General features: G+C 39.4%; 60 protein-coding genes (1 of these 60 only partly in view). 15 read left to right on the plus strand and 45 right to left on the minus strand.

The window, feature by feature from the left end:
- Positions 1-45: the end of a 30S ribosomal protein S20 gene (gene rpsT / locus R0J88_RS13865; protein ID WP_006792774.1), read on the plus strand. Its footprint begins 216 nt before the window's first position; 45 of the gene's 261 nt are visible here — the last part of the coding sequence; the start codon falls outside the window, past its left edge; it ends in the stop codon at positions 43-45.
- Between the two features lie 64 nt (positions 46-109).
- On the opposite strand, the gene R0J88_RS13870 is transcribed toward rpsT, so the two are convergent.
- Positions 110-493 (minus strand): response regulator, encoded by a 384-nt coding sequence (locus R0J88_RS13870; protein ID WP_006792773.1) that lies wholly within the window; start codon positions 491-493, stop codon positions 110-112.
- A gap of 113 nt (positions 494-606) precedes the next feature.
- On the opposite strand from R0J88_RS13870, the gene R0J88_RS13875 reads away from it, so the two are divergent.
- The 3 genes from R0J88_RS13875 to smrA all read left to right on the plus strand — a co-directional run bounded on the left by R0J88_RS13875 (position 607) and on the right by smrA (position 2111).
- Entirely contained in the window at positions 607-1050 is a 444-nt protein-coding gene (locus tag R0J88_RS13875; RefSeq protein ID WP_410900195.1) for a hypothetical protein, read from the plus strand.
- A 107-nt stretch (positions 1051-1157) separates the two neighbouring features.
- On the plus strand, positions 1158-1403 hold the full coding sequence (locus R0J88_RS13880; RefSeq protein WP_006792771.1) for a hypothetical protein: 246 nt from the start codon (positions 1158-1160) through the stop codon (positions 1401-1403).
- Between the two features lie 129 nt (positions 1404-1532).
- Entirely contained in the window at positions 1533-2111 is a 579-nt protein-coding gene (gene smrA, locus R0J88_RS13885; RefSeq protein WP_410900196.1) for a DNA endonuclease SmrA, read from the plus strand.
- A 205-nt stretch (positions 2112-2316) separates the two neighbouring features.
- Here smrA and R0J88_RS13890 read toward each other — a convergent pair whose 3' ends face one another.
- A complete protein-coding gene (locus R0J88_RS13890) occupies positions 2317-3237 on the minus strand; it encodes a 2-hydroxyacid dehydrogenase (RefSeq protein ID WP_410900197.1) in 921 nt (306 codons plus the stop codon).
- A 156-nt stretch (positions 3238-3393) separates the two neighbouring features.
- Here R0J88_RS13890 and R0J88_RS13895 point away from each other — a divergent pair, with 156 nt between their 5' ends.
- On the plus strand, positions 3394-5100 hold the full coding sequence (locus tag R0J88_RS13895; RefSeq protein ID WP_410900198.1) for a lysophospholipid acyltransferase family protein: 1707 nt from the start codon (positions 3394-3396) through the stop codon (positions 5098-5100).
- A gap of 51 nt (positions 5101-5151) precedes the next feature.
- Here the strand turns inward: R0J88_RS13895 and dapE are convergent, their stop codons facing one another.
- Positions 5152-6336, minus strand: coding sequence for a succinyl-diaminopimelate desuccinylase (dapE, locus tag R0J88_RS13900; RefSeq protein WP_410900199.1), 1185 nt, complete (start codon positions 6334-6336; stop codon positions 5152-5154).
- 262 nt (positions 6337-6598) lie between these two features.
- On the opposite strand from dapE, the gene R0J88_RS13905 reads away from it, so the two are divergent.
- A complete protein-coding gene (locus R0J88_RS13905; protein ID WP_410900200.1) occupies positions 6599-7252 on the plus strand; it encodes an OmpW/AlkL family protein in 654 nt (217 codons plus the stop codon).
- Positions 7253-7287: 35 nt separating this feature from the next.
- Here R0J88_RS13905 and R0J88_RS13910 read toward each other — a convergent pair whose 3' ends face one another.
- The 31 genes from R0J88_RS13910 to R0J88_RS14060 all read right to left on the minus strand — a co-directional run bounded on the left by R0J88_RS13910 (position 7288) and on the right by R0J88_RS14060 (position 37784).
- Positions 7288-7689, minus strand: coding sequence for a DUF2802 domain-containing protein (locus R0J88_RS13910; RefSeq protein ID WP_006792764.1), 402 nt, complete (start codon positions 7687-7689; stop codon positions 7288-7290).
- Positions 7690-7706: 17 nt separating this feature from the next.
- Complete coding sequence (locus tag R0J88_RS13915; protein WP_006792763.1) at positions 7707-8204, minus strand: chemotaxis protein CheW; 498 nt, start codon at positions 8202-8204, stop codon at positions 7707-7709.
- A 24-nt stretch (positions 8205-8228) separates the two neighbouring features.
- Positions 8229-9029: a chemotaxis protein CheW gene (locus R0J88_RS13920; protein ID WP_010555923.1), complete on the minus strand. Its 801-nt coding sequence runs from the start codon at positions 9027-9029 to the stop codon at positions 8229-8231.
- A 3-nt stretch (positions 9030-9032) separates the two neighbouring features.
- Positions 9033-9803 carry a ParA family protein gene (locus R0J88_RS13925; protein ID WP_006792761.1) on the minus strand — a complete coding sequence of 257 codons (771 nt, stop codon included), beginning with the start codon at positions 9801-9803 and terminating at the stop codon, positions 9033-9035.
- A gap of 12 nt (positions 9804-9815) precedes the next feature.
- Positions 9816-10775 carry a flagellar motor protein MotB gene (locus R0J88_RS13930; protein WP_243532975.1) on the minus strand — a complete coding sequence of 320 codons (960 nt, stop codon included), beginning with the start codon at positions 10773-10775 and terminating at the stop codon, positions 9816-9818.
- A gap of 2 nt (positions 10776-10777) precedes the next feature.
- Positions 10778-11542, minus strand: a complete 765-nt coding sequence (locus R0J88_RS13935; RefSeq protein ID WP_410900201.1) for a flagellar motor protein — start codon at positions 11540-11542, stop codon at positions 10778-10780.
- Positions 11535-12689: a protein-glutamate methylesterase/protein-glutamine glutaminase gene (locus tag R0J88_RS13940; RefSeq protein WP_410900202.1), complete on the minus strand. Its 1155-nt coding sequence runs from the start codon at positions 12687-12689 to the stop codon at positions 11535-11537. Before R0J88_RS13940 ends, R0J88_RS13935 begins: the two co-directional genes overlap by 8 nt.
- 59 nt (positions 12690-12748) lie before the next feature.
- On the minus strand, positions 12749-14992 hold the full coding sequence (locus R0J88_RS13945; protein WP_243532969.1) for a chemotaxis protein CheA: 2244 nt from the start codon (positions 14990-14992) through the stop codon (positions 12749-12751).
- Between the two features lie 15 nt (positions 14993-15007).
- On the minus strand, positions 15008-15775 hold the full coding sequence (locus tag R0J88_RS13950) for a protein phosphatase CheZ (RefSeq protein ID WP_006792756.1): 768 nt from the start codon (positions 15773-15775) through the stop codon (positions 15008-15010).
- An 18-nt stretch (positions 15776-15793) separates the two neighbouring features.
- Complete coding sequence (gene cheY / locus R0J88_RS13955; RefSeq protein ID WP_008132609.1) at positions 15794-16177, minus strand: chemotaxis response regulator CheY; 384 nt, start codon at positions 16175-16177, stop codon at positions 15794-15796.
- A 39-nt stretch (positions 16178-16216) separates the two neighbouring features.
- On the minus strand, positions 16217-16927 hold the full coding sequence (locus R0J88_RS13960; protein WP_008132612.1) for an RNA polymerase sigma factor FliA: 711 nt from the start codon (positions 16925-16927) through the stop codon (positions 16217-16219).
- A 26-nt stretch (positions 16928-16953) separates the two neighbouring features.
- A complete protein-coding gene (locus R0J88_RS13965) occupies positions 16954-17814 on the minus strand; it encodes a MinD/ParA family protein (protein ID WP_006792753.1) in 861 nt (286 codons plus the stop codon).
- Entirely contained in the window at positions 17807-19282 is a 1476-nt protein-coding gene (gene flhF / locus R0J88_RS13970; protein ID WP_277054197.1) for a flagellar biosynthesis protein FlhF, read from the minus strand. The genes R0J88_RS13965 and flhF overlap by 8 nt, the downstream gene beginning before the upstream one ends.
- Positions 19283-19302: 20 nt before the next feature.
- Complete coding sequence (gene flhA, locus R0J88_RS13975; protein ID WP_006792751.1) at positions 19303-21411, minus strand: flagellar biosynthesis protein FlhA; 2109 nt, start codon at positions 21409-21411, stop codon at positions 19303-19305.
- 73 nt (positions 21412-21484) lie between these two features.
- Entirely contained in the window at positions 21485-22615 is a 1131-nt protein-coding gene (gene flhB / locus R0J88_RS13980) for a flagellar biosynthesis protein FlhB (protein WP_010555918.1), read from the minus strand.
- Between the two features lie 9 nt (positions 22616-22624).
- Positions 22625-23404, minus strand: a complete 780-nt coding sequence (gene fliR, locus R0J88_RS13985; protein ID WP_006792749.1) for a flagellar biosynthetic protein FliR — start codon at positions 23402-23404, stop codon at positions 22625-22627.
- Positions 23405-23407: 3 nt separating this feature from the next.
- Positions 23408-23677 (minus strand): flagellar biosynthetic protein FliQ, encoded by a 270-nt coding sequence (locus R0J88_RS13990; protein WP_006792748.1) that lies wholly within the window; start codon positions 23675-23677, stop codon positions 23408-23410.
- Between the two features lie 40 nt (positions 23678-23717).
- The gene (gene fliP / locus R0J88_RS13995) at positions 23718-24458 is read right to left on the minus strand and encodes a flagellar type III secretion system pore protein FliP (RefSeq protein WP_006792747.1); all 741 of its coding nucleotides are present in this window, start codon (positions 24456-24458) and stop codon (positions 23718-23720) included.
- Positions 24459-24462: 4 nt separating this feature from the next.
- The gene (fliO, locus tag R0J88_RS14000) at positions 24463-24846 is read right to left on the minus strand and encodes a flagellar biosynthetic protein FliO (protein ID WP_006792746.1); all 384 of its coding nucleotides are present in this window, start codon (positions 24844-24846) and stop codon (positions 24463-24465) included.
- On the minus strand, positions 24843-25241 hold the full coding sequence (gene fliN, locus R0J88_RS14005; protein WP_006792745.1) for a flagellar motor switch protein FliN: 399 nt from the start codon (positions 25239-25241) through the stop codon (positions 24843-24845). The genes fliO and fliN overlap by 4 nt, the downstream gene beginning before the upstream one ends.
- Positions 25242-25261: 20 nt before the next feature.
- Positions 25262-26353, minus strand: coding sequence for a flagellar motor switch protein FliM (gene fliM, locus R0J88_RS14010; RefSeq protein ID WP_010555915.1), 1092 nt, complete (start codon positions 26351-26353; stop codon positions 25262-25264).
- A 9-nt stretch (positions 26354-26362) separates the two neighbouring features.
- Positions 26363-26890 (minus strand): flagellar basal body-associated protein FliL, encoded by a 528-nt coding sequence (fliL, locus tag R0J88_RS14015; RefSeq protein ID WP_410900204.1) that lies wholly within the window; start codon positions 26888-26890, stop codon positions 26363-26365.
- Positions 26891-26947: 57 nt separating this feature from the next.
- Positions 26948-29239 (minus strand): flagellar hook-length control protein FliK, encoded by a 2292-nt coding sequence (locus R0J88_RS14020; protein WP_410900205.1) that lies wholly within the window; start codon positions 29237-29239, stop codon positions 26948-26950.
- A gap of 95 nt (positions 29240-29334) precedes the next feature.
- Positions 29335-29781: a flagellar export protein FliJ gene (gene fliJ / locus R0J88_RS14025; protein WP_006792740.1), complete on the minus strand. Its 447-nt coding sequence runs from the start codon at positions 29779-29781 to the stop codon at positions 29335-29337.
- Complete coding sequence (gene fliI / locus R0J88_RS14030) at positions 29781-31115, minus strand: flagellar protein export ATPase FliI (RefSeq protein WP_006792739.1); 1335 nt, start codon at positions 31113-31115, stop codon at positions 29781-29783. The genes fliJ and fliI overlap by 1 nt, the downstream gene beginning before the upstream one ends.
- A gap of 18 nt (positions 31116-31133) precedes the next feature.
- A complete protein-coding gene (fliH, locus tag R0J88_RS14035; protein ID WP_277054192.1) occupies positions 31134-31940 on the minus strand; it encodes a flagellar assembly protein FliH in 807 nt (268 codons plus the stop codon).
- 3 nt (positions 31941-31943) lie between these two features.
- A complete protein-coding gene (gene fliG / locus R0J88_RS14040; RefSeq protein WP_006792737.1) occupies positions 31944-32990 on the minus strand; it encodes a flagellar motor switch protein FliG in 1047 nt (348 codons plus the stop codon).
- Complete coding sequence (fliF, locus tag R0J88_RS14045) at positions 32983-34698, minus strand: flagellar basal-body MS-ring/collar protein FliF (RefSeq protein ID WP_008132632.1); 1716 nt, start codon at positions 34696-34698, stop codon at positions 32983-32985. The genes fliG and fliF overlap by 8 nt, the downstream gene beginning before the upstream one ends.
- Positions 34699-34718: 20 nt before the next feature.
- Entirely contained in the window at positions 34719-35051 is a 333-nt protein-coding gene (gene fliE / locus R0J88_RS14050; RefSeq protein WP_008132633.1) for a flagellar hook-basal body complex protein FliE, read from the minus strand.
- Positions 35052-35208: 157 nt separating this feature from the next.
- Entirely contained in the window at positions 35209-36675 is a 1467-nt protein-coding gene (locus R0J88_RS14055) for a sigma-54-dependent transcriptional regulator (protein WP_010555910.1), read from the minus strand.
- Positions 36672-37784: a sensor histidine kinase gene (locus R0J88_RS14060; RefSeq protein ID WP_138740375.1), complete on the minus strand. Its 1113-nt coding sequence runs from the start codon at positions 37782-37784 to the stop codon at positions 36672-36674. Before R0J88_RS14060 ends, R0J88_RS14055 begins: the two co-directional genes overlap by 4 nt.
- A gap of 131 nt (positions 37785-37915) precedes the next feature.
- On the opposite strand from R0J88_RS14060, the gene R0J88_RS14065 reads away from it, so the two are divergent.
- Positions 37916-38509 carry a DNA-3-methyladenine glycosylase I gene (locus tag R0J88_RS14065; protein ID WP_138740376.1) on the plus strand — a complete coding sequence of 198 codons (594 nt, stop codon included), beginning with the start codon at positions 37916-37918 and terminating at the stop codon, positions 38507-38509.
- A gap of 292 nt (positions 38510-38801) precedes the next feature.
- Here the strand turns inward: R0J88_RS14065 and R0J88_RS14070 are convergent, their stop codons facing one another.
- Together R0J88_RS14070 and R0J88_RS14075 are read right to left on the minus strand one after the other, a co-directional pair.
- Positions 38802-40238, minus strand: a complete 1437-nt coding sequence (locus R0J88_RS14070; RefSeq protein ID WP_138740377.1) for a sigma-54 dependent transcriptional regulator — start codon at positions 40236-40238, stop codon at positions 38802-38804.
- A gap of 161 nt (positions 40239-40399) precedes the next feature.
- Positions 40400-41185 carry a flagellin gene (locus R0J88_RS14075; protein ID WP_410900206.1) on the minus strand — a complete coding sequence of 262 codons (786 nt, stop codon included), beginning with the start codon at positions 41183-41185 and terminating at the stop codon, positions 40400-40402.
- A 185-nt stretch (positions 41186-41370) separates the two neighbouring features.
- Between R0J88_RS14075 and pseB the strand changes: the two genes are divergently transcribed.
- From pseB to R0J88_RS14115, 8 genes are all read left to right on the plus strand, one after another.
- On the plus strand, positions 41371-42372 hold the full coding sequence (gene pseB / locus R0J88_RS14080) for a UDP-N-acetylglucosamine 4,6-dehydratase (inverting) (protein ID WP_138740379.1): 1002 nt from the start codon (positions 41371-41373) through the stop codon (positions 42370-42372).
- Between the two features lie 8 nt (positions 42373-42380).
- Positions 42381-43550 (plus strand): UDP-4-amino-4,6-dideoxy-N-acetyl-beta-L-altrosamine transaminase, encoded by a 1170-nt coding sequence (gene pseC, locus R0J88_RS14085; RefSeq protein WP_138740380.1) that lies wholly within the window; start codon positions 42381-42383, stop codon positions 43548-43550.
- The gene (locus R0J88_RS14090) at positions 43547-44395 is read left to right on the plus strand and encodes an aldo/keto reductase (RefSeq protein WP_138740381.1); all 849 of its coding nucleotides are present in this window, start codon (positions 43547-43549) and stop codon (positions 44393-44395) included. The genes pseC and R0J88_RS14090 overlap by 4 nt, the downstream gene beginning before the upstream one ends.
- A 12-nt stretch (positions 44396-44407) precedes the next feature.
- Positions 44408-45160 carry a cytidylyltransferase domain-containing protein gene (locus tag R0J88_RS14095; RefSeq protein WP_138740382.1) on the plus strand — a complete coding sequence of 251 codons (753 nt, stop codon included), beginning with the start codon at positions 44408-44410 and terminating at the stop codon, positions 45158-45160.
- Positions 45161-45163: 3 nt separating this feature from the next.
- On the plus strand, positions 45164-46444 hold the full coding sequence (locus R0J88_RS14100) for an aminotransferase class III-fold pyridoxal phosphate-dependent enzyme (RefSeq protein WP_138740383.1): 1281 nt from the start codon (positions 45164-45166) through the stop codon (positions 46442-46444).
- A gap of 4 nt (positions 46445-46448) precedes the next feature.
- Positions 46449-47504: a pseudaminic acid synthase gene (pseI, locus tag R0J88_RS14105; RefSeq protein WP_138740384.1), complete on the plus strand. Its 1056-nt coding sequence runs from the start codon at positions 46449-46451 to the stop codon at positions 47502-47504.
- A gap of 285 nt (positions 47505-47789) precedes the next feature.
- Positions 47790-48494 (plus strand): TylF/MycF/NovP-related O-methyltransferase, encoded by a 705-nt coding sequence (locus tag R0J88_RS14110; RefSeq protein ID WP_138740385.1) that lies wholly within the window; start codon positions 47790-47792, stop codon positions 48492-48494.
- Positions 48495-48497: 3 nt separating this feature from the next.
- Entirely contained in the window at positions 48498-49814 is a 1317-nt protein-coding gene (locus tag R0J88_RS14115) for an MBL fold metallo-hydrolase (protein ID WP_138740386.1), read from the plus strand.
- Between the two features lie 229 nt (positions 49815-50043).
- Here R0J88_RS14115 and R0J88_RS14120 read toward each other — a convergent pair whose 3' ends face one another.
- From R0J88_RS14120 to R0J88_RS14160, 9 genes are all read right to left on the minus strand, one after another.
- The gene (locus R0J88_RS14120) at positions 50044-50631 is read right to left on the minus strand and encodes a formyltransferase family protein (protein ID WP_138740387.1); all 588 of its coding nucleotides are present in this window, start codon (positions 50629-50631) and stop codon (positions 50044-50046) included.
- The gene (gene pseG / locus R0J88_RS14125; RefSeq protein WP_138740388.1) at positions 50628-51686 is read right to left on the minus strand and encodes a UDP-2,4-diacetamido-2,4,6-trideoxy-beta-L-altropyranose hydrolase; all 1059 of its coding nucleotides are present in this window, start codon (positions 51684-51686) and stop codon (positions 50628-50630) included. Before pseG ends, R0J88_RS14120 begins: the two co-directional genes overlap by 4 nt.
- Entirely contained in the window at positions 51687-52346 is a 660-nt protein-coding gene (locus tag R0J88_RS14130) for a class I SAM-dependent methyltransferase (protein WP_138740389.1), read from the minus strand.
- Between the two features lie 6 nt (positions 52347-52352).
- Positions 52353-54473 carry a 6-hydroxymethylpterin diphosphokinase MptE-like protein gene (locus R0J88_RS14135; RefSeq protein ID WP_410900208.1) on the minus strand — a complete coding sequence of 707 codons (2121 nt, stop codon included), beginning with the start codon at positions 54471-54473 and terminating at the stop codon, positions 52353-52355.
- Between the two features lie 10 nt (positions 54474-54483).
- Positions 54484-54813, minus strand: a complete 330-nt coding sequence (locus R0J88_RS14140) for a hypothetical protein (protein ID WP_138740391.1) — start codon at positions 54811-54813, stop codon at positions 54484-54486.
- A gap of 1 nt (position 54814) precedes the next feature.
- On the minus strand, positions 54815-55234 hold the full coding sequence (gene fliS / locus R0J88_RS14145; protein ID WP_138740392.1) for a flagellar export chaperone FliS: 420 nt from the start codon (positions 55232-55234) through the stop codon (positions 54815-54817).
- Positions 55235-55242: 8 nt separating this feature from the next.
- Positions 55243-56634: a flagellar filament capping protein FliD gene (gene fliD / locus R0J88_RS14150; RefSeq protein WP_138740393.1), complete on the minus strand. Its 1392-nt coding sequence runs from the start codon at positions 56632-56634 to the stop codon at positions 55243-55245.
- A 9-nt stretch (positions 56635-56643) separates the two neighbouring features.
- Positions 56644-57036 (minus strand): flagellar protein FlaG, encoded by a 393-nt coding sequence (locus R0J88_RS14155; protein ID WP_171047580.1) that lies wholly within the window; start codon positions 57034-57036, stop codon positions 56644-56646.
- Between the two features lie 74 nt (positions 57037-57110).
- Positions 57111-57503, minus strand: a 393-nt coding sequence (locus tag R0J88_RS14160) for a flagellin (RefSeq protein ID WP_410900209.1), incomplete at its 5' end; no start/stop codon positions are given.

Consider the following 57503-nt stretch of genomic DNA (forward strand, 5'->3'; position numbering starts at 1 on the left):
GCTCGTCATAAGAGCCGTTTAGCAGCTAAGATCAAAGCGCTATAATTTGCTTTTGTTAGAATATAAAAACCGGCTTTTGCCGGTTTTTTTTTACTTAAAAGTTTTTGGCCTACATAATTTCTAAATCTGGATAAAACTTTTTAAGCATGGCTGCTATTTTTTTAGGTGTAAACGGTTTTACGATAAACCCTTTAGCGCCTTTATCTATGGCATCTTTTACATTTTCAACAGCTGAATGCGCAGACACCATAATTACATTCGTTTCTGGACTCATCTCGTTGATTTGTGCAATTAATTCTTTGCCGTCTCCATCCGGTAACTCAATATCTAAAAAAATCATACTGTATTTTGCAGCTTGGCATTCACTAATACACTGTGAGGCAGTAGATGCTTCCTTTACATTGTCTATCCCTAGATGCATGAGCGTTTGACTCAAAAAACTACGCACCGTGCTAACGTCATCCACTATTAAAATTGATAGCTGCGTGTCCATCTTCATTCCTCATAGGCTATAAGCTAACTTTACGTTATTATAATAATTAGCTTAGTATATAAATTTACTATTTGAATTATAAAGACCTATGTAAAAAAGGCCAGATCTGCTTTATGTCAAAAACACCAAAAAAACAATCCTTGTTAGGTAAAACACCAACAAGAAAAAAAACAACACAAAAAAACAAAACTCGGGCAACCTCTCAAAGGCAGGCACAAACTAAACAACACACTATTGATGCAGAGTTAAATAGCCAAGAACCTAAAGCCAAAAAAGGACTGTTAATAACGCTCGCTATTATTGCAGTAATCATTATCGCTTTTCCAAAGCCAACTTTACTCACCTATAAAAAATTAGGGATGGTTAGCGAAAGTATTTATTGGCCTGGTGTATTTGGATACGGTGCAACGCTTGTAGACTCACATTTACATCCTAAGTTTGACGAAAAGCGCAAATCTCTTTATTTATGCAGTGATTTACAGAATCCTCAGAGCTGCCAAAAGTATCAAGTTATTGCTGACGACGGTCTAATTTCAGCGATTAAAAGTTACTTTTAGCATTAATAAAACTAATCTGAAAAATGTAAAATTACTTGGTTGAAAGGTGCGCAAAAGATCACCATAATGGCGCTCCTTTTTTCAACAACTGAACTATTGAAACGACCATGCTAAACGAGCTAGATTGGCTTTTAAACACGATACTACTTGCACTAGGTTTAGGTGCATTCTTTATTAACCACATAACATTACTGCGCGTAGCTGCGATAAGTGCATGTGGCCTGCTATTTTTATCATTTAGCTTAGATCTTATGTCGTCGAGTGTTATTTCAAATATGAGTTTGGTATTGATCAATACATTTTACCTGTTTAAGGTTTATACATTTGGGCAACTTAATGTAACTCAGAGCTAACAATTTCCCCTAGAATATTTTATAGCCCAGCATTGCTGGGCTTTTTTTATTGTATAAATCAAAATGGTTGGGTAATTAGGTGAACTAAGATAATATTGGCCTCGTATTACATTATTATGAGATTTCGGTATGTCCTTATCTGATTTTGATTTGTTTTTATCTTCCATGGAAGATGTGACCCCTATTAGCAGTGATACTATTAAACCGTTATCAAGCAGCCCTCATTCTTCACTTGCGCAACAACAAAAGCGACAAGCGGCTGAAAATACTCTATCAACAGATGAAAACTACTTAAGTACAGAGTCTGTAGAGCTTGTTGAGCCATTTGCTATATTAAGTTTTAAAAAAGACGGAGTACAAGGCCCTGTATTTAAAAACTTACGTTTAGCAAAGTATCAAGTTGATGCGACCTTAGACCTTCATGGCCAGCTACTTAAAAATGCACGCAATACGCTCTTTAATTTTATTAATGACTGTCAGCAGCAAAATGTACGTGTGGTGCTTATTAGGCATGGTGTAGGAATTAAAAATAAAACTAATCCGGGAATACTTAAAAGTTTTGTAAATAAATGGCTACCTGAGTTACCGGCGGTTTTGGCATACCATACTGCACAGAGGCATCATGGAGGGAGTGGAGCAACTTATGTTTTACTTAAAAAAAGTGCCGATAAAAAACACGAAAATAGAGAAATCCACAGCAAGCGCTAAACCTGCTGTGGTGCCATTCTATAAAATAGTTGGCTGATTAAACCAAGCAGATACGCCTAAAATTATTATAGAAATTATAATTAAGCTTAATCTAGCACCACCCTGATTTGTTTTCATTTCACCCTCTTTATATTTTTCTTGTTGAGAACATATACAACATTAATAAAAATTACATATGTTAACAAGCTGTTTCTTTAAATATTTATCAATATCCTTTCGTTCTATCTATTCGATTATTTAAAGTAATACCTTGCTGCAAGCGTTCGACGTTTTCTGCTATTTGTGCTGAAACACTGTTTATATCTGATAATGCAGCACAATGCGGTGTAAGGGTTATTTTATCATGCTGCCAATAAGGGTGTTCTCTACTAAGAGGTTCGTGTTCAAAAACGTCAATGACTGCTGCACGAAGCGAATTCTCTTCCAAGGCATTAAGTAAATCAGCCTCTATAACATGCTCACCTCGTGCAACATTAATAATAACTGCATGATTAGGAAGCATACTAATCGTATATTTATTGATAATACCTTTTGTTTTATTAGTTAATGGCAACAAACAGACTAGATAATCAATATTGCAAAGCATTTCTTTAAGCCCTTGTTCGCCATAAAATAAATTAACTGTATTACTGGTTTTATATGTATGGGCCCAAGCATTTACAGTAAAGTTATTGGCAAGAAGTCGTTTCGCACATGCTTTACCTAGCTCCCCAAATCCCAAAATACCTACATTGTTTTGTTGATAAGCCCTTTTGGGCTTCCATTGGTGCTGCATTTGCTTAATAAAGTATTCTTTTAATCGTAATTTTTGCGCTAAAACATGGGTAAGTACATATTCGGCCATGTCTTGTGCCAATTTTTCATCAACTATACGCACTACATCTACGTCATCACCAAGTAAATTTAAATCAATACTGTCTACACCCGCACCAAATGACGATACCGCTTTAAGGTTTGGCAACTTTGCCCACATATCATGCGGTGCTTTCCATGCTAATACAAAATCAATAGCTTCTAGATTATTGCAATCTGGCCACTGCTGTATTTTTGTAGAGGGTAATCGGGCTTGTAATTGCGCTATTAACTTTGTGTTATCTCGCCCTGTAATTGCTACTAATACCGACATAGTTACTTCCATAATAAGTTTTTATAAAATCCATGCTGACTAATCAACACTTCGGACCCTTTACACTTTAAAAGGTCACACAACTGCAAAATAACTGTCACACCCTTTTTTTACTCTACAGACATGGCAATCGTGCTAAATTAAAAAGAGGTTTGTATGATCAGTGTTGATAAAGTAATTGCAGCAAACTTACCACAATTAGAAAGCTCACCAAAAGTAAAAAGCCTAGTAAAAAAGGGATTAGGCTATTTACTACATGAACAAGAGTTTGTAGCCTTTGCCGACACCTACCCTCATTTACAAGGGCTAGAATTTGTTGAACAAGTTCTCGATGAGCTCAATTTTGATACACGTTATAAGCCAAAGCAAATAGAGCATATTCCTAGCGAAGGTAAATTAATTATTGTTGCAAACCACCCTATAGGCTCTTTAGATGCGCTTGCATTAATTAAAGTGCTCTCAAGCGTAAGAAAAGATTTAAAGGTTGTTGCTAACCGTATGCTCATGTCGGTGACTCCAATGCACGATTTACTTTTACCTGTAAATAACTTATCTGGCACAAGTAAGAAACAAGAGCTTTATAATATTCACCAGCATCTGAAAAATGAGGGGGTATTATTAATATTTCCCGCTGGTGAAGTATCACGACTGAGCCCTACAGGTATCAAAGATTGTAAATGGAACAGCGGGTTTTTGCGCATCGCAAAAAAAGCCAATTGCCCTATATTACCTATTTATATAAAAGCTAAAAACAGCCCATTATTTTATGGGACTTCAATAATATACAAACCCTTAGCAAGCTTATTACTAGTAAAAGAAATGTTTAAACAACGCCAGAAATCGTTAGAGTTTGAAATTGGTGCGTCTATTCCTCCAGCGTCATACCTCATAGAAAATTTAAAAGATAAAGAGATTGTTAATTTAATACGAAAACAACTGTATCGTCTAACAACTAAAAAAACCTTACCACTTAAAACACAAACTCCTATTGCTGTCCCAGAGTGTAGAAAAGAGCTTAAAAAAGCAATAGATGCGTGTCAGCTTCTGGGGGAAACACAAGATGGTATGCATATTCATTTATATCAATATACGGGTAGCTCACCTATTTTTAGAGAGCTAGGGAGGTTGAGAGAAATAGCTTTTAGAGCTGTAGGTGAAGGTAGCGGAAAACGCCGTGATATTGATAAGTACGATATGGACTATCAACACTTAGTTCTTTGGGACCCAACTCAATTAGAGTTGGTAGGCGCGTATAGGCTAGCTTGTGCTAAAGAAATAATTGATAAACATGGCCGTAAAGGTCTGTATACCGACAGTTTATTTACTTATAGCACTGAAATGGGCCCCTACCTAGAGCAAGGAATTGAACTTGGTCGTAGCTTTGTTCAGCCAAAATATTGGGGGCGCAAAAGCCTAGATTACCTGTGGTACGGCATTGGCGCTTTTGTTAAAAACTACCCACAATATCGTTATTTATTTGGGGCTGTTAGCGTGTCTAATACGTTACCAGATCCGGCAAAGGCCATGCTAGTGTATTACTATCAGCATTATTATAAAACCGATGAGATACTTGCTACTCCAAATAATGAATTCAAACTAAGCGAACATGAACTTACACAGTGTGACATGGTTTTTTGCAAAGACGATGTTAAAGAAGACTTTGTAGAACTAAAGCATGTGCTTGCTAACATGGGTGCGCAAGTTCCCACTTTATTTAAACAATATACAGAGCTATGTAAGCCTGGTGGAGTAAAATTTTTAAGTTTTAGCGTAGATCCCGACTTTAACAATTGCATTGATGGTTTAGTATTGGTTGACTTGCAAAATGTTAAAGATAACAAAGCAAAGCGATACTTAAGCTAATTGAAGCGAGGTTACCCTCGCCACTATCTGGGTTTTATTTGAAAACTAACATTACCGTTCTATATAAATACGTGAAAGTAAGTCATAATAAATTGCTTCAACTTTTATTAAGTCATCAATAGAGACGTGCTCATTAACCTGGTGAATTGTATGATTTCTTAGCCCACATTCAATTACTTGAGTATGGCTGTTAGCAAAAAAACGACCGTCAGATGTGCCACCACTGGTACTTAGAACTGGGTAGTTTCCAGTTTGACTATGTATGGCTTGTTCAACACAAGTAATTAAACTCCAGTTACTCTTAGGTTGGGTATAGTATGGTTCACATGGACGCTCCCAATTAATCGTTATGTAACGTGAAAATTCATCCAACGAATTGCTCAATATTGATTTAATTTTTTCACTGCTGTACCGATGGCTATAGCGAATATTAAATGTTATTTCGCAGTGACTAGGGACCAAATTATCGACCACATTGTCAATATTTATGCCTGTTACTTGCAGTGTTGTTTTTGAGCCTGCGTCATCTAAGTGCCACGCTTGTTCACTCAGTTTATTGACTATTTTGGCACTAATATGTGCGGCGTTAATGGTATTTTGAGGATAAGCTACATGACCTGCCCTGCCCTTTACCAGAATACGTGCTGAAAGCGCACCACGGCGACCGTTTTTAATTGTATCGCCAACATGTGTCGAACTAGTTGGCTCGCCGACAATACATCCGTCTAAAACGATCCCATTTGAAGAAAGCTTATTAGCTATTTGCGCAGAGCCAAACTCAGCCTCGCCTTCTTCATCAGAGGTAATGAGCCAATAAAAAGTCCCTGCTTTTGATGATGTGTTATTTATTAATTTTTTTGTGGCAGTTAGCATAGCTGCAACACCCCCTTTCATATCAGCGGCACCTCTTCCGTAAATTACCCCATCAATTATTCTTCCATCAAACGGAGGGGTTAGCCAGTCACCATTATCTGCGGGAACCACATCAATGTGCCCTGAAAAAGCGACACACGGTCCCTCATTGAATTTAATATGCGCAATTAAGTTAGTGACACCATTACTCGTAAACTTTTCACAGCAAAAACCTTGCTCACATAACTGCTCAACCAGCCAATCTATTGCGCCGGCTTGATTCGGCGTTACTGATTTAAATTGGATAAGCGTTTGTAATTTATTTATTAATTCGGCGTTTAACCTTTGAGAAGTGGCTGCTTGTTGTGAAACAACTAAAGACATTTTTTAACACCTTTATTACTAAGTAAGGCATTATTAAATAGTGAGAGTATGACTAAGAGATGTCAGCTTTTATACATTCTGATGATTATTACTTATATAGATTGTCAATCATTGCTGTTACGAAACAGCGTCAAAATTAATCTAAATCAATAAAATACTTTTCAACGTTCAATCATTTTTGAAACTTTGATCTAGAACAGGTTTTTCATATTTGTTAAGCGTAATAATGGCGTCAATCAAAAAGTAGTTCTTGGAGAACAACATGAAAACCAAAATTAGCATTGCATTATTAACCTCTTTATTAGCACTCTCTCCAGCTGCACACGCTAACTTCAGCGTAAATCTGGGCGCTATTAACGTAAATCCAGATAACAGTGGCTCTGCAATTAACGAAGCCCCCTCATTAGGTCTAAAAGGTGATTCTAATACTCAGCTAGGTATTACGGTAGACTATGCATTTAATGACAACTGGGTATTAGAATTGATTGCTGCTACGCCATTCTCTCATGATGTAAATGGAACAGGCGGCTTGGCTGGTAATAAAATTGCTAACATTAAGCACTTGCCACCCTCGTTAGTGGCACAGTATCACTTTTTAGATACAAGCTACCAGCTCAGACCATTCATAGGTGTTGGTGTTAATTATACAACCTTTTTTGATGAACAGCCTTCGCAAGCTCTTAAAGCAACCCTTGGTACAGACGATGTTAAAGTTGAGCTTGATGACTCTGTAGGGTTTTTAGTACAAGTAGGGGCTAATTATAAAATGGATGATCACTGGGGACTCCACGCAATGGTTTCTATAATGGATATTGATACAGATGCAACTGTGTACGCTAACAATGCAAAAGCATTAACATCAACAGTTGAGCTTGACCCTGTAGTGGCAATGTTTGGTGTGAAGTATAATTTTTAAAGTCTAAGTACAGTGTTATGTGTGTAAAAAAGGCGCTAAGCGCCTTTTTTTTTGTGCAACGAAAACAATAACTCGGCCTCAGCCCTGGGTAACTCACACTCGCGAATAACTTCGTCTAAATCTGCACCTAACTCAACCATTTTCACAGCACGGGAATAAATCTTAGCATCGGGATCATCGTATTTTTGAGCCGATTGCTGCTGCAGTAAATCTTGGTTTTGTTGCTCAACCTCTAGAACTCGCTTGCCGATACTGAGTAAACCGGTTCTTAATTCAGCGGCTTCGCTTCTTAAAATATGAACTTGTTCTGCACATTCTTTAAGCTTTTGATGTACATCAGCAACATCGCTGGTGTGTTTATTTTTAAATGCAATAATAAGCGTTAACGATATAAGACCTACCGCTAACGCGCTTACAGCAATACTAAGTAACAGCATAGTTTATCTGATAAAGCTTATAAATCGCTTAACTCATCCCATTCGTCATCACTAAGTAGCTTATTTAAATCAACTAAAATAAGAAGCTCATTATCTCGATTACAGACACCTTGGATAAACTTAGCGCTTTCTTCAGTACCCACATTTGGCGCACTGTCAATCTCAGAGCTACGCAGGTATACAACTTCAGAAACGCTATCGGCTAAAATGCCTATAACTTGTTCTTCAGCTTCAATAATTAATATACGTGAGTTATCAGTTGCATCAGCTGCTGACAAACCGAATCGAGCACGTGTATCAATAACGGTTACTACATTACCACGTAAGTTAATAATGCCTATTACATAAGAAGGCGCACCAGGGACTGGTGCAATCTCGGTGTAACGCAGTATTTCTTGAACTTGCATTACATTAACACCGTAGGTTTCCTCTTCTAGTTTAAAAGTAACCCACTGTAATATTTCATCATTATTATCTGCATTTTTATTTTCTGACAGTAATTTCTCTTGGTTCATGCTGTTACCCCATAATGGTCATTACTACTGACGGCTATCTAAGCCCTCTTCTAATAACGTATTTAAATTGTCTACATCTATTAAAGCACACATTTTTTCTTTAATAACCCCGGCGAGCCATGGGCGCTTACTTTGATCTGTACGCCATTTTACATCTTCTTTTGTCAATGTAATGTTATTTATAAGCTTCTCAGCTAATAATCCCCATTGGCTATCTCCTAAAGTTATTAAATACTGATAATCAAGTGATGCCTCAAGTTTTTCATCGTACTTCTCTGGCATAACCCAGCGTGCTGTATCTACAACATTGAGCTTTTCATCACGGTTAAGCATAACGCCTTTAAACCACTTTGGTTTACCAAACAGGTGATTCACTTCACCTAATTGATGTATACCGCCAAGAGCTTTAAGCGGGACTGCTAGCGTAAGTCCTGCAACTTCAAAGAACAATGCCTGAAATTCGCCGTCAAAGTAATCTGACTCACTGTTATTTGAAAGATTTAATTGTTTCTGTTTTGCTATTTTAAGGTCTGTACTCGTTGTCTCTTTTGGCGTTTCAATGACGTTAACTTTCGGTGTTGTAGCTTCTGCTTCTTTAACTTCATGCGTATCATCTAACGAAGATGATTCATGCTCAGCCACTACTTTAACTTTAGTAACTGGCTTCTGACTTTCATGAGTGGCTTCTTCGCTTGGCAAGTCACCCGGTATATTTTCTAAAAGTTTTGCTACGGGCTCTAAGTCACTGGCAAGCTCTTCTTCGCAAAGTAAGGCACCTAAGTACTGAGTCATTACTTTTTCATTAGCAAATAATTGCTTACTCATTCATTAACCTTGTTCAATTAAATAATCTAATAATGCTTTATAAGCAAATACACCACGAGAGCGAGGGCAAAACTCTATGGGTACTTTTTGTGCTAAGCTTGCATCTCTTAGTTTTGTGTCTACGGGAATAACACCTGGCCAAACTCTATTACCGTAGGTTTTTTGTAACGTTTTGTAGGCTTCGAGTGATGCCTTCGTTCTTTTATCGTACATTGTAGGTATTATAGTATATTCGTAACTTTTAGCTTGTGAGCTCTGCATTAATTCCATTGTACGCATCATTCTATCTAAGCCTTTAAGCGCTAAAAACTCAGTTTGAACAGGTACTAAAATGCGCTCACTCGCAGCCAATGCATTAACCATTAAAACCCCTAAAACAGGGGGGCAATCTAAAATAGCATAATCGTAATGTTCGCTTATTTTGGCAAGCGTCTTTTTTAAAATTAACCCCATGCCTGTTTTATTGCCCATGCTTCTATCTAATGTAGCAATAGCCATAGTAGCAGGTAATATATCTAAATTTTCGAGAGTGGATGGGCACAATGCTTGAAGTATTTCCTCACTTTGCATACTAGTTCCACGAGCGAAAATATCGTAAACGCTGACTTCTAAATCTTCAGAATCAATACCAAAGTAATACGTTAAAGACGCATGAGGATCGGTATCTATTAGTAATACACGTTTACCCTGCAGTGCTAAAGTACCAGCAAGACTGACCGCAGTCGTTGTTTTACCAACGCCACCTTTTTGGTTGGCTACAGTCCAAATCTTCACATCATATCCTAGTTACTGTTCATTGCGAGTTGTAATACGAATTCCACCATGTGGTAAACGAATAATTTTTATTGTGTCATCGTCTGACGGTAATTCTACTTCTGGCTCAGGCGCTACTGCCTCAACTATTGGCTCTTCTGCTGAATTATTTTTCTCTTCTGGCAACCCATATTTAGATAACGCTATTACTACTTTTCTATTTTCAGCTCGGCCCTCATCTGTGTCGTTAGGTGCAAAGGGTGAATACTGTCCATACCCTTCAATAGCCATTCGGGCCGAATTTATGCCAAGTGCTTCAAGCTCAACAAGTATTGAAGTTGCGCGAGCGACAGAAAGCTCCCAGTTAGAGCGAAATATTTCATTTTTAATTGTTTCATCATCTGTATATCCACGCACACGTATATAGTTATCCACTGGCGCGATAATATCTTTTACAATTTTAACAACTTGTTTTGCTCTAGAATGAGCAACTGCGCTACCACTTGAAAATAACATACCTGAACTCAGTTCTATTATGAGCCAATCTTGATGCAATTCTAGATTGGCTTCACCATCACGTATTTCATCAATAAGCGCTGACTGAAGTTTCGTTAATAAGCTATCAAGTGGTTTTCCTAAATATTTTTGCTGTATATTACTTGTCTCACTTTGGCCGTCTAACAACTCTGGGCCTTGCTCTTCCTTGTTGATACTTTCGCCATACAGCAATTCATCTTCAGGAGTAACCCTATCAGTAAGTATTCCAGTACCATCTACCCCCGTACCTTGCTGAGAATAAACACGAGCCGACTTGTCGAATACTTGCTCTAGGGAATCGGATAAAATTTGGAAGTTTTCTTCTTTGTTAATCGCAATCGCATACATTACAACAAAGAAGGCAAACATAATGGTCATATAATCCGCATAAGATACTAACCAGCGCTCTGTATGCTGGTTTTTATGGGCCGAGCGACCAAATCGTCGACGCATCATTTTTATGCGTCCACTAGGCTTGGCCGTTCAACACGATAAGCTTCTAACTTTAGCTCAATGTTCATTGGGCTTTGGCCATCGCTGATTGCAATTATCCCTTCTGCAAGCATTTCGTGGTAAAGCATCTTTTCTTCTACACGTTGCTTGAGCTTATGTGCCATTGGCAAAAATAATAAATTAGCTAACCCCACCCCATAAATCGTTGCAATAAAGGCTGTTGCAACTCCAGCGCCAAGCAATTGCGGATCGGTAATAAAAGACATAGCCTGAATGAGCCCAAGAACAGCTCCTAAAATACCGATGGTAGGGCTATAACCGCCCATTGCTTCGTATACACGTGCAGCTTCAAGCAAACGCTCACGCTCCAACATTAAATCTATTTCAAGCGTATCACGTAGCCTCTGCTCTGAACCGCCATCAACAAGTATACTCAGCCCTTTTGCGGCATATACATCTGAGTGAGTTAGGGCCTCATCCTCTAATGCCAAATACCCCTCTTGTCTCGCTTTGTGAGACCAACGTTTAACTTGCTCAATTGCATCATCAATATTGTAATTGGGAGTCACAAATACCCAGTGACTCATTCTAAGCATTTTTTTAAAGGTACTAGTAGACGTTTGCAGCATTACAGCGCCTACGGTCCCACCTAGTACTATAATAAGCGCAGGACCATTAAAAAGTGCGGCAATAACACCACCTTCTAAATGATAGCCAATTGCTATAGCACTTAGTGCAACAATTAAACCAAGTACAGAAAGCTTATCCACAACCGGTTTCGCTTTTTATCCGCGTTGCAATATCGTCAAGCGCTAAACTCTCACTTGAAAGCCCCGCATTAGCAACAGCTTGTGGCATACCATAAACAACACAGCTCTTTTCATCTTGTGCCCAAATAGTGGCGCCAGTTTGTTTTAACATTCTTGCGCCATCTCTACCATCAGCCCCCATGCCGGTTAAAATAATAGCTAAAACATCTCCCTGATAAGCTTTTGCAATACTTGCAAATGTAACGTCAACACTGGGTTTATAAGTGATTCGCTCGCTATTGTCTTCAAAAACGCGCAATGTTTTAGAACCACCTCGACCTTCAACCATCATTTGTTGCCCGCCAGGAGCCAAATAGGCAGTTCCAGGATCAAGACGATCACCTTGCTGTGCTTCTTTTACTTTTATTTTGCACAATCCATTTAAACGAGCTGCAAATGCCGGTGTAAAAGCAGCAGGCATATGCTGGATAAGTAAAATGGGATGCGGAAAATTAGCGGGTAATTGCGTAAGCACATTTTGTAAAGCAACAGGACCACCAGTAGATGTACCGATAGCCACAAGCTTGTATTGCTTGCCACTTGCACGAGTTGGTACGTTGTTTTGTGTTTTTGTTAATGTCGATGCGGTTGTTGAACGCTGAAAACTTCTATCTGGTTGCCTGATTGAAGACCCAGTATTACTGGTTTTATCAGGCACAGAGCGTGCCGCTGGTTTCTGGTGTGTTATTGGCTTAAAGGCTCTAGGAATGCGCTTATTACCAATTTCTTTGACTTTAGCTTGAAGGAGCTTTATCGCATCTTCATTATTACGTGCAATATCTTCAAACTTTTTAGGTAAAAAATCCATCGCTCCAGCATCAAGCGCATCAAGTGTTGCTGTTGCGCCAGCACGGGTTAAAGAGGAAAACATTAAGATTGGCGTGGGGTTACTTGCCATTATCTCTTTAACAGCACTGATACCATCAAGCACAGGCATTTCTACATCCATCGTGATCATATCAGGACGAAGTTGAGCCGTTTTTTCTACAGCCTCTCTGCCATTAATGGCAAAACCTATAACTTGTATGTCGCTGTCTTGTTCAAGGATTTCGCTTACTCTACGACGAAAAAAGCTCGAATCATCAACAACTAAAACTTTTACGGCCATTTAGCTCTCTTATTAAATTTATACGTAGGCACGCATTTTATGTGTACCTACTTTATGATTTAGCCAGCGTAGTGTTTTAACATATTTGGAACATCTAAAATTAGTGCAATTCCACCATCTGATGTAATAGTTGCGCCTGCCATACCTGGGGTACCCTGCAAAAGAGCATCAAGAGGTTTAATTACAACTTCTTCTTGACCTATTAAAGAATCAACTACAAAACCAACCTGCTGAGTACCTATTTGAACAATAACAACATGACCTTGCGCTTTGCGCTGAGTGCGATCTGCTCCTTTAACTAACCAATGCTCAAGATAAAATAGCGGTATCGCTTTCTTACGTACAATAATGGTTAATTGACCATCAACAACATTTGTTTTGGTTAGATCTAAATGGAATATTTCACTTACACCAGCTAATGGTAATGCAAATGTTTGTTCGCCAACTACAACCATCAAGGTTGGTAATATCGCAAGTGTTAACGGTACTTTTATTTCTAAAATTGTACCAACACCTAGCTCTGACTGAATACTCACTGAGCCATTAAGTTGAGTGATTTTAGTTTTTACAACATCCATTCCCACACCACGGCCTGAGATGTCAGAGATCTCTTCTTTGGTCGAAAATCCTGGTGCAAAGATTAAATTGTACGCCTCGGTATCCGATAAACGGCTCGCCTGGTCGTGATCTAAAACGCCTTTACTGATTGCTATTTTTTTGAGCTTTTCAGCATCCATACCCGCACCATCATCTTTGATAGTTAACAAGATATGGTCGCCTTCTTGAGACGCTGAAAGCGTTACATTACCCGTTCTAGGTTTGCCTGCTGCTTCACGAGCTGCTGGCATCTCTATTCCGTGGTCAACTGAGTTTCTAACTAAGTGAACAAGCGGGTCTGCAAGTGCCTCAACCAAGTTTTTATCTAAATCAGTTTCTTCACCAACAAGCTGTAAACTAATATCTTTATTTAAGCTTCGTGCTAAGTCACGAACAACGCGAGGGAAGCGGCCAAATACCTTTTTAATTGGCTGCATTCGCGTTTGCATTACTGCGCCTTGGATATCAGCCGTCACAACATCTAAGTTAGAAATGGCTTTGCCCATTGCTTCACTTTCTGAGTTAGTGGCCAAACTTACCAATCTGTTACGAACAAGTACAAGCTCACCCACCATATTCATTATTTGGTCTAGGCGTTTTGTGTCAACTCGGACTGTTGTTTCTGCTTGCGGAGGAGCTGGCTTTTTCACAGCTGCAGGCGCTGGAGCTGCTTTTTCTGCAGGCTTTTGCACTGGTTTTGGCGCAGCGGCTTTTACAGGTTCAGGCTTTTTGACAGGCTCACTTACCTTAGCCACAGGTTTAGCAGCGGGCTTCGGCTCTGAAGCTGCAGGGCTCTCTATTGATTTAGGGGCACCTGATCCATGAAGTTCGTCAAGCAATGCTTCAAACTCATCATCGCTAATTTCATCATCGCTAGAATCACTTGCAGGTGAACGTGTTGAAGGCGTTGCAGAGCTTTCTGCAGAATTATTACTTGCTGTTTGCTCTTTTACAGGCTCACTGGCCGCAACAGCACCAAAGCTTCCAACGCCATGAAGTTCATCAAGTAAGTTGTCAAACTCATCATCTGTAATGTCTCCACTGACATCACTACTACTGGACGCGCTTTCAGCTACAGGGCTTTGACCTTTTCCATGTAATTCGTCTAGTAAGTTTTCAAATTCATCTTCTGTTATTTCGTCAATCTGAGTTTCATCATCGCTTTGTTCAACTGTTCCACCGCTAAATAGCTCGTCAAATGCAAACGGATCTTCTTCATCAGTTCCTGAGGCTTCCTCGGCAACTGGGGCATCAATAACCTCGGCTTGAGGTTCTTCAGTTGAATCAACTGGTGAGTCACCAGCAAGCTCTTCTTCTGTTGGAGGTAAACCTAGTTTATGAAGGGTTTCAAGAAGTTCGGGATCAGCGGGTTCTGGTTTGTCACGATTTTGAATGGTGGCAAACATCTCGTTAATCGTATCGAGAGCTTGTAAAATTACGTCCATCAATTCCGAATTAACCGTTCGTACGCCTTGCCTAAGCAGATCGAACACATTCTCTGCGCCATGACATGCGTCAACGAGCTCGGTCATAGCTAAAAACCCAGCACCACCTTTTACAGTGTGAAACCCTCTAAATATGGCATTGAGTAATTCGGTGTCCTCTGGATTGTTTTCCAGCTCAACTAACTGTTCAGATAAAAGCTCTAGGATTTCTCCTGCCTCTACAAGAAAGTCTTGTAAAATATCTTCATCGACTTCAAACATGCAGTTACTCTCCTCTTAGAAGCCCAAACTTGATAAAAGATCATCGACTTCATCTTGATCAGATACAACATCATTACGTGATTCTTTATCAATAATAGGGCCTTCTGGACCTGCTAAAGTTTGTTCGTCTAATGGTTCATTTGTTTTTTGTTGTTCTATTTTTTCGGCTTTACTTTCGCTTTGATCAGCGAAGGCTGTCAAAAGATGAATTAAGCTTTCTTCAACTTCTCTAACAAGCTCAATAACTCGGCGAATAACTTGTCCGGTTAAATCTTGATAGTCTTGTGCCATAAGTACATTAGTCATCAAACTTTGCAGCTCATCGGTTTTATGATGAGAATTGTTCATAAACTTATCAATGCTGTGGCATAACGATTTAAACTCCCCTAACTCAATCTCTCGATTCATTAGGCGATCCCATGTCGGTTTGATATGAGATATTTCATCTGCCAACTGTTGAGCAATTGGTAGGCTAGCCTCAACTGCATCCATTGTTTTATTCGCGGCATTTTCTGTCATTTCTATAACATAATTGAGCCGTTTTTTTGCATCTGGAATAGCATCGGTAGTTAAGTCAGATAAGCGAGTGTCTAGCTCAAAGCTTTTTAAAGCTTCATGCAATTGACGGGTTAACTTTCCAACCTCAGCAAATATTTCAGATTGCTCCTTAGAAGCGGTATCTAAAATTAACTGATTGGCTTTGTCTTGCTCACCGTTTTCTAGAAAAACAACGAGCTGACGAGCTTGTTCTAAAGTTATTTGAGGCGCAGCAAGTGCTGACATAAGCCTCTCCCCCTATCATTAGCCTAAACGTTCAAATACTTTTTCTAATTTAGTTTTGAGTGTTCCAGCAGTAAATGGCTTAACGATATAACCATTAACACCTGCCTGTGCTGCCGCTATAATTTGTTCTTTTTTAGCTTCAGCCGTTACCATCAATACTGGAATGTGTTTAAGCTTATCATCCGCACGTATTGCTCTTAGTAGGTCTATACCCTGCATTCCTGGCATATTCCAATCGGTAACAACAAAATCAAATACTTGATTTTGTAGCATTGGCAAAGCGGTTGACCCATCGTCTGCTTCTTGAACATTAGTGAAACCTAAGTCACGCAACAGATTTTTAATAATACGTCTCATTGTTGAAAAATCGTCAACAACCAGAATTTTCATGTTTTTATCCAAAACATCCCCCAGTGAGGTCTTAACCTTGTTTACTTACTACTAATTTATCCAGTCATTGATTTTAGCTTTAAGCTTAATCATCGCCTGACCATGTATTTGACTTACACGCGATTCACTTACATCGAGTATATGCCCTATTTCTTTTAAATTCATTTCATCGTTATAGTACAAAGACAGCACCATTGCATCACGTTCTGGTAAAGATTTTATTGCACCTAATAAAGACTCGTTAAACCGCTCATTTTTAACATTATTAAACGGTTTGTCTAGCGCTAAATCTTGGCCCACTGGACTGATGGCATCTTCATCAACACCAAGGTCTTCAATACCGAGTACTTTACTTGCATTTACATCGTTTAAGATATGATGGTACTCATTTAACGAAATTTCAAGTTTTTCAGCAACTTCTATATCTGTCGGCTCACGGTTTAAGCTTTTTTCTAAAAAAGCAATTGTTTCGGCCACCAAACGGCTTTTACGATGCACTGAACGGGGTGCCCAATCGCCACGTCGCATCTCGTCAAGCATTGCCCCACGAATACGAATCCCCGCAAAAGTTTCAAAGCTAGCCCCTTTGGTTGCATCAAAACTTTTAGATGCTTCAATCAGGCCTATCATTCCTGATTGGATTAAATCGTCCAGCTGCACGCTGGCTGGTAAACGCGCTATAAGATGACATGCCACTTTTTTGACAAGTGATGCATGTTTTTCAACAATCACATTTAAATTTTGTGCTGATTGATATCCCATAACTTTATTCACCAATGTTGTCATAATTAGCCGTTTACTAGTTTCTCTATGAAAAACTCCAGATGACCTGATGGTTGATTAGGTATTGGCCATTTAACTGCTTTTGTTGCTAATGCTTGAAACGCAAGTGCCGCCGGCGAATTAGGAAAAAGCTCTACAATAACTTTTTGGCGACGCGTTGCTTTGCGCATATTTTCGTCGTAGGGAACCGTTGCGACCAGGTCCATTGATACATCTAAAAAACGATCGGTCACTTTGGAAAGTTTAGCAAATAACTCTTGCCCTTCACGCATACTACGGACCATATTTGCAACAATTTTAAATTTGTATACACCATGCTCGCGACTCAACACTTTAATGAGCGCGTAAGCATCTGTAATCGATGTGGGCTCGTCGCATACAACAACCATGACGTCTTGTGCCGCGCGAGAAAAACTCAGCACCATGTCTGAAATACCTGCGGCTGTGTCGACAATTAAAATATCAAATTCTGTATTTAATTCACTAAAAGCCCGTATAAGTCCCGCGTGCTCTGAAGGCGACAATTCAACCATACTCTGAGAGCCTGACGTTGCGGGTACAATCTTTATACCTGCGGGGCCTTCAACTAAAATTTCATCAAGTTCACATTCACCAGATAAAACATGTGATAAGTTACGTTCAACACGTAGTCCTAGCATAACGTCACAGTTTGCTAAGCCTAAATCGGCATCAAGAACCAACACTCTGTTACCTTGCTGGCCTAATGCAATTGCAGTATTCAGAGAAACATTTGTTTTTCCTACTCCACCTTTACCGCCAGTGACAGCGATAACTTTTACGCCGTTGTTATTGTTTTGACTCATTTTGCGCAGGCCACTTGCTTGATCTAATACTGTGTTAATCATACATCCCTACTGTGCTTGGCGCCACTGCTTGGTGCCTTGAATGTTGTGCTTTTGCTCTTTTTAAATAGAGTTGCTCAGCCTTTTTAACTAGTTTTTCAGCATTTGCAACTCGAATATCTTCTGGTACTCGTTGACCGTTAGTAAGATACCCTATTGGAAGGCGATTTTGAATCGCTATACTAATAATCTCACCTAAACTTAAAGATTCGTCTAATTTGGTGAATATACAACCACTTAACTGCACTTTTTTAAAGTGCCTAACGGTTTCTTGCAACACATGTATTTGCGATGTTGCGCTGAGCACTAAATAACTGCGAATATCAACACGCTGATTACGCATTAGCGTATTAAGTTGCTCAGTTAAGCGCAAGTCGCGCTGGCTCATACCCGCAGTATCAATTAATACTAGTCGTTTATTTCGTAAATGATATAAAACTTCAGCTAATTCATTAGCATCTTTAACTTGCTTAACACCACAACCTATAATTCGGCCATAAGTGGCGAGTTGCTCATAAGCACCAATTCTGTATGTGTCTGTTGTGATTAAAGCGACTTTGTCTGCACCGTATTTTTGTGCGCCAAGTGCAGCTAATTTAGCAACGGTTGTTGTTTTGCCAACACCCGTTGGGCCGACTAAGGCGTATACACCGCCTTGACGTAAAATCTCGTTGTTGGTTGTCTGCATTTGATCTTCAACCATTGTTAGAAGAGCTTTCCAACCTTGCTGGCGAGATACATCGTCTGGTACGAAGCACGCCATTTGCTCAGCAACATCTTTATCTATTCCCATACCGACTAAACGATCAATCATGCATGCACGAGTAGGATCGCGTCTTGCCATGTCTTGTTGCATAAGCCCTGACACTTGATGTTCTAACAATTGACGAATGGCATTCATTTCGTCACGCATTGACGAAATTTGCTCACTTTCAGTATGCTTAGTTTCTTGGCGAGGTGTCACTGGACTGTCAAGATCATCAAAACCACTTTCTAAATCATCAAATCCAAGGCTGTCTGCTTGTGTTTGCGGACGCGCTGAAGCTTGACGTTCATTAGTGAACATAGGACGAGGACGCTGCTCTTGAACTGGCTCTTGGTAGTTGTCTGTAGTATCAATACCTGATTGAGAAAACATAGAAGCCAATTCTGCAGAACGAGGGCGTGGGGCTTGACGCTCTAATAATGCCTGAAGACTATCGGCTACTTTCGCTTGTGGCTCTGGTTTAGCGCGAAGAGGCTCTGGTTTTACAAAATTATGCACTGGCTGTGTTTTTGTTGAGCTTTGTGCTGGAGCGCTAAGTGCTTGCTCTTTTTTAGGGGCTGCTTTGTCATAATCTACTGCTGCTACAATTTCTACACCGTTAGCTAGTTTTTTATTTGACATAATAACCGCATCGACACCTAATTCGTCTTTAACTTCTTTAAGTACTGTGCGCATATCTTTAGCAAAAAAACGTTTTATTTTCATGATTCAACCCCTTTAAAATCTTATTGTTGGCCAACAGAGCTGACTATCTTGATCTGTCTTTCATCTGGTACCTCTTGATAAGACATCACCCTTAAACCTGGGATGGTGTACTTAACAAAACGAGATAACACAGTGCGTAACATTCCCGACGTTAGCAATATTGAAGGTTCACCGGACATTTCTTGATTTTGATGCGCTTCATTTAGTGACACTTGAAGTCGCTCTGCAAGTCCTGGTTCTATACCGGCACCTTCGTCGCCTGCATTTTGTAGTGACTGATGCAACATCTGTTCCAACTCAGGCGCCAAGGTTATGACAGGGATTTCTGAAGACATGCCTACAGCGTCTTGAACGATTAATCGACGTAATGAAATACGTACTGCAGCCGTTAGCACATCAGGGTCTTGACTACGTGGCCCATACTCAACAAGGGTTTGTACAATTGAGCGCATATCACGAATTGCAACGCCTTCATTAAGTAGGTTTTGTAGTACTTTTACAATCACAGTTAACGGTAATACGTCAGGGACTAGACCTTCAACTAAGCGAGGGTGGCTTTTACCTAACATATCTAATAAGTTCTGTACTTCCTCGTGACCTAACAACAGTGCTGCGCTGTTAGTGAGTAACTGGCTAATATGCGTAGCCACAACTGTCGCTGAATCCACCACGGTATAGCCAAGCGATTGTGCTTCGTCTTTTTGATCTGGTTTTATCCATACCGCATCAAGCCCAAAAGCAGGGTCTTTAGTTTCAACCCCTTTAATTGGCCCAAATACTTGACCAGGGTTTATTGCTAACTCATCACCATGCTTGAGTTCACCTTCACCGGTAGATACCCCCATAAGCGTAATTCTGTATGCATTAGGGTCAAGCTCTAAGTTATCGCGAATATGTACGGGTGGAACTAAAAAACCCAGCTCTTGAGAGAGCTTTTTACGAACACCCTTAATACGATTTAGCAGCTCTCCGCCTTGAGACTGGTCAACCAAAGGAATTAATCTGTAGCCCACTTCTAAGCCAATTACATCTACTTGCTGAACGTCATCCCAGCCAAGTTCTTTTTGCTCTTGCTTGTTGGCAACGCCCGTACCAGCAGTTCCATTTGCAGCAGCCTCGGCTTCTGCTGCAGCCACTTTTAATTTACTTTGTTGAGTGTAGTAAGCTAAATAACCTAATAATGCACCTAGGCTTAAAAATGCTAAATGAGGCATGCCAGGCACTAAGCCCATGGTAATTAAGATGCCAGAGGCTATAAATAAAGATTTTTCGTTGCCAAGTTGTTTCTTAAACTGGTCGCCCATATTGAGAGACTCGTTTTGGCGTGTTACTACAATTGCGGTACCAATTGATAGCAGTAATGAGGGGAGCTGAGCCACCAAGCCATCACCAATCGTAAGGAGTGTGTAAACTTCCATAGCTTGGCCAAAACTTAAATCGTGCTGGATCATGCCAACAAATAAACCACCAACAATGTTGATAATTAAAATGACGATACCAGCAATAGCATCACCTTTTACAAACTTACTTGCACCATCCATTGAACCATAAAAATCGGCCTCGCGGGTTACTTCTTCTCGGCGATCCCGCGCTTGCTCGGCACTAATAAACCCAGCGTTTAAATCAGCATCAATTGCCATTTGTTTACCAGGCATTGCATCAAGTGTAAAACGTGCAGATACCTCAGAAATACGCCCTGCACCTTTTGTGATTACTACAAAGTTAATAATAATCAGAATTAAAAACACCACTAAACCAACAGCATAATTACCGCCAATAACAACAGAGCCAAAGGCTTCTATTACCTTCCCCGCAGCATCTCCACCATTATGTCCCTCTAACAATACAACACGTGTACTGGCTACGTTAAGTGCTAAACGCATAATTGTGGCGATAAGCAACACGGCCGGAAACATACCAAACTCAACGGGTTTCATGGTGTAAACGGTGACGAGTAGAACCACCAACGCTAACGCAATATTGAATGAAAAAAGGATATCAAGTAAAAATGGCGGTAACGGTAAAATGACCATTCCCAAAGCTGCAAGCACAAGCAAAGGCGTACCTACGCCCTTTGCATATTCTTTTTTATCTGCATTAAGTTGTTGTAATACCGCTTTAAAACTCATAATTCTACAATTTCAAAAAATTGACACTACGTAGAAGTAGCAATAACTATTCCAAGTTAATAAAGGGGTAATATTAATACCTGTAGGCATCAGGAATGGGGAGCTTTTTATTAAGCTTAGTCGGGCGTTTTCCGCGACCTTTATTGAAGCGTTTTAGCTGAAAAACATAAGCTAGCACCTGTGCAACGGCAGTAAACAGTTGATCAGGAATTTGTTCTCCTACTTCTGCGGTATGATAAAGCGCTCGAGTAAGCATTGGCGACTCAACAATGGGTACATCATTACCGTTTGCCACTTTTCGAATTTGCATAGCCAGTTCATCCACGCCTTTAGCAAGCACTATAGGTGCTCCGGCTCGCTCAGTGTCGTATTTAAGAGCAACAGAATAATGCGTTGGGTTGGTAACAACTACATCGGCATCGGGCACGTCTTGCATCATTCTTTTTTGAGACATTTGTCTCTGAGTTTGCCTAATACGCGCTTTTATTTGAGGGTCACCTTCAGAGTTTTTGTACTCATCTTTTACTTCTTGCAGTGTCATTTTTAACTGCTTATGGTGAGTATGACTTTGATACGGGGCATCGATTGCTGCAATAATTACCAATGTGCACGACAATGCCAAAAACATCCACGAGAGGATTTCGAGCGCATGGATAATATTATTAGGTGCAGACTCAATGCTTAAGTGTAATATTTCGTCAAAAAAGGTATTAATTAAAAAAAAGGCAAAACTTGCGACCACTAAAAACTTTAAAATAGCTTTAGTAAGCTCTACCGCAGCTTGTGGGCCAAACATGCGTTTAAAGCCTTTAAATGGAGACATTTTACTTGCTTTAGGAGCGGCTGCTTGCCAACTAAAATTAAAGCCACCTAGTAAAGTATTACCTATAATGCCCGCAAATAAAATAATGAATACAAACATAGCCATAGGAAAAATAAGCGCGTCGGCAACACTGGACCAAACCGCAAACATTTTAGTGGTATCGTAGGTTTCATTTCGATTAAGGCTGAGCATTCTGCCCATAATATTGTATAACCCCTTACCAATTTCAGGGCCGTACATTAACAATGAAATAGCTGAAAATATAAGAACAAACATAGTGCCTAATTCTTTTGAACGAGCAACCTGCCCTTTCTTTTTAGACTCTTCTATTTTTTTCCCTGTGGGTTCTTCTGTTTTTTCTTGACCTGAATCTTCAGCCATAACACACTCCTAAGGTGAACAACCAACTAAGGTACACATTAGTTCGATCATTTTAAGCCACTGAAATTCAAATTGCAGGATGAAGTTGCCTAGTGTTGCCCAAATAATGACAAGCCCTGCAACAAGGGTGAATGGAAAACCAATAGCAAAAATATTTAGCTGAGGCGCCGCACGGGTCATAATACCAAATGAAATATTAATAACTAGCATTGCCGTCAATGGTGCAAGTGAGAGCACTAAAGCCGTTGTAAACATCCAACCGCCCCACGTTACAATATCCCAGTAATGATCTACTGACCACCAATTACCATCAATTGGCAGTACTTCAAAACTATGTACAACCATCTGTATCATCATTAAATGGCCATTGAATACAAAAAATAATAGTGTTGCTAAAATAAGAAAAAACTGACCAACAGCCGGAACGCTGGCCCCATTTGAGGGGTCAATGACAGAGGCAAAACCTAAACCGGTTTGCATAGCAAGTATCTGACCTGCCAAAACGAAGGTATTGAGTAACAAGGTAGAAGCAAAGCCAATCGCTATTCCAATAAGCATTTGCTGTATGACCACTAAAATCATTTCAAACGAAAACAAGTTAGTAAATGTAGCTGGAGGAAGAACAGGCACAACCAAAAGAGTCACGACCACTGATAAACCCAGCTTTATACGTGTTGGCACATTTTTAGCGCCTAATCCCGCCATTATCATAATCATAGAACTAATACGTACCAAAGGTAGTAAAAAGTCGCTCAACCATTGAATGACAACTGAAAACGGGTACTCCACTTGCTAACCTGCAATTTCGGGAATGAGCAACACCAACCGGGTAAAAAAGTCCATAAGTTCTTGTGTAAACCAGTGACCACCAACAATTAATGCACTTATAGTAATTAGCAAACGCGGTAAAAAACTCAACGTTTGTTCATTGATAGACGTAGCCGCTTGAAACACCGCCACCACTAGGCCAATAATTAAACCTGGAACAACAATAGCCGATACTAATTTAATAACTAAAAACAGTGCATCGCTAAGAATATCAACAAAAATTTCTGGTTCCATGCTGTAATCCTATCTTTCAGTTACATTCAAAAAATACATACTATGTTCCTAAACCAAAGCTTTTGGCGAGGGTTCCCATCACTAAGCTCCAGCCATCAACAAGTACAAACAGCATTATTTTAAAGGGTAAGGAGACAATCATGGGGGAGAGCATCATCATACCCATAGCCATGAGTACAGACGCAACAACTAAGTCGACGATTAAAAAAGGTATAAAAAACATGAATCCTATGATGAACGCAGTTTGCAGTTCGCTTGTTACAAATGCGGGTATAAGAACTATAAGCGGAGTTTCTTCAGGTGACTCTAGCTTGTCGTAGCCTGCTATTTTGGCAAATGTTTCTAAGTCTTTTAAACGAACCTGCGAGAGCATAAATGCTTTCATTGGCTCTTTTGCAAGCTCCAACGCTTGTACAGACGTAACTTGCTCATTTAAATAAGGCTCTATGGCTACGTCATTAACCTTTTGATAAATAGGCGCCATGATAAAAATACTTAAAAATAAAGACATGCCCAACAGTACTTGATTAGAGGGTGTTTGCTGCAAACCAATTGCTTGGCGTAAAATTGCGAGTACAACAATGATACGTGTAAAAGACGTCATCATGATTATGGCTGCCGGAATAAAACTCAGCGCCGTCATAATGGCTAAAACTTGCAATGTCACCGAGTAATCTTGTGTGCCATCTGCGTTTGTTGTGATAGTAAGCGCATCAATACCTTCAGCGCTTACGCTTGGAACAAACACAATGGCAAAAATAATTAGCAGCCACTTAGTCATAGGTTTAGTTCTTTTTATTTTGTTTCGATTTGGGGTTTAACAGTTTACTAAATTGCTTAGCAAGTTCTGGGATTTCTTTTTCACTCAGTGGTGATTCTAATTTATGAAGGTAATTAATACTGTGCGGCGTGACGCCTAATAAATGCTGCGCATTATCAATTTCTACCACCATTAAGCGTTCGCGTGAGCCTAAGGGAAGACTTCGAACCACTTTAAATTCATCACTGTTTGCCAAATTAGGATTAAGTTTTTTTACAAAAATAGCCAGAACAACAATGAGCACTAGCACCACAATAAGCGAAAGCACCATAGAAATTAAATCGCCCGTAGGCGTAACTGACTCTGTTTTTGTAAATACAGACGCTGTTAGCGCAAAAAAGGCACTCATCGTAACTTTTTGATCCGCTCTACTTGGCTGATAACATCCGTTAGACGAATACCAAACTTGTCATTTACCACGACCACTTCACCGTGAGCAATTAAGGTACCATTAACCAATACATCTAATGGCTCACCAGCAACACGATCAAGCTCAACTACAGAGCCTTGGTTAAGTTGTAGCAAATTACGAATATTAATTTTTGAGCGTCCAACTTCCATCGATATAGTCACTGGGATGTCTAAAATTGTATCGAGCTTGCGCTTTTCTTCGCCTGTTATTTCGCTTTTTTCATCACTTAATTCATCAAGTTCGGCAACTTGCGCTTCGCCAGCATCATCGCCGCCTTCAGCCTCAGCAAGTGCGGCTGCCCATTCGTCCATTGTGTCTTGATCATCGCTCATACGTTTAACCTTTTAATCAATTACCAGTCTAAGTCTACACCGTCTGAAAGGTGTAAATCTTCTTCTAATTCTGCTAACTCTGCATCTGAGTCAATTTTCTTGCCGCCTTTGGTAAATACATGCAGCTCAGATTTAACTGAATCAGGACGTTTAATTTTTTCGCTAATTTGCAACGCAACATTATCACGAGAGCGGCCCATTTTAGCTCTAAACGTGGGTAGCTCTTCTACAAATACAGTTATATGCTCTGGCATTTCAACAGGAATAATATCACCTGCTTTAAGCTCCATTATTTGTTGAAGTGTTAAGTCAACTTCTAAAAGCTGAGTTGACATGTCAACCTCAACATCCATTATTTCATCTCGTAATGCCTTACTCCAACGCAAGTCGGTATCTTCAGTATCTGACTGAACACCCGCATCCAAAAGTTCCCTTATTGGTTCGAGCATTGAATATGGCAAGGCAATATGAAAATCACCGCCGCCACCATCGAGTTCAATATGAAAAGAGCTAATAACCACAACTTCAGTCGGGCTTACAATATTAGCCATTGCGGGGTTTACCTCTGAATCGAGGTACTCAAACGACACGTCCATTACCGGTGCCCATGCCTCTTTATAATCTTCAAAGATTATTTTTAGCAACATTTGCACAATTCGGCGCTCTGTTGGGGTAAATTCACGGCCTTCAATTTTTGCATGGTAACGGCCATCACCGCCAAAAAAGTTATCCACCAAAATGAATACTAACCGTGCTTCCATGGTGATCAGGCCGGTACCCTTTAAAGGTCTGAAACGCACCATATTTAAGCTTGTTGGTACAAATAAAGTGTGAACATACTCACCAAACTTTATCATTTGAACGCCATTAATAGACACTTCCGCTGTGCGGCGCATCATATTAAATAGGCTAATTCGCATATGGCGAGCAAAACGCTCATTAACAATTTCCAGCGTCGGCATGCGACCACGTACGATTCGATCTTGCGAAGAAAAATCGTACTGAAGCGTACTTCCCCCGCCATCTTCACCATCGTTTATATCTTCCTCTTCAACGTCATCAACACCATGTAATAGCGCATCAATTTCGTCTTGGGATAATAAGTCGCTCACGCTAACCCCTTATTGCATTACAAAGCCGGTAAATAATACCCGCTCAATTACTTTGCTGCCTTCAACGTCATTTAAGGCAGTTTGCACTGTCTCTAGCGCAGTAAAACGCAGTGTTTCTTTACCTGCACTGGTACTAAGCTCGTCAGCAGTAGTGGTCGAAAATACACTGAGTAACTTACCTTCAATCAGCGGAATATGCTTTTTAGCTGTTTCTTCATTTACCTCACCACGTACCAAAAGTTGTACTTTAATTTGTACAATTCTATCTCGGCTCGAGCCCGGAACGTTAAAAACAAAAGGTCTTGGCATCGCAACATAAAGTGCACTGCCTATTTCTGCAGATGACCCAGAAGCTTCTGACGCTTCTTCTGAAAGGGTCGTTTCTTCATCTAATGTTTCAACAGGCTCATCCGAGCCCGACATTAAAAAGAACCCCGCAGCACCACCTACAACGAGCAGTACTGCTGCAATAATAATTATCAGCTTTTTTTTACTTTTTGGCGCTTCTTCTATTTCTAAACTTGTTTCTTCAGCCATCATGATTCCTTATATCGCAAAGGTATTTGCTTGTTTTAGTTATTATAATAGCAGTAGTTAGGCATAGTAATCTATTGATGATGATGTTTGTTGCTCAGAAGTTTGTTCTGGGCTATTTGATGGCTCATCACTTTCACTATTTGCTGCTCCATTTTTGGCTAATTGCTCACCCGCCCCCGATTCATTTTGCTCAGCATTTTCACCACCTGATTGGCCATATGAAATAGTGCTTTCACCAAGTTCCAAACCCTGTTGTGCTAACATTTCGCGTAAGCGAGGCATAGATTGTTCGAGTGCTTCTTTGGCCTGTTGGTTTTGTACCACAAAGTTAATTTGTGCTTGTTCTGCATCGCTACGAACTCGTATTTGCATGCTGCCCATCTCAGGTGGATCAAGACGAATTTCAGCCTCTTTGTTATTAATGCTTAGCATTGAACTAACGCGCTCTTGTAGTAACTTGGCCGCGTCACTTTTAACTATATTAATCGCCTGCATCATACCAGGATCAATACTTACCTGCTTTGTCTGTGCTGTACTTTGTAACTGCTGATTTTGAATAGCTTGTTGATCCAACAAGCCCATTTCATAATCAACCGAATCATAATAGCTTTGGGCACTGGTTTGGGTTGTATTTAAAGCATTAGTTATATGGTTAAACACCTGCATAACTTTAGCGGGGGACTGCTCAGCCGTGGTATTTTTTAGCCCCTCTTTTTGCAATTGCTCAAGCGCTTTTGTAAGTTCTTCATCACTAGTAGGCTGTGCTGCTAATTTAGTTGGATCAGCGTTATTTTCAGAGCCTGATTTCACACTCACCTTTTGTGGTCTGTTTACCGTATTTGGTGTTTGCGAGGCTATAAAAGTAGCTGGTTTTGTTATCTCTTCACCTTTTACCGGTAAGGTAACTACTTTGTCTATTTGCGATTCATTTGTTTGCGGCAATTTTTGTGAGTCATTTACAGCTTTTTGCGATATCGTAAATTTAGTGTCTGATGATTGATTCGCATCTTTCGCAACCAACACTTTTAGCTCACCAATCGCTTGCTTAATAGCCGCTAACTGTTCACCTTTTGGCTGCTCGGCTTTAATAAAAGCATTTAATTGAGTCAGTAATGCCTGCTTTTCGGTCCCTGAAAGCGTATTAAACTGCTCATTGGGTGACGACTTAACTTCAGTGCTTTGTGTCTGTTTATTATCCGTTATAAATTGGGTAAGCATTTGCTTTAAAACCGTCAATTTTTCAGCTTTGCTAGGTGCGTCAAGCATCACTGGTTTAATTTCAGTCTGTAATTTTGTTAGCTGTTCAGGCGTTAGGCTTGCTAATACTTTATCTGTTTTAAATGCATTTACATCTTTAGCAATGAGTGCATTTATCGCGTCTGCTTTTTCAGTTTCAGTTATGTTTGAGTTGGGTGAAGTTGCTGTAAGGGTATTTTCTGTTAGTTCCGCAACTGTATTTTTAGCTATGGTATTTTGAGCTAAAGTATTGGCGTTAACTTTACCGCTATTCTCTACTGTGCTTTGAGTAGTAACTATTTTATCAACATCCGTTTTTAAAATAGTCTGATCAGAATTGACACTCACGTCAGAGAGTACTGAACTTTGTGAAGCTGTTATTTTATCCGTAAAAATGCCTTTGTTAGTATCTGCTCCATTATCTTTTGTATCAAAGCCCTGAGTTATACTTTGCGCTTGTGCAGGGTGTTTAACTTTATCCGATTTTATATTTAGTTCTGCTTCAACAGCCTGAGCAAGGGACGTTTTATTTTGTCTTTGTGAATTTGACGAGTCATTAATATCTACATCATCGACTAAACTTGTCACACCGCTTGTGTTGTTATCAGTAAGTGGGGCATGTGGTCTTATTATTTTACCTACTTCATCTTTAACAGGTAAATCTTTTGCTGGCACAGCAACATAGCCTTTAACCGGCAGTTTCTCTTTTAAATCAGCAATATCAAGCGGTGTTTTATTTTTTGATGTATCTGCAAGGTTTATATCTTTCGCTTTTTCACTCGGCTTTGTAACCTCAGTGTTCATTAGTTGAGATGAATTGATCTGCTCAAGAATATCGCTTCCAGACAAATTTATTTGGGCAATGTCTTCATCATCTGAATCACTGTTTAATTTTTCATTAGTAACTGATGAGGAATCTGCTGAGGCGGCAGATAAAGTATCTGTTTCAGGCTTATTAATCTCTTTTTTTGTTGGCTCAAATGTAGTGTGGGCGTCTTGCAACTGAGTAAAAAACTCAGTACCTGATTCATCAGCAGAATCGGCTAAGCTACTGTCTTTAAATGCTAAAAAAGACTCTTTATCAGCCGAAATTGAAACAGAAATATCATTCATCGCCATAAGTCACCTAATACGGTTACGGCAACATGTCACCGCACATTGCCCAAAATTAAATACCACCCATTAACAAAGCAATAAACGTGCCTAACTTAAGAAAGTTTGCGACGCTGAAAAAATTGATTGGATGTGAACTCATCCAGCATTTTTTGCTCGTTTTTAGCAACCACAGCTGCTGCTTTTATTTTTTGATTTTCAATCAATTTAGCCACCGCTTTAGCCTTTATTTGCTGTTTTAACCACAACGTTTTTCGCTGTGAAACAACTTGCTTTGCCGTATTTACAGTACTTGCTTGTTGCCGAATGGCCTCTTCAATTTTTGCTATAAACGCATGATACTGCCCAAAACCAGCGCTTGATAAACCTGATTGACCTTTTAAATGTAACTGTTGAGAGTATTCAAGCCTAAAGTCATTTAAGCCTTGAAGTTTTTGCTGGTTTGCTTGCAGGTTTTGATTAGCTTGCAAATAACTCATACGTAAACTTTCTTCTTTGTCGCTTTCAAGTTTTAGCAGCAAGTCAAATTTGTTTTTAGCCATTACCCTTGACCTAATAATTGGGCTAGCCCTTGCAGCCCATCGTCATAACTTATCACATCACGCATACCTTGCTGTAAAAACCCGTTTACTCTTGGCATCATATTTATTGCTTGGTCGAGCATGGGATCAGTGCCCTTTTGGTAGGCGCCTAATGTGATCATGTCTTTATTTTGTTGGTACATTGAATACACTTGTTTAAGTACTCGCGCTTGTTGCATATGAGGCTCTGAAACCACTTGGGGCATAACACGTGATATAGATTTTTCGATATCTATTGCTGGATAATGGCCGCTGTCGGCTAACTCACGAGAAAGTACAATATGGCCGTCTAGTATGGCGCGTGCAGCGTCTGCAATTGGGTCTTGCATATCATCGCCTTCACTTAAGACGGTGAAAAAGGCTGTTATAGCACCTTGCCCTTCCCCCCCATTACCAGCTCGTTCAACTAAGGCTGGTAGTTTTGCAAAAACCGATGGTGGGTATCCTTTTGTTGCCGGTGGTTCTCCAACTGCTAAAGCAATTTCACGCTGAGCCATTGCGTAGCGAGTTACTGAATCGAGTAGCAGTAACACATTTAAACCTTGGTCTCTAAAATATTCGGCAATGGTCACTGCACTTTCACAACCTTTTAAACGCATTAATGGCGATGAATCGGCGGGTGCTGCAACAACAACAGAACGTTTACGCCCTTCTTCTCCAAGAATTTCTTCAATAAACTCTTTGACCTCACGACCACGTTCACCAACCAAACCAACTACAATGACATCTGCTTCGCTGCCCCTAGTCATCATTCCTAGCAGTACAGACTTACCTACACCAGAGCCTGCAAATAAGCCCATACGCTGACCTTGCCCTACGGTGATCACTGAATTAATAGCCCGCACCCCAACGTCCATTGGCTGGCTGATCGGACGTCTGGCTAAAGGGTTAATCGTATTTTGAGCAAACTTTAAATAATGTTCAGCGTTTATTTTACCAAGTCCGTCGAGTGGACGGCCTAAGCCATCAACCACACGCCCTAGTAGGCTCATCCCTACAGGTAATCCCAAATTATTTACTTGGGGTATTACTCGAGCACCTGGCAGTACGCCGGAAATATGATCATTAGGCATTAAGTATAAGGTTTGGTCGTTAAAACCAACAATTTCTGCGTCAACAAAACCATTCATGGTTTCAATTTTACATTGACTACCAACAGGCGCCCGCAGACCTTTTGCCTCTAAGGTAAGGCCAACAACACGCGTTAAAATACCCGCCACTGCAGGTGTGTAGGGCTTAATGTTTTGTTGATATTGCGACAAGCGTTCGCTCAAAGAAGCAATTTGCACAGACATAGTACGCCTAAAAAATATTTAGATATTACTATTATGCAAAAAGCTATCCAACGTTTCTTTGACGCGTGTTTTTAAAGTCATATCGAGCGAGGATTGCGCGGTTTTTACCTCACATCCACCTCTTTCAAGCGTAGGTTCGGGAACTAATTGCCAGTTATTGTCTGCTATAGTTTGCTCGCCATAACTATCTTTTATAATGTCTAGATCGGTTGGGTTTAGATGCACTTTTACTTTTTCTTGTTGCGCATTTAACGAATCAATACTGTGTTTTAATGTATGTAAAATAACATCTGGCGATGTTTGTACTTCTTGGTATATAACTGCTTCAGCCAACATGCTAGCTAATTGTATTAGTTGCAACTCGGCTTGTTCATCCACTTTTTTTAGCGGTGAATTAAGTGCTTCTAAAATACCTTTAAGACTAATTAGTTGCTCTTCAATAATCGGTTTTATATCTTCTTGGCCTTGAGTTTTACCGAGCTCTAGCCCCTCTTTATAACCAGCTTCTTTTCCCTCACTAACGCCTTTTTCAAAGCCGTCAATGTAGCCTTGTTCATGACCTTGTTTAAGGCCTTCTTCATAAGCATCTTGTCTAATGCGTTCAAGCTCAACCATAGTAAGCTTTGGCAGCTCGGGCTCTTCGGGCTCATCGGTCGGCATCTCTTCGGCCAATTCTTTTTTATAAAGCTCGCCCAATGGGGTGCCATACGCTGTAGAACGATTACCAAAGCTTTTTTCATTCGGTGCTACATCGGGAATAGCCCAATGTTTTAATAATTCATCTGCTTCTTCAGCTCGAAGTGGACGCCCTTTGAGTTTACTCATGGTTTACAAGAACTCCTCACCACCACCACCGCCTAACTGAATTTCACCCGAATCAGATAAACGACGTGCCGTTGATAGAATTTCTTTTTGGGCAGCTTCAACTTCACTAATACGTACAGGCGCCATTGCTTCTAAATCATCAGCCAGCATATCGGCAGCACGCTTAGACATATTGCCCAGTATTTTGTCTTTCAGACCGTCGTCTGCACCTTTGATTGCTTTCATTAATACATCTTGTTGTACTTCTCGTAGAATGGCTTGAATACCACGGTCATCCACATCCATTAAGTTTTCAAATACAAACATAAGATCCTGAATTTGCTGAGACATCTCTTCGTCATGTTCACGAATAGAATCCATTAGCTGCCCTTCTACGTTTGTATCTAGGTAGTTCATGATGTCTGCCGCGGCTTTTAAGCCACCCATTTTCGCAGCTTGTGCCCCTGCTTGTCCGGCAAATTGTTTTTCCATAATTTCGTTAAGTTCTTGTAGTGCGGCTGGTTGCACTTCTTCAAGGTTGGCAATTCGCATGGTTAAGTCAAGACGTACTTTCTCTGGGAACTGCGCAATAATTTCTGCGGACTGCTCAGGCTCTAAGTAAGACAATACAATCGTTTGTATTTGGGGGTGTTCATTACGAATAATATTCGCCACCTGCTTAGAATCCATCCATTTGAGAGAATCAAGGCCTTTAGCCCCAGACCCCATAACAATTTGGTCAATAAGGCTGGCCGCTTTATCTTCACCCAATGCAGCAGTAAGCGCCTTTTTAATAAAGTCTTCCGACTGAAACCCTATAGTACTGAAGCTTTGAATTTGCTCAATAAATAAGTTGTGAACCGCACTTATTTTAGCCTGTGACAGGTCGTCTAACGCAGCCATTGCCATCCCGACTTTTTGCACTTGTTTAGGCTCCAAGTGCTTAAGTATTTGCGCTGCATCTTCCTCTGATAAGCTAAGTAATAAAATAGCGGCTTTATCTACACCGTCTAGCTTATCAACATCAAACGCTGCTGGAAGTTGTTTTTGTTCTTGATCTTGATCAGTCATCTTCTGTTAACCACGCTTTCACTACTTGTGATGATAGTTCTGGTTCATTGGCTACAAGGGCACGAATTGCTTTAAGTAAGTCTTCGTCGCCATGTAAATCTGGTAATTGCAGTGTACCATCGCTTGAGAAACCAATTGAAGCAGAATCAAAGTCTTTGTTTAGCATATCCAACGTGCTATCGCCAATGTCTACGCCTGCACTTAACGCATCTTCGTCATACTCTTCAAGTGTATCGTCTGGGTAAATTAAGCGTTTAAGCATCGGTTTAACTACCGCCATTATGAGTACAATAATAACTAATGCACCCAGTACCAAGCGGATTATTTTCATAAACCAATCCTGCTCCCAAAGCGGCACGCTAATATCAAAATCAGTTGCTTCGCGAACAAACGGAACCGTTACCACTTCAAGTGCATCACCACGCTGCATGTCAAAACCAACGCCACCTTGTAATAAACGACGAATATTTGACAGTTCTTCCACTGAGCGCGGTGTCATTGTGGTTTCACCGTTTTCACCTACTTTCGGAATGTAGTCAACGGCCACCGACACACTTATTCTACGTATCACACCTGTTTGCTGACGCTTATGTGAGATAGTTGTATCTAACTCATAGTTACGCGTCGCTTCTTTATGCGTTCTTGATGGTGAAGTTGCACTACCTGCTCCACCTTGTCCTGCTACTTCAGGAATATTAGAGTTTACTGGAGGCTGATTCGTCAGTGCACCAGGTATACCTACCGCTAAACCACCTATATTATTTTCTTCGAATGTTGTTTCGCTTCTTACTGCTGGTAAATCTGGGTTGTAGCGTTTTTGCGTCTCCTCAACAGCACTAAAGTCCATACTTAAATCAACTTGTGCAGTGTAGTTTGCAAGCCCTACAACAGGTATTAAAATACTGTCTATTTTTTCAAGATATTCTTGTTCACGCTTACGCTCTATGTCGTACTCTTTACGTGAACGTGCAGCAAGCGATGTTTGCGAGCCTGAATTTAGTAAGCGACCATTTTGATCCGTTACTGTTACACGAGCCGGCTCTAAACCTTGTACAGCCGATGCAACCATATCAACCACTGAGTCGACCTCTTCGCTATCTAGCGAACGCCCACGCTTTAGCGTAAGCACAACAGTTGCTGAAGGCTTTTTCTCTCTGCGCGCAAATACATTTTCTTTTGGAATGGCAAGCAATACACGTGCACGCGTAATATTATTGAGCTCTTCAATTGTGCGCGCTAACTGTTGTTCTCGGCCATGCTTTAAGCGTTCACGCTCTAAACGCTGACTTACACCAAACCCCATGTCTTGCATAATAATATCTGAACCCGATGTAGGGCCTTGCTCTAGCCCTTCACGAGTCATTAAAAGTTTAATATTTTGATACTCAGTTTCAGGGACGAGCACTACATTTCCATCTACTTGGTATTCAATTTTTTGTGCGTCTAAAAAGTCGAGTGTTTCAATAAGCTCTTCTGTCTGCATTTTACCAAGTGGGCGCATATCTGGCTGACGTGCCCAAATAATAATAAATATAGCAATCGCTAAACAAATGCCTAAAGCAATAACTAAAGTTACTTGGCGCAATAAATCAACGCCATTTAGCGAACTTAAGTAGCCTGATTTCTGTTCTTGTTGATCGTCGCTATCGCTTTGGTCCATTTCACCAGTAGCAAGAGCCAGATCGGTTGATTGATTAGATTGCGCCACAATAATTCTCCACTACCTAGTTAAACAGGCATGTTCATGATTTCTTTGTAAGCTTCGACAAGTTTATTACGAACCTGCACTGTCGCTTCAAATGCAACTGACGACTTTTGAGAAGCAATCATTGCTTCAGCCAAAGACACGCTTCTGTCGCCTGTTTCTACCGCCACTACTTTTTGTTTAGCGTCTTGCTGCAAACCGTGCACAGTATTAATTGCATCCGATAGCATATCGCCAAATTGAGCGGTTGATGAGGCTTGTGTTTTTACTGGCAGTCTTTCGATTTGATTATTACGGCCAGCCTCTAAAGCCATTGATTGCATTTCTTGAAATACAGCGCTGTTTTGAATTTTCATAATTTGTCTCTGACAATGCAGTTAACTCTTAACATGAATAAAGCACAAAGCATGCCAAAAAATTAAATTAACCATTTCAATAGCTTAGGGTAAATTTGGCAAGTCAGAGTTTTGACAGCCCTAAATTCAAAGGGTAAATTTAGGGCTAAAAATGATGTTATGCGGGGAGTGAAATACCTAAATCGCGCATCTGCGCTAGTTTGTAACGTAAAGTCCGAGGGCTTATACCTAACGTTTCAGCGACATCTTTTCGCTTACCTTGGCATCTTGCTAACGTTTCTAAAATAATACGATGCTCTTTATCTTTTAGCTCATCCTTATAGCTTCCCGTATCAACAGCCAATAAGTCTTGTTTTGTTGGCTCGGCTGGAGATGACTGTTCGTCATAATACGCTGAACTCATAGCGCCTTGGTCAATATCTCTATTAGTAGCACTTACTTGCTGCTGACTAGTATTTTGCGCGCTGACAGATGCAGGCTCCATTACAAAATCTGTCGCCGCTATGTTTTCAATGAAAATAGCATGCTCGTTTAGAGTATCCCCAGTCCTAAGTATTAACGCACGTTGTATTACGTTATCAAGCTCACGCACATTACCAGGCCATGAATGAGCAAGTAATTTTTTCTCTGCGGCACTATCAAGATAAGCCATAGGCTCTTTACTTTTGTTTAAGTGGCGCTCAATTAAATGCTTAGCCAATACAAGGATATCTCCAGGTCGCTGACAAAGTGGTCGCCACATCAAAGGAAACACATTAAGCCTGTAATATAAATCTTCTCTAAATTGGTTTTCGGTAACCGCTTCTTTCAAATCGCGGTTACTTGTTGCAAGTATACGTACATCTAACTGGATTGTTTTTCTTCCACCTAAGCGCTCTACTTCGCGCTCTTGCAACACACGAAGTAGTTTAGCTTGCAGCCCTAAATCCATTTCTGTTATTTCGTCGAGCAATATAGTACCGCCTTGCGCTTGCTCAAACTTACCAGGACACGCTTGAATTGCGCCTGTAAACGCGCCTTTTTCATACCCAAATAAGGTTGCTTCAAGCATATTTTCAGGAATTGCTGCACAGTTAATCGCAACAAACGGCGCATCGCATCGGTTCGATTTATCATGAATATACCGTGCAAGCACTTCCTTACCTGAACCACTTGGGCCTAGCACCATAACGCTCGCATCAGAGCGTGCAACTTTACTTGCTAACTCTAAAAGTTGAATACTGCTTGGGTCGGCAACAATGGGGCCGTCGGTCTCTTTTGCTTTTTCAGGTAAGTATCGACTTACCATATTGAGTAAAACTTCAGGTGCAAACGGCTTTGCCATGTAATCAATAGCGCCCAAGCGCATCGCTTCAACAGCATCGTCAATGGTAGCGTACGCCGTCATCATTAAAACAGGCAATTCAGGGTGGTTAAGCTTAATACTGCGTAGTAAATCAAGCCCACTCATAGTGCCCATTTGTACATCACTCACCACCAGCGAAAATTGCTCTTTTTTTAGCAATAACATGGCTTGCTCTGCACAATTAGCCGCAATACATTCAATCCCCGACATTTCGAGTGTGTCAATTAAGGCTTCGCGAAGCCCTGCATCATCTTCGACAACTAAAATAGTGTTACTCATAATGATTCCTCTAATTTAGATGCGGTGCGAATAGGTAAAAGCAAACTAAAGCATGCTCCACCGCCTTTATTATTAGTCACGTCAACACGCCCCTGATGAGCGTTTGCAACCGAACTCACAACAGCAAGCCCTAACCCTGTGCCTTGGCTTTTAGTGGTATAAAAGGGTTCAAATATTTTTTCTGCTTGAGTTAAATCAATACCTGGACCGTTATCGGATACGCTGATACGAACAAAATCTGGATTTTGCTCGTCAGTCGCAGCACTTAATTTTACTTCAGCGCCAGCACCAATGACTTGAATACTGTTATGGATTAAATTTTGAATTGCGCTGGCTATGGCTGATTTATTACCTGTTATTTGAATATCTGGCTCTGGGAGGTTAACAGCTAAATGACTGTCATTTAGTGTCACCATAGCATCAGCACCCGCTTTTACCTCACTGAGTAACTGCTGCATAGACACTTGCTCAACAACTTGTTGGTCGCCACTTTTGGCAAAAAGTAGCATATCGTTTACTTGAGTTTCTAAATCTTTTAAGCGTGACATTAACTTGCTTTGAAAATTATCGCGAGATGCCTCGGGTAAACGCTTAGAGCCCAAATTAGCAGCATAAAGCATGGCCGCTGAAAGTGGGGTTCGAACCTGATGTGCAAGCGACGCCACCATTTTACCCAAAGCACTTAGGCGCTGCATATGAGCAACTCGCTTTTGTAAACGGCGTGTTTCACTCAAATCGGTCATTAAAATTAGCTGGCCCGGCTCGGGCGCTAACGCTGTTATATCAAGCTTAATTAAACGGCCATCTTTAAGCGATACTTCGTGACCATCGTCTTGATGCGGTCTAAAAGAGCGTTGAATAACGCTAAACCACTTTTCACCTTCTAAAGGTTCGCCTAACATATCAATGGCTATTTGGTTGGCCTTTGCAATCATTCCTTTACCATCAAGCACAACCACACCTGCGGGCATGGTATCAACTAAATGTGAAAGCCAACTTGCTTGCTGACGCAGATCGCTTAACTCACCTATGTACTCCTCTTGAAGTAAACATGGGTTATACTGATTTGCAGAAATAAACTGTGGTTTAAGCACGCTCGCAAGGGCCATAATCAAATCTCGAATTTGTATAGATATAGAGCTTAATGCACAATGTGTACCAAAATTTATTTATATTATTTTCATTAACTTACAATAATAATAGCGCGACATAAAAATGACGCGCATAAAAAGGAATATGTATGAGTGAGCAAATAAAATGCCGATGTGCTTGGTTAGACGCCACCAAACCCGATTACGTTTTATATCACGATTTGGAATGGGGCGTCCCTGTTTACGATGACCAAACCCTGTTTGAATTTATAACGCTAGAGTCGGCTCAGGCGGGATTGAGTTGGTATACCATTTTAAAAAAACGACAAGGGTATAAAAATGCATTTGCTAATTTTGATGTAGATAAAGTCGCGCTTTTTACCCAAGACGATGTTGAGCGTTTAATGCTTGATGAAAGTATCGTACGAAACCGTTTAAAAATTAACGCCACAATAAATAATGCCAAGCAATTTATAGACATTCAAAAAGAGTTTGGCAGTTTTAGCGCGTATCAATGGCAGTTTGTTGATAACAAACCGATCGTAAGCAATTTAAATTATACCGAAGAGACGCCTGCAATCACCAAAGAATCAACAGCCTTCGCAAAGGACTTAAAAAAGCGCGGCTTTAAATTTTTAGGACCTACAACAGTATATGCCTACATGCAGGCTTGCGGTATGGTTAACGACCATAGTAATGATTGCTTTAGAAAAAAAGAAATTATTGAGGCTTTTGCTGAATAAGGACTTATAACCATAAAAGTGATCTGTTCACAAAGAGGGTAAGAGACGCTTCGCTTTAAAGAAGTAACGTGTAAGTTAACTATGGTTTCTCATTTTCCTTCGTTTTTAAGATGCGTGTTTAAGTGATTAAAAGCTACGTTTTTCCCGTAAGCAAGCTCAGCGTCTACCGTCAAGGTCAAGTTTGCGTTTATCTTGTAGACGCCAAGCTTGCTTGCGCGACGGGCAAAGCCCGTAAATTAATTGCTCAAAAATGAATAAAAATAACAAAGAGTATTTCACCATTTTCGCACTTCTAATCTCGTGAAAGATTATACTTTTTCATTTTCTCTACGAGCGTTGTTCTTCTTACGCCCAGTATCTCAGCTGCCCGAGCAACAACGTAATCAAAACGCTCTAAAGCTTGGGTAATTAAGCTTATTTCAAGCTCTGCTAAATACTCTTTAAGCTCAATGCCCTCTTCGGGTAATACGCCTGAGCCAGCTTGGTTAAATTCAGGCTCTGGCTCATTGTCATAATCACTAAACCCAGTACTGAATATATCGTTAAAGGCATCTTTTTCCATAAGTTCTTCAGGATACTCAGGCTCATAGGCATCGACTTCAATATAACGGTATTTATTCGGTAGGTCAGGTATGTCTACTACCTTTTCGGGGAACATTATAACCATGCGCTCAACCAAATTCGCAAGCTCACGGATATTACCCGGCCACGCATGCTCTTTTAAGCTTTCAATTGCACGCTCAGTAAATTTAGCTGTAGTGCCCGTTTGCTCGTTTACGCGACGCATTAACTCCTTAAGTAGTAAAGGAATGTCATCAGCACGCTCACTTAACGACGGATTCTCTATAGGGAATACATTTAGCCGATAATACAAGTCTTCACGAAAGCTGCCAGCTTCAATCATGGTTTCGAGGTTGCGGTGTGTTGCAGCAATAACACGTACATCGGCTTGAATCGCCTTAGTTCCACCTACACGCTCATAGCTTCGTTCTTGTAATACGCGTAAAAGTTTAACCTGCATTTGTAACGGCATATCACCAATTTCATCTAAAAACAGCGTACCGCCTTGCGCCAACTCAAAACGGCCTTTACGCGCAGAAATAGCCCCTGTAAACGCCCCTTTTTCGTGGCCAAAAAGTTCACTTTCTAATAGTTCTGCAGGTATAGCTCCACAGTTTACAGGCACAAATGGCCCTGTACTTCGTTTAGATAGCAAGTGAACGTTACGTGCAACCACTTCTTTACCAGTACCTGACTCACCTAAAATTAAAACGTTTGCATCTGTTTTTGCTACTTGTTCAATTAAAAAGCGAACCTCTTTTACAGCTTGTGTTTCACCTACAAGGCCATCAAAAGATTTATGTGGCTGAGTATTTTTGTGCTCCCCCGGCAACATACGATGATACTGCTGGCAATCATGAAGCAACTGTGTGGTCACTTCGTGATTAAATGGCTCACAAATAAGTCCAACTACATTAGCAATGCTAAGTAATGGTCTTAACGTTTCACCTATTAATAAAAATGGAAGTGTTGGGTAGCGCTTAATTAAGTTTTCGTGATCGAGAGACTGTAAAGCCCCTAAAATGACCATGCACTCATGCTGCTGATATTTTGCACACTCTTGTTCAAAGTTGTCTTCATCTACACGGTGAGTAGCCTCACCGATAAAACCAAGTGATGCGTTTAACCCAATAGAGCGATTGTTATTATTATCTAAAATCAGGATCATAGTTAGCGAGCCGTGCTTCACTCTTTAGTATAATTAACTAAATTGTAAGCCAGTTAAGCACGGATGCAAGTGATAGCGGCAGTTTTTTGACATAAACGCCAAAAAACAGACGCACTCGTTAATTCAATCATACTTAAGAATTAACTATTAAGTATTAATATTTAAAGTAAGCCTAAAATAGACTCTGCAGATTGGTTAGCCTGGCCACGAAGAGCAACTGATGATTGCGCTAAAATGTCATTAGACACTTGTTGAGAAATTGCTAGGGCGTAATCGGTATCTTGAATGCGGCTTTGACTGGCTGCAATATTTTCTTGCTGCGTCCCTAACCCTTTAATTGTGCTTGCCAACGTATTTTGAAATGCACCTAACTCAGCTCGTTGTGCATTTATTTCATCATTTGCTTGCTTACTGATGTCAATAGCCGCTTGAGCACCGGCTTGGGTTGAAATATCAATGGTTGATAACGCAGAGGCAAAACTACCATCTGTAGAGTTTACCGTTTGGTTTGTATTCGCATCTGCACCAACTTGAAACGAGACAGCTTGACCATCAAATAAGGGCTTTCCTGCAAAACTCGCATTTTCGAACGTTTCAGATATTTGGCTTTGCAATTGCACGACTTCTTCTTGCAACGCAGCACGATCATTGTCAGTCAATGCACCGTTACCCGCTTGAATTGATAACTCTTGAATACGCGAAACGGCATCATTCACACCACTCAAGTTAGCTTCGCTTACTTGAGTATATGAAATCCCGTCATACGCATTACTTACAGCTTGGCTAAAACCATTTTGCTGTGAAGTAAGCCTATCAATAATTTGCAAAGCCGCTGCATCATCTGCTGCGGTATTTACTTTTTTACCTGTAGCAAGTTGCTCTGCAAGTTTGTTATTTGTTTGCTGAGTTTGGTTTAAAAAGTTAGCTGATGCTGATTGAATTTTCATAACGGCCTCCGTGGTGCTGACTGATTAAATTATAGCTTAATTTGCGAAATTTTGCCCTTTGTACCATTGTTAGATTAAATTAACTTGGCACTTTGCTTGCTTAGTGGTTAAAGTATTGAGATGTGTATTAAAAAATCACGTTTGCGTGTCATACAACGCCAATAATAAATAATTTGGGTAGCACTATGTTCGATAACAAAACAATTTTAATCACCGGTGGTACCGGTTCATTCGGGAAAAAATACGTCAAGACACTACTTGAGCGTTACAATCCAAAAAAAATCATTATTTTTTCACGCGATGAACTTAAGCAATTTGAAATGCAACAAGAGTTTGACCAACCTTGTATGCGTTATTTTATTGGCGATGTAAGAGATAAAGACAGATTAATACGTGCCATGCGCGGTGTAAACTACGTTATTCATGCAGCTGCTTTGAAGCAAGTTCCGGCTGCTGAATACAACCCAATGGAATGTATCAAAACAAATATTAATGGCGCTGAAAACGTAATTGATGCAGCCCTTGATAACGATGTTGAAAAAGTAATCGCTTTGTCTACTGATAAGGCTGCAAACCCAATTAATTTGTATGGCGCCACAAAACTGGCATCAGACAAACTTTTTGTAGCCGCTAACAATATTGCAGGTGGCAACCGCACTACCTTTTCTGTTGTTCGCTACGGCAATGTGGTGTGCTCTCGCGGCTCTGTTGTGCCAGTTTTCCAAAAGTTTATTGATGAAGGGCGCGATCACATCCCAATCACACACGATGAAATGACTCGCTTTTGGATAAACCTTCAACAAGGCGTCGATTTTGTACTTACTAACTTTGAACGCATGTTAGGCGGTGAAATTTTCGTTCCTAAAATCCCTTCAATTCGTATTACCGATCTTGCAAAAGCAATGGCACCTGACTTACCACTAAAAATAATTGGTATTCGCCCTGGTGAAAAACTTCATGAGGTTATGTGCCCCGCTGATTTATGTTTTGAAACCTACGAGTACAAGGACCACTTTGTTATTGCTCCAGGCATAAAGTTTAGCAGCAGAAGCAACGACTTTACTGAAAATGCAATTGGCGAAAAAGGTAAAAAAGTAGCGCAAGGTTTTGAATATAATTCGCTAGATAACCCTGATTATATGAGTATTGAAGAAATCAAAAACTTCAATGCCCAAGCGTTGCTGTAAAAATGATTATGACAAACAAGGTAATTCCTTACGGCAAGCAAAGTATTTCTGATGATGATATCAATGCCGTAATTGAGGTATTAAAGTCTGACTGGTTAACACAAGGGCCTGCAGTCCCGGCATTTGAAAGTGCCATTGCAGAGTATTGTGTTGCTAATTACGCCTGCGCTACTAACAGCGCCACTTCAGCCTTACATATTGCTTGTCTTGCTTTAGGTGTTGATAAAAGTGACATCGTATGGACGTCGCCAATTTCATTTGTCGCATCGAGTAACTGCGCGCTTTACTGTGGAGCAAGTGTCGATTTTGTTGATATCGACCTTGAAACAGGCAATATGTCTGTTGTCGCCCTAAAAAAAAGATTAACCATTGCCAAACAAAACAAGCGACTCCCTAAAGTCGTGATACCTGTTCATTTAGCTGGGCAATCATGCGATATGGAAGCAATCAATGAACTTGCCGAAGAGTATGGCTTTAAGGTTATTGAAGATGCCTCGCATGCTATTGGCGCAAAGTATAAAAACAAACCTGTTGGCAGCTGCGAGTACTCAGATATTACAGTTTTTAGCTTTCATCCAGTCAAGATAATCACATCAGCTGAAGGGGGGATGGCGGTTACCAACTGTGAAACACTTGATAAGAAGATGAAACGCTTACGAAGCCATGGTATTACTAATATTGCTGAAGAAATGACCCAACCAAGTCATGGCCCTTGGTACTATCAACAGCTAGAGCTCGGTTTTAATTATAGAATGACTGACATGCAAGCCGCTTTAGGGCTGAGTCAGTTAAAACAGCTAGATAACTTTGTATCAGCACGTAACGATATAGCAAGCAAATATAATCATGCGTTTGTAAATTCAGGTTCAGGTATAGCCCACTTATCACAATCGGATGATTGTTACTCGAGCTACCATTTATATATTGTTCACTTAACACCGTGTGACGTAGAAAAACACAATTCAGTCATTTCAGGCATGCGCGAGCAAGGAGTTATTGCTCACTTGCATTATATACCGATCCATCTACAGCCTTATTATCAAGCTTTGGGCTTTTTGGAAGGTGATTTTCCTAATGCTGAAACCTACTACAAACAGGCTTTAACTATTCCCCTGCATCCCACGATGACAGCTGATGAGCAGCAATTTGTTATAAATACATTGATTGGTTTAGTATGAAGCTTGCTCTAGGTACAGTGCAATTTGGCTTGGACTACGGTGTTAGTAACTCCAGAGGAGTTGTTCCCAGCAAAATAGTCACTAAATTACTCAAGCAAGCGGAACTACTATCGATTAATATGTTAGATACCGCGGCAATGTATGGCACTAGTGAAGCAGTTTTAGGTCAACTAACTAATAAGTACTTTGATATCATTACAAAACTCGCAATTGACACAGATTCAGTTATTAATGTAAGCCAATCACTTAAGGAATCTCTTAGCAAACTGCAAAGGTCATCTATTTATGGGGTGCTATTACACAATGCTGACGTGCTAAAAAGTTCACAAGCTGACGAAATAGCCTCTCAACTCGTTGAATTAAAAGATCAAGGGTTAGTACAAAAAATTGGAATGTCACTTTACTTTCCAGAGCAAGTAAAACTATTCGAGATAATTAAGCCCGATATAATCCAAATACCTTTAAATGTATTAGACCAGCGTTTTTTACAAGATGGTTTATTAACCCAAATGAAAGAGCAAGGTATTGAAATTCACGTGCGTTCCGCATTTTTGCAAGGATTGCTGCTAATGTCGCCTGACTCACGTAGTCACTACTTTTCGCAATTCAACGAACTAAATGCTTTCGACAAATTTGTCAATTCAGTATCTTACTCTAGGCTCGAAATTTGCTTAAGTTTTCTAAAATCAATTGATGAAATTGATCGAGTTGTTGTTGGCTGTTGTTCGGCATCAGAGTTAGCACAAATTCACACTGCCTGGCACACCAAAGCCAACATCAGTTACCACCAATTAGCATGCACCAATAACTCGCTCATTATACCAAGTAATTGGTCACACCTTTAAAATAGAGGAAGTATGATAGGTATTATTGTTCAAGCTCGAATGAATTCAACACGATTGCCGGGAAAAGTATTACTCCCTATTAATGGCGTACCAATGCTAGAGATTCAACTTAAGCGCCTTACGCAGACAATAGCTGTAGACAAAGTTGTTGTGGCGACGTCAAATGAAGCTCTAGATAGTCCTATCGAGACACTATGCCAAAAACTTAATATAGAATGCTACCGTGGTGATTTAAATGATGTACTAGCACGATTTTATCATTGCGCTAAATTGTTTAATTTTTCGCATATTGTACGCGTATGTGGAGATTGCCCACTGATTGACCCCGTGTTAATTGACCAAATAGTTAGCACACATATTACAAACAGCGCAGACTATACTAGCAACTGTGTCATACGGTGTTTTCCAGATGGTCAGGATGTCGAAGTATTTAGCTTTAATGCGCTAAAAACCGCTTATGAAAAAGCAAAAAAACCATCAGAGCGTGAACATGTAACACCTTTTATTCGCGATTCTAACTTGCTTTCATTGGAAGATTTCACTATAGCTCAAGATTATTCTGCATTTCGAATTAGCGTCGACCATTCACAAGACTTTGAAGTAATTTCAGCAATCTACCGTCATTTCGAAGGGCAACAATTTGGTTATCAACAAATAGTTGAGTATTTACAATCACACCCGCAAGTCAATGCGCTCAATGCCGATATAGAGCTAAATGAAGGTTACAAATTATCGCTGCTACAAGACAAAAAACAAGGTTTCTAATTAATGACTATCAGCTTTTCTGAATCACTAAATTGGTATGAAAAGGCGCAAAACATCATACCACTAGCGAGCCAAACCTTTAGTAAAAGTAAAATGGCTTTACCTTTTAAAGCTGCGCCACTTTTTATTAAATATGGTAAAGGCGCTCTGGTTACCGACCTCGATAACAATATTTATACCGACTATGTTAACGGCTTGCTCTGCGTTAGTTTAGGATACCAAGATCAAGAAGTTGATGATGCAATTAAAGCACAGCTCTCATCTGGCATAAGTTTTTCACTTCCCCATACTTTAGAAGCTGAAGTTGCCGAGCTCTTAGTTGACCTTATTCCCTGTGCTGAAATGGTACGCTTTGCTAAAAATGGCAGTGATGTTACCAGTGCAGCCGTGCGTATAGCACGAGCTTATACAGGACGAGAACACATAGCTGTTTGCGGTTACCATGGTTGGCAAGACTGGTACATAGGTTCGACTACACGCGATTTGGGTGTACCTGAAGCCACTAAAAAGCTAACTCATGGCTTTACTTATAATGATATCTCTTCACTAGAAGCACTCATTGAAAATCACCCTGACGAACTTGCAGCAGTCATTATGGAGCCACTTAATATAGCGCCTCCTGAAGATGGTTTTTTAGAAAAAGTACGAGATCTATGCTCTCGTAATGGCATCGTGCTTATATTTGATGAAATCATCACAGGTTTTAGATATCATTTAGGCGGTGCTCAAAGCTACTTTGGTGTAACACCCGATTTAGCAACCTTTGGTAAGGGGATGGCTAATGGTATGCCGCTATCTGCAATCGTTGGTAAACGTGAAGTCATGATGTTAATGAACGATATCTTTTTTTCAGGAACATTTGGGGGCGAAACTTTATCCCTTGCTGCAGCTAAAGCAACTATTGAGAAAATGAAGAAAGTTGAGTTTGACCAATATATTTGGGGGCTAGGTGATTACTTAGTAGAGCAATATCAAAAATATTGCTCAGATTTTACAATGTTTGAATTAAAAGGACTCTCCCCTTGGACATTTTTAAACATTACCAACGACAGAGTTAACTCTGCAGACACAATTAAATCTTGGTTGATTCAAGAGCTCTGCAAACGCGGTGTTTTATTTATAGGAACACACAACCTTTCCTACGCGCATAGTTTTGAAAACATAGATCAACTTATAATGCATTATCAGGAATTATTTACTCAATTAAATGATTTGGATAAACAAGGTAATTTAGCTGCACATCTTGATGGTAAACAAATAGAGAATGTCTTTAAGGTCAGATAACATTATGAAAATTGGTGAAAGAGAAATATCAAGCAACACGCCTCCTTACATCATAGCGGAAATGTCAGGGAATCATAATGGCGACATAAATAGGGCATTAAAGCTAATCGATGCAGCAGCTGAAGCAGGCGCAGATGCAGTTAAATTACAAACATATACCGCGGATACACTAACGTTAAACTCTAATAAAAAAGATTTTTGTATATCTGAAGGGCTATGGCAAGGTAAGAGCCTGTATCAATTATACGATTGGGCACATACACCTTGGCAGTGGCACCAAGAGCTATTTGATCGAGCAAATAAACTAGGAATCGATATTTTTAGTTCACCATTCGATGAAACTGCTGTTGATTTTTTAACTCAATTTGACCCACCTGCATACAAAATTGCTTCATTTGAGTTAATTGATCATGAGCTAGTTAAAAAAGTTGCTGAAACAAAAAAGCCAATGATTATGTCTACTGGTATGGCAAATATTCAAGAAATTGAAGAGGCGCTTGCTGTTGCCTTAAATTATGGTAACGGGCAAGTAACACTGCTTCATTGCGTGAGTGGTTATCCTACCCCGATTGAGCAAACTAATTTAGCAACAATGAAAGCGCTTGCAGAAAATTTTAATCTCCCAATTGGCTTATCAGACCACACATTAGGTAATACAACCGCTATTGCATCTGTAGCCTTGGGCGCAACAATAATCGAAAAGCACTTTACGTTAGCACGAGCAGATGGAGGACCTGACGCGGCATTTTCTCTAGAGCCCGAAGAACTAAAAGCTTTATGTAAGGATGTTCGTGACGCTTGGCACGCGATTGGTAAACCAAATTTTACCCTAGCGCAATCAGAACAACCTAACCTTATATTTCGACGCTCGCTGTACATCAGCAAAGATATAAAGAAAGGAGACGTGTTCTCCAAAGACAATGTTCGCTGCATTCGACCAGGCTATGGGCTTGCTCCAAAACACCTAGATGTTGTTTTAGGTTTGGAAGCTACAATGGATATAGAAGCCGCTACAGCATTGACATGGGATATGGTCAATAGGCAGACGACAAATATATAAGTTATTGTATCATGGTTTAAGTTTGTCTTAGGCCCATTCAACCTGTACTTCAGCCAATCGGCAAAGGTATTCAGTTTACTTTCAGGTTTTGTGGCTGTGTGGTTAGCAAAGCTTATTCATATTGAATCAAGCCTTGATACCATAGACCTATTTAAGCACTTTATAGAAAAGACTGACTGTTCTCTATATTAAGGTTCAGCGGTAATATAATTAAGCTCAGTCTAATTTCATTTAATGGCGATATAAAATTAAAATTCAATTATTGTTCTAAAACAGGATCAAATTATGAAACCAGATAGCTTTATAGCTAATAGAACCAGCTTCGCAGAAGAAATTGGCCAACCGAACCTTTACGATATGATCGATCACTTTGCCTTGTATGCTGGGGTACATACAATAGCAAATAAACTTTGGACTTTTGAATTACTGAAAAGTACTCAAGGAGTTCCTGGAGACATAATAGAGTTTGGTTGTTGGAAAGGTGCAAATTTAATGTTTTTAGCAAAGATGAGCTCTCTGTTAGAACCATATGCGCCAAAAACAATAATTGGGTTCGACAATTTTTCAGGCTTACCTACTGGTGTAAAAGAAGACGGAGAGTTCGCTAACACGCAAACAGGCAAGTACTGTGGTGATGAGCAGACACTAAAAAAAGCGATTTCATTATTCGAACTGGAAAACAAGGTAAAACTCATCCCAGGTGATGCGCTAGTCACTATTCCCGAATACGAAAAAGAAAATCCACACTCTTTAATTTCTTTCGCTTACTTAGATTTTGATTTATACGAGCCAACTCGTGCTGCATTAAAGTTACTTTCGGATTCAATTAGTGTTGGTGGTGTAATTGTTTTTGATGAAGCATGCACTACAGAGTGGCCTGGAGAAACGTTAGCAATGAAAGAGTTTTTAAAAGAAACCAATAAAAAATTTGAAATGCTTAGTAACCCCTTAAGCAAACAACCTACCGTTGCAATCAGACGAGTGGCTTAAAAGATGCTTGTTACTCACCTGCAAAGCTCAACACAAATTGTTGAGATGGGAGAAATCCGAGTTTTAACCGATCCATGGCTAACTGAAGGTGAATATTACGGCAGTTGGTATCATTACCCACCATTTGCTGAATCTGAGCTAAGCTTACTTCAATACGATTATATCTATGTATCTCATATCCATCCGGACCATTTAAGTGAAGCGACATTAAACAAATTACCTTATAAAAAACCTATACTTATTCACAAATACAGTTCCCCGTTCTTAAAACGTAAATTGGAATTATTGGGTTTTGAGGTCATTGAGTTGAACAACACTACACCCTATAAATTTAAGAATGGTAGTCAATTAACTATTTATGCCGCTGATAATTGTAATCCAGAGCTCTGCTCAAAATTTTTGGGGTGTGGACATATTGAAACTAAATTTGGCAGCACTCAAATTGATTCCCTAGCACTATTTTCACATGGAGGTAAACATTTACTTAATTTAAATGATTGTCCTTATGAATTAGCTAGTCATACAATTTTAAAGAATGGTCTTGATCAACTGGATATTGACCTCTTAATGGTCGGCTATGCTGGTGCAGGCCCTTATCCACAATGTTTTCAGTTTGACTCAATCGAGCTAAAAAACAATGCTGCAAAGGCTAAACAAATACAATTTTTGCAACAAGCGCTAAACTTCATTGAACTTGTTAAACCTAAAGCCTTTGCACCATTTGCCGGTACTTATGTATTAGGCTCCCGCTATGCCCATATGAATGAGTATCGTGGCGTGCCAAGTCTAGAAGATGCCACCTGCTATTTAGAAGCCAACACCCCTAGCAACTCTAAGGGTCTACTTTTAAATCAGCATGATAAATACGATTTAACTATTCAGCAGTTAATAAAAAGCACCAAGGCAGTACCAACATTAAAGCAGTATATGAACCACATTACCAAACAGCCTCTCGCCTATGATAATGATGTCTGGGATGATAACGAGCTTGAGGACTTAATGTTAAACTCCTATTTGCGCTTTAAATCCAAAGCTGATGAAATTAACTACTCATCACCCACTTATTTAGTGATAGAAAGTGAGAAAGTATGTTTTACTATGTCTCTTGATAAAAAGCCCACCCAAACATTCAAAGACTCTCAGGTGCCGCAGCCATATGTTCGATTAACGGTAGAGCATAACTTGCTTCACCGTCTACTCCGCGGTCCAAAATATGCGCATTGGAACAATGCTGAAATCGGTTCACACATTCAATATGAGCGAAAGCCCAATACGTTTGAGCGTGCTCTCTACCATTGCCTTTGTTTCTTCCACCAATAAATAGAAGTCATTCAATTAATCTCTCTTGGCTTTGTCATAGGTTAATAAGTGTTGTGGTCAATTAATCTTGACCACAATCTAATTTTTTGTACCTATCCCTTTCTATTTTTTGGGGGTCACAATAAACATATAGCTAAGAATGGACGTATTAAAGTGTCTACAGATTTGCAACTAAGGAAAGTAAGATTATAGTTTATATGAATATCACATGAAATGAACTAGCTTGTCCCTACTTCTGTACTAACTGCTTTTTCAAAAGTACGATGTCGCATAATCGTGTATCCCAACTAATATTATGCTTTTCAAAAATCTCATTTTTGTCAGAGGTGTTATGATAAGTACCTGCACCCATTTGCGGTTTAGCTATAAGTTTACCAGTGACAATATCTTGCCACGATTTAATAAACAAATTTAAAATCGACTTCTGCAGTGTCACATATGATGATGCTAGTGTCTCTTTTTGTAAATTAAAGTCGAGTTCACGTTGTACCAAAATATCACCAGTATCCAGTTTATCATCAACTAGATGAATAGTTACGCCCTTTGGCGTATTATCGTAAAAGCTCCAAAAATTTGGATCTGCACCTTTGTTCCAAGGTAAATAACTAATGTGTAAGTTAATTATTTTACCAAAATACTCAGCAACAATATCTGGTCCAATAATATGACGATAACCATGACTAACGATAAAATCAGGCTCGATTTGGATTACTTTTTCAATGCTTATAGCAGTGGATGTAAAAAGCAACTCGTAATCGAAATGCTTTAACCATTGATACACCGCAGTTTTCTCAGTGCCTAAAAAGAGTACTTTCAACCTATCGCTTCCATTACCTTATTATATATCCGCTCAACCCCTTTGGCGTCACAAATTTTTAGGCCATTAAACTTCAAATCATCATATTTTTCAATCAGCTCAGATACCGCGAAAGGAAGTTTATCTTCTATTTGTTCAAGTTTAATTTGAATCGCAATGTTCTCTAAAACAAGGGCATCACAAATATCGCGCTGGTTATCAGCAATGGGTACTATTATGCTTGGTAACCCGATACAAGCACGCTCCCAACATGAAGATCCCGCAGCACCTATTGCAACATCGTGTTCTATCATAATTTCTGCCATATTATCAATATGGTCAAAATGTTTAATAAACTTAGGGTATCTGTTTACAAACTCTTTAACCAATTGATAGTTTATTGCACTAGGTCTTAATAAGACTGTTGCCTGAAAATTAATGCGAGCTGTAACCAGGGTTTGTAATACACGCAATGTACCGTTAGGCTCATCACTTGCACCAAAACTAATTAGCACTCTGAGAAAACCATCAAGTGAAGATTTAGTCACAGTGTTACGGTAATTTAGCAGCTTTGGATTGAGCATTGCGTATCTTGTGCCCGTCAAGATACAGCTGCTGTCAGAGTCGGAATAAGCGGCAGGTGTGCAATTAAGAGTTTGGTCAATTACCACATCGGCAACATGTCGTCTTTTTAAATCATCGATTGCAACCATTTTACAATTAAAATGCTGCTGCACTTGTGACTGCCATTTATAATCAAGGGCATAATTATCAACAATTACTATATCAACCTGCAGATTATATGAACAAAACTGTTTAGCATCTTGTTGCCAACTTACCCCTATCCAGCTTTCATATGAAGAAAGTAACTGAGAAGATGATGGCTCTTGATTGTGCAGTGTAACCACCTCAAATTCAAGACTCTTCAAAAAGGGGATTAAATTGCCGGGCAAATCTCTGCATACAAATGCGATTGTGTGACCATGCTCACGAAAGCAACGTGCTAAGTTAAGACAGCGCATAACATGCCCCGCACCAATTTGACTTGATGAGTCAACTCTAATCGCTATGTGCATCTATTTTTGCTTATTTGGATATGCATCGTCGATTTGTTTATATAGTAAGCTTATACCTACACGCTCATCTACATCTGTTCTCAATTCGCGCGCAGAGTGAGTAGAAATATCTGTTGCTAGCATCGAGTAAAGCGGATTCCATGTAAACATTCTACTATGATCAAATTTGTAACTGTACAGACCTTCACAGTGGCTATATTTATTCTTGTAAGGATATGGAGGTAAAAAGTCCTGAATAATAATATACCCACCATTTTCCAACACCTGATCAACCTTTGCTGCGATGGTAAATAAATCTTCTCTGTCGCATAGGTAAAGGCAAAAACCAAGAATCACTAAGTCAAAACTATCTTTTTCGAAATCAATTGAATCAGCTGTTGCTACAGACAAATGTAAATGTGGATAATTCTGTTTCCCAGTTTCAATTGCGGAAGATGACGGGTCTACGCCGTACCCGTCCGAACCGAATTCCTTGAACAAAGAATGAAGCCTTAAACCATTTGCACAACCAATTTCAAGTACACGTTTAGGAGACAGCTCTTGCGCTTTGATAAAATCAATAACCTTATCTTTGCTGCTTTCACAGTAAACTTGTTTGTTACGCTCAAACCACTTATCCCCTTCGGAAGAAAGGAAAATTTCTCGCTGTTCTATTTTCATACGCTTTTACTCTATCCAAACATCTGCATCATCTATAATATCTATTTTATAAGGGTTAATTAAAAACTCCCCTTTCATGTCTTTGATATAATCAATAGTATATTTAGATGCTGCAGCATAATTAGATAACGATTCCTGCTCATCATTTGAAGAGTATAATACATGCAGAAGCACAGAGTGAGAGTGTAATAAACTACCTCTCAATAAATCATCAAATACACTAAATTTACTAGCACTAAAACTCTTTAGACGATCTAACTGAGACTCTAATACTTCAATTGTATCATCAACGCTTTTTGGGTTAGCAGAAAGCTGCTCTATGAAGAAATCACATAAATCTATAAAGTGATGCTTATTTTCTAATATGACCTCATCAAAAAAGTCTAATGTTGAATCTTCAGGATCAATAAAAAGGTTATTATTTATTAACTCAATTAATAATTTCTTATTTAAAATTTCAGAAAATGATATGTCATCGGAGTGTGTAGGCATTGCTCCTGATATTTTGGCCCCATTGCTACAGTTTATAACATTTAAGTGGGGTTTAGCAGCAAGAAAACTTTCTATAACTCTACGTGAGTAATTATATATTGAGTCAGTTTTAACTTCTTCTACAAAGTTACCTTTAACCGAAATAGTATTATCGATTTTATATAAATCTCTATCTTGCTCTTTATCATTTTGATCATAATAGATGCTTTTTTTCGAATGGTGTTTATCTCCGACATATCCCATATCTACGCCAAATAAAAACACTTTATCCATTCCCATACTTTCGCAAAATGACAAAGCACAATTTGTTACTGTAGGGTTGCAGTACGACAATACGGCATAGTCACCAGGTTCGACATCTGGGTTCTGTTGATGAAGTGTGCTGCCAGCTTCACCCAATTTTATAGCTTGAACAGAATTGTCAAACAGCTCAAAAACACTTGGGTGAACAGTATTCAAAGCGAGTAGAGTAATCCCTTTAAAATAACTATTATCATCTATGATATCTAAAACTGTTCTCGTTATTAAACAACGTTCCATTTCACAATGATAATCAGGCTTTATACCATACTTATATAATGCACCAATAGCAGTTCCGCAGCTTATTATAATCGACTTATCTTTATTATTTCTTAAAAAATCGATATCTTCATCTAGAGATGGGCCATTAGCAACTACAAACACAGGTATGTTGGATAGCATCTCTAATTTTTTATTTTTTAATAGCTTGATTTTATTTTTCAAATTATTCTGAAAATGCCCAATACTCATTAAAGCATCATCAAAAAATCCTAGTCCTAACAAGTTCAAATCAAAACTTTTCGATACTTCAGATACCGATTCAAGTAAATCCTTTTCAAGATAATGTACATATATATAACTTCTGGCAGAATGAAATCGGCCAATTTTAAAGAACAATCCAGAAACCTCATTCACAAGGTTTTTGTTTGATTCAGGCTTGCCTAAACTGAAGTGTAACTGACCACCATCCATGTCCAATTTATTTAAAATATCATTCCAATCATTCAAATACAGACTTAAATAAAATAAGTCTAGACTTGGCTCATATATGAACATATTTTTAATTTTATGGTTCTGCACAACTTGATGTATATGACAACCTGCACCAACACCAAAAAACATCATTGACGATATAATCGTCGGTAGTTTATCGTTGTTTCTTTGGATTGAATTTAAAAAGCTTGTTAATTTAGCTAAATGTTTGGTATGAATAAATCTATCAATATCATCTTGTCTTTCATCAAAGGCTTGCTGAAATAATTGAGGATCTTTATAAAAGCGTTTACATTGTAAAAATGAACTCTTAAATACATTATCTTTATACAAATATTTTTTGTCTTTAGTATCAAAAATGTTTAATTGTTGATTCTCAAAAGTCAGTTCATACCTTTTTAGTGTGTAATTATTAAAGCTGTGAAATATATCAGGATAAAATTTGAAAAACGCAGCCATATTATCTTCATATCGCTCCGACATATCAAAATCAGGTTGGATAAACTCATCTGAAAACTGAGTTAGCTCTCTTTCTAAATTAACTTTTTTTGTTAACTTTTTTTGCAGAGCTTCTAAAGCTTTTATCTGCTGATTAATTTGGCTTTCAAGGTTATCTGACATATTAAATCTTCTAAAGTTTATTTTCTGTATATTTTTTCGAGGCGAGCTTTTTCTTATTCAGGTTATAAAGCTCGGTCAACAGCTTGTGTTTTTCATTTAGAGCCACCTCACTACCGATAGAGTCAGCATTAGATATCGTATCAATTAATGATTGAACTTTATTTTTTTCATCAACACTTAAATTAGTCAGTTCTGATTGAGCAACTTCTTGAAATAAACTGTTTCTCTTTAATAATAATTTTAAAGCATCGTCAAAATGATTATTTGATAAGTTCGTGTTTAGATCTTTAGTAATGATTAAAATTTCATTTAAAATTGTTATGCAATTTGACTCTGGCATCTTACTGCTTAGCTTCCGATATCAATTTAATCCCTAAAGCTTTGTCTGACTCACTAATATTGTCCCAAGCTTCTTTGATAGGAAAAAATAACTCTTTAATCTCATCTAATATCTCAGTCGAGTTTTCAGCATTAGCATCAGTTAGACGAACTGTTATGTAGTTATAAAGGCTATCTAAATTACCTGCAATTTCCGCCCCTTCTTTCAAATTTAGGCCGCCCTGTAAACCGCCTACAATTTTTATTGCTTTGTTAATGCTCTTATTTTTTCCTTCAATATCAGTCCTTTCTATACACACTCTGGCTTGATAAACCTGAGATAATAACTCACGCATTAAAATCTGAATCACTTGATGCGGATTCGCACCTGACAATGGTAATTCTTTTTGAGCTTGTTGATATTTACTGATACGTGTATTCATTTTAAACCTTATTTTTTAGTAGAAACACTCGTTAGTATGCTTGAAATGTAAGAACTTGATGTTTGATATTGAGCAATTAAACTATCTAAAGAGGCGTATTTACTTCTAAGCGATGCCTCTAAATTAACTAACCTCTCATTCAAACTTTCCCTATCTATTTCTATACTCTCTAACGATTCGTTTAAAGACTCTTCGCGCTTTATAAGTGAGCCACTACTACTTGTGTATAAATTAATTAGGCCATCTACTTTTTTAACTAAGCCATCATCGCTACTAAAGAAATTTTGAAAGTCGCTGTAATTATTTTCTAAAGTATCATCAAAAGTATCTTGACCACTTGTTAAAGTCCCTATGCCTGTAGCTGACTTCTCCATCTCACCAAAACGATTAAAAGTGATACCGAGTTCCATAAGAGATTGTATCTCAGTACTTCCACCTAAATCGTTTGTAAACATTCTTTGCAATTGTTGTTCCACACTGCGAATATTACTATCAGAGGCAAGCATTCCACTTGTTGGATTCGATAATGTATCTAACTGCTCTTTTAAGGTGTTATAGGCGCCAATAAATTCATCAACAGCTTTTACAGCAACTTCTGAATCAACTGAAACATTGAATGTCTGAGCTTCTGTGGTAACCTTGTTTAAAGTAATCGTTGTACCTTGTATTTTGTCATTAAGGGTATTTGACGAGCTACTAACCTCCTGACCATTTATCAACGTTTCTGCATTAACGGCATTTTGTAGAATAGACACTCCTCCAGCTGAACTCGGAGCACTACTAGCTATAGAAGCAAGTGAATCATCGTCAGCAGCAACCGAAAGAGTATTCCCGTCACCTGTTTTAGATGAGCTATAAGTTAGTACGGCCCCTGCATCACTATTAACAATATTTGCACTTACCCCAAAGTTTTCACTTGTTTGATTTATTTTATTTCTTATATCTTCAAGCGTATCAGTTGCTAAAACTTCAATTGAAAACTCTGAGTCACCAGCACTCAGTGTCAAATTTCCGGCACCTACGGTATCATTAACACTATTTAAAGCCGATGATTGTAACTTAGAGCCCGAAGCTAACTGCGATACCTCTATAGAGAACTCACCTGCCTGCATCGAACTATCTATATCAACATTAAATGCTTGGTCGCCTTCTAATATACCATCACTAAACTGCACTTTACGAGAGTCATATGTTTCTTCCTCTCCTAAGGTAGCTAGAGCTGTGTTGAAAGTGTCCAGTGCAGCTTTAAATGTGCCCACGCCAGATAACTCTGTCGTATAATTGATTTCTCGAGCATTAAGCTGCTTCGTTTTAACTTCACTTTCGGCTTGAATTGTTACTTCAATTATAGACTCAAGATCTAACCCCGAGCCTACACCGGCTGATGTGATGCTGGCCATAATGTATCCTTAAATTTCTTGATCAAAAAGTAAGCCTAATGAACTACCAAAAATCTCTTCTTGAAGTCTATCAATTTTTTCAGCTAACTCTAATACCTCTTGGCTTGGGATCTGTCTTATAATTTCATTTGTTTCGGTATCTTTAACTACAACAAATGATTTTTTAGATTCTTCGTGAACGCTAAACTCAAACTTTTTAGTCTTAAGCTGAGAGAGAGACTCTATTTTACCAATTGACTCCTGCAAATTTTGAGCCAAAAAACCATTCTCCACATCACCTTGATACTTGGATTCCTGCTGTTCACTGTCGGTTTTCTCAGTGGACTCCGTGTCTTTGCTCACTGGTGAGTTAATGTTTGTGCTCACCGACATTTTCAGCGAACTAATATTACTTGACTCCATTTTTCCTCCAAAAAAAAGCTTCATACACCAAGCATCTCAGTATACAAAGCTTTTTAATATATGAACTAACTTTATTATAGCAGAGACAAAGCAATCTGAGGTTGCTGGTTAGCCTGAGCTAACATCGAGCTTGATGCCTGTTGTAATACCTGATTACGAGCCAAGTTAGCACTTTCTTTTGCGAAATCGGCATCCATAATACGTGACTTTGAAGCAGATACATTTTCAGACACGTTTTCTAAGTTACGTATTGTTGAACTAAAACGGTTTTGCTTAGCACCTAAATCAGCACGAACGCCATTTACAGAAGACAAAGCATTATCTAAAGCTGTAATCGCTAACTGAGCATTAGCAGCACTACTAAGCGTAACCCCAGAAAGAGCTAAGCCGGTAGTATTCATATCGGTAGTGATTTTTAGGTTTATGACCTGATTAGCATCTGCACCCACCTGGTAATCAGCGTCATA

Source organism: Pseudoalteromonas sp. SIMBA_162 (assembly GCF_046535955.1).
GTDB classification, from domain to species: domain Bacteria; phylum Pseudomonadota; class Gammaproteobacteria; order Enterobacterales; family Alteromonadaceae; genus Pseudoalteromonas; species Pseudoalteromonas marina.

Coding starts and splice junctions, on each gene's coding strand:
- R0J88_RS13870 (WP_006792773.1), bottom strand. CDS start 493: ATGGACACGCAGCTATCAATTTTAATAGTGGATGACGTTAGCACGGTG.
- R0J88_RS13875 (WP_410900195.1), top strand. CDS start 607: ATGTCAAAAACACCAAAAAAACAATCCTTGTTAGGTAAAACACCAACA.
- R0J88_RS13880 (WP_006792771.1), top strand. CDS start 1,158: ATGCTAAACGAGCTAGATTGGCTTTTAAACACGATACTACTTGCACTA.
- smrA (WP_410900196.1), top strand. CDS start 1,533: ATGTCCTTATCTGATTTTGATTTGTTTTTATCTTCCATGGAAGATGTG.
- R0J88_RS13890 (WP_410900197.1), bottom strand. CDS start 3,237: ATGTCGGTATTAGTAGCAATTACAGGGCGAGATAACACAAAGTTAATA.
- R0J88_RS13895 (WP_410900198.1), top strand. CDS start 3,394: ATGATCAGTGTTGATAAAGTAATTGCAGCAAACTTACCACAATTAGAA.
- dapE (WP_410900199.1), bottom strand. CDS start 6,336: ATGTCTTTAGTTGTTTCACAACAAGCAGCCACTTCTCAAAGGTTAAAC.
- R0J88_RS13905 (WP_410900200.1), top strand. CDS start 6,599: ATGAAAACCAAAATTAGCATTGCATTATTAACCTCTTTATTAGCACTC.
- R0J88_RS13910 (WP_006792764.1), bottom strand. CDS start 7,689: ATGCTGTTACTTAGTATTGCTGTAAGCGCGTTAGCGGTAGGTCTTATA.
- R0J88_RS13915 (WP_006792763.1), bottom strand. CDS start 8,204: ATGAACCAAGAGAAATTACTGTCAGAAAATAAAAATGCAGATAATAAT.
- R0J88_RS13920 (WP_010555923.1), bottom strand. CDS start 9,029: ATGAGTAAGCAATTATTTGCTAATGAAAAAGTAATGACTCAGTACTTA.
- R0J88_RS13930 (WP_243532975.1), bottom strand. CDS start 10,775: ATGATGCGTCGACGATTTGGTCGCTCGGCCCATAAAAACCAGCATACA.
- R0J88_RS13940 (WP_410900202.1), bottom strand. CDS start 12,689: ATGGCCGTAAAAGTTTTAGTTGTTGATGATTCGAGCTTTTTTCGTCGT.
- R0J88_RS13945 (WP_243532969.1), bottom strand. CDS start 14,992: ATGTTTGAAGTCGATGAAGATATTTTACAAGACTTTCTTGTAGAGGCA.
- R0J88_RS13950 (WP_006792756.1), bottom strand. CDS start 15,775: ATGTCAGCACTTGCTGCGCCTCAAATAACTTTAGAACAAGCTCGTCAG.
- R0J88_RS13960 (WP_008132612.1), bottom strand. CDS start 16,927: ATGGGATATCAATCAGCACAAAATTTAAATGTGATTGTTGAAAAACAT.
- R0J88_RS13965 (WP_006792753.1), bottom strand. CDS start 17,814: ATGATTAACACAGTATTAGATCAAGCAAGTGGCCTGCGCAAAATGAGT.
- flhF (WP_277054197.1), bottom strand. CDS start 19,282: ATGAAAATAAAACGTTTTTTTGCTAAAGATATGCGCACAGTACTTAAA.
- flhA (WP_006792751.1), bottom strand. CDS start 21,411: ATGAGTTTTAAAGCGGTATTACAACAACTTAATGCAGATAAAAAAGAA.
- flhB (WP_010555918.1), bottom strand. CDS start 22,615: ATGGCTGAAGATTCAGGTCAAGAAAAAACAGAAGAACCCACAGGGAAA.
- R0J88_RS13990 (WP_006792748.1), bottom strand. CDS start 23,677: ATGGAACCAGAAATTTTTGTTGATATTCTTAGCGATGCACTGTTTTTA.
- fliP (WP_006792747.1), bottom strand. CDS start 24,458: ATGACTAAGTGGCTGCTAATTATTTTTGCCATTGTGTTTGTTCCAAGC.
- fliO (WP_006792746.1), bottom strand. CDS start 24,846: ATGAGTGCCTTTTTTGCGCTAACAGCGTCTGTATTTACAAAAACAGAG.
- fliN (WP_006792745.1), bottom strand. CDS start 25,241: ATGAGCGATGATCAAGACACAATGGACGAATGGGCAGCCGCACTTGCT.
- fliL (WP_410900204.1), bottom strand. CDS start 26,890: ATGGCTGAAGAAACAAGTTTAGAAATAGAAGAAGCGCCAAAAAGTAAA.
- R0J88_RS14020 (WP_410900205.1), bottom strand. CDS start 29,239: ATGAATGATATTTCTGTTTCAATTTCGGCTGATAAAGAGTCTTTTTTA.
- fliJ (WP_006792740.1), bottom strand. CDS start 29,781: ATGGCTAAAAACAAATTTGACTTGCTGCTAAAACTTGAAAGCGACAAA.
- fliI (WP_006792739.1), bottom strand. CDS start 31,115: ATGTCTGTGCAAATTGCTTCTTTGAGCGAACGCTTGTCGCAATATCAA.
- fliH (WP_277054192.1), bottom strand. CDS start 31,940: ATGAGTAAACTCAAAGGGCGTCCACTTCGAGCTGAAGAAGCAGATGAA.
- fliG (WP_006792737.1), bottom strand. CDS start 32,990: ATGACTGATCAAGATCAAGAACAAAAACAACTTCCAGCAGCGTTTGAT.
- fliE (WP_008132633.1), bottom strand. CDS start 35,051: ATGAAAATTCAAAACAGCGCTGTATTTCAAGAAATGCAATCAATGGCT.
- R0J88_RS14055 (WP_010555910.1), bottom strand. CDS start 36,675: ATGAGTAACACTATTTTAGTTGTCGAAGATGATGCAGGGCTTCGCGAA.
- R0J88_RS14060 (WP_138740375.1), bottom strand. CDS start 37,784: ATGGCCCTTGCGAGCGTGCTTAAACCACAGTTTATTTCTGCAAATCAG.
- R0J88_RS14065 (WP_138740376.1), top strand. CDS start 37,916: ATGAGTGAGCAAATAAAATGCCGATGTGCTTGGTTAGACGCCACCAAA.
- R0J88_RS14070 (WP_138740377.1), bottom strand. CDS start 40,238: ATGATCCTGATTTTAGATAATAATAACAATCGCTCTATTGGGTTAAAC.
- R0J88_RS14075 (WP_410900206.1), bottom strand. CDS start 41,185: ATGAAAATTCAATCAGCATCAGCTAACTTTTTAAACCAAACTCAGCAA.
- pseB (WP_138740379.1), top strand. CDS start 41,371: ATGTTCGATAACAAAACAATTTTAATCACCGGTGGTACCGGTTCATTC.
- pseC (WP_138740380.1), top strand. CDS start 42,381: ATGACAAACAAGGTAATTCCTTACGGCAAGCAAAGTATTTCTGATGAT.
- R0J88_RS14090 (WP_138740381.1), top strand. CDS start 43,547: ATGAAGCTTGCTCTAGGTACAGTGCAATTTGGCTTGGACTACGGTGTT.
- R0J88_RS14095 (WP_138740382.1), top strand. CDS start 44,408: ATGATAGGTATTATTGTTCAAGCTCGAATGAATTCAACACGATTGCCG.
- R0J88_RS14100 (WP_138740383.1), top strand. CDS start 45,164: ATGACTATCAGCTTTTCTGAATCACTAAATTGGTATGAAAAGGCGCAA.
- pseI (WP_138740384.1), top strand. CDS start 46,449: ATGAAAATTGGTGAAAGAGAAATATCAAGCAACACGCCTCCTTACATC.
- R0J88_RS14110 (WP_138740385.1), top strand. CDS start 47,790: ATGAAACCAGATAGCTTTATAGCTAATAGAACCAGCTTCGCAGAAGAA.
- R0J88_RS14115 (WP_138740386.1), top strand. CDS start 48,498: ATGCTTGTTACTCACCTGCAAAGCTCAACACAAATTGTTGAGATGGGA.
- pseG (WP_138740388.1), bottom strand. CDS start 51,686: ATGCACATAGCGATTAGAGTTGACTCATCAAGTCAAATTGGTGCGGGG.
- R0J88_RS14130 (WP_138740389.1), bottom strand. CDS start 52,346: ATGAAAATAGAACAGCGAGAAATTTTCCTTTCTTCCGAAGGGGATAAG.
- R0J88_RS14135 (WP_410900208.1), bottom strand. CDS start 54,473: ATGTCAGATAACCTTGAAAGCCAAATTAATCAGCAGATAAAAGCTTTA.
- R0J88_RS14140 (WP_138740391.1), bottom strand. CDS start 54,813: ATGCCAGAGTCAAATTGCATAACAATTTTAAATGAAATTTTAATCATT.
- fliS (WP_138740392.1), bottom strand. CDS start 55,234: ATGAATACACGTATCAGTAAATATCAACAAGCTCAAAAAGAATTACCA.
- fliD (WP_138740393.1), bottom strand. CDS start 56,634: ATGGCCAGCATCACATCAGCCGGTGTAGGCTCGGGGTTAGATCTTGAG.
- R0J88_RS14155 (WP_171047580.1), bottom strand. CDS start 57,036: ATGGAGTCAAGTAATATTAGTTCGCTGAAAATGTCGGTGAGCACAAAC.